Source organism: Rahnella sp. AA, assembly GCF_002834385.1.
In the GTDB taxonomy this organism is placed as follows: Bacteria; Pseudomonadota; Gammaproteobacteria; order Enterobacterales; family Enterobacteriaceae; genus Rahnella.
Genome location: NZ_PITQ01000013.1, coordinates 1 through 57,671 on the forward strand (window position 1 = coordinate 1; position 57,671 = coordinate 57,671).

At 48.6% G+C, this 57,671-nt stretch carries 49 protein-coding genes and 7 pseudogenes (1 of these 56 running past the window's edge); 25 read left to right on the plus strand and 31 right to left on the minus strand.

What is annotated here, in order from left to right; genetic code table 11:
• Positions 1 to 174: 174 nt before the first annotated feature.
• Entirely contained in the window at positions 175 to 1,212 is a 1,038-nt protein-coding gene (locus tag CWS43_RS23175) for an AAA family ATPase (protein ID WP_101079493.1), read from the minus strand.
• The gene (locus tag CWS43_RS23180; protein ID WP_101079494.1) at positions 1,197 to 2,762 is read right to left on the minus strand and encodes an ATP-dependent endonuclease; all 1,566 of its coding nucleotides are present in this window, start codon (positions 2,760 to 2,762) and stop codon (positions 1,197 to 1,199) included. Before CWS43_RS23180 ends, CWS43_RS23175 begins: the two co-directional genes overlap by 16 nt.
• 378 nt (positions 2,763 to 3,140) lie before the next feature.
• On the opposite strand from CWS43_RS23180, the gene CWS43_RS23185 reads away from it, so the two are divergent.
• Entirely contained in the window at positions 3,141 to 4,061 is a 921-nt protein-coding gene (locus CWS43_RS23185) for a hypothetical protein (RefSeq protein WP_101079495.1), read from the plus strand.
• 83 nt (positions 4,062 to 4,144) lie between these two features.
• On the opposite strand, the gene CWS43_RS23190 is transcribed toward CWS43_RS23185, so the two are convergent.
• The 6 genes from CWS43_RS23190 to CWS43_RS23215 form a co-directional block, all read right to left on the minus strand.
• Positions 4,145 to 5,503, minus strand: a complete 1,359-nt coding sequence (locus CWS43_RS23190; protein WP_101079496.1) for a HEPN/Toprim-associated domain-containing protein — start codon at positions 5,501 to 5,503, stop codon at positions 4,145 to 4,147.
• Positions 5,504 to 5,582: 79 nt separating this feature from the next.
• Entirely contained in the window at positions 5,583 to 6,701 is a 1,119-nt protein-coding gene (locus tag CWS43_RS23195; protein WP_101079497.1) for a hypothetical protein, read from the minus strand.
• Between the two features lie 465 nt (positions 6,702 to 7,166).
• A complete protein-coding gene (locus CWS43_RS23200; protein WP_198555911.1) occupies positions 7,167 to 7,646 on the minus strand; it encodes a hypothetical protein in 480 nt (159 codons plus the stop codon).
• A 237-nt stretch (positions 7,647 to 7,883) separates the two neighbouring features.
• A complete protein-coding gene (locus CWS43_RS23205) occupies positions 7,884 to 8,702 on the minus strand; it encodes a tyrosine-type recombinase/integrase (RefSeq protein ID WP_101079498.1) in 819 nt (272 codons plus the stop codon).
• Between the two features lie 73 nt (positions 8,703 to 8,775).
• Positions 8,776 to 9,375: a hypothetical protein gene (locus CWS43_RS23210; protein WP_101079499.1), complete on the minus strand. Its 600-nt coding sequence runs from the start codon at positions 9,373 to 9,375 to the stop codon at positions 8,776 to 8,778.
• Positions 9,376 to 9,377: 2 nt separating this feature from the next.
• A complete protein-coding gene (locus CWS43_RS23215) occupies positions 9,378 to 9,749 on the minus strand; it encodes a hypothetical protein (RefSeq protein WP_101079500.1) in 372 nt (123 codons plus the stop codon).
• 551 nt (positions 9,750 to 10,300) lie between these two features.
• Here CWS43_RS23215 and CWS43_RS23220 point away from each other — a divergent pair.
• Together CWS43_RS23220 and CWS43_RS23225 are read left to right on the plus strand one after the other, a co-directional pair.
• Positions 10,301 to 11,395, plus strand: a complete 1,095-nt coding sequence (locus tag CWS43_RS23220; RefSeq protein ID WP_232777173.1) for a transcriptional regulator — start codon at positions 10,301 to 10,303, stop codon at positions 11,393 to 11,395.
• A gap of 1 nt (position 11,396) precedes the next feature.
• Positions 11,397 to 13,637: a P-loop NTPase fold protein gene (locus CWS43_RS23225; RefSeq protein WP_101079502.1), complete on the plus strand. Its 2,241-nt coding sequence runs from the start codon at positions 11,397 to 11,399 to the stop codon at positions 13,635 to 13,637.
• 521 nt (positions 13,638 to 14,158) lie between these two features.
• On the opposite strand, the gene CWS43_RS23230 is transcribed toward CWS43_RS23225, so the two are convergent.
• Both CWS43_RS23230 and CWS43_RS27830 read right to left on the minus strand, forming a co-directional pair.
• The gene (locus CWS43_RS23230) at positions 14,159 to 14,806 is read right to left on the minus strand and encodes a recombinase family protein (protein ID WP_101079503.1); all 648 of its coding nucleotides are present in this window, start codon (positions 14,804 to 14,806) and stop codon (positions 14,159 to 14,161) included.
• Between the two features lie 374 nt (positions 14,807 to 15,180).
• Positions 15,181 to 15,783 (minus strand): DUF1295 domain-containing protein, encoded by a 603-nt coding sequence (locus CWS43_RS27830; RefSeq protein ID WP_101079504.1) that lies wholly within the window; start codon positions 15,781 to 15,783, stop codon positions 15,181 to 15,183.
• A gap of 143 nt (positions 15,784 to 15,926) precedes the next feature.
• Between CWS43_RS27830 and CWS43_RS23240 the strand changes: the two genes are divergently transcribed.
• Positions 15,927 to 16,538: a TetR/AcrR family transcriptional regulator gene (locus tag CWS43_RS23240; RefSeq protein ID WP_101079505.1), complete on the plus strand. Its 612-nt coding sequence runs from the start codon at positions 15,927 to 15,929 to the stop codon at positions 16,536 to 16,538.
• A gap of 269 nt (positions 16,539 to 16,807) precedes the next feature.
• Positions 16,808 to 16,894: pseudogene (locus tag CWS43_RS27835) on the plus strand (integrase); the annotation flags it as partial.
• Between the two features lie 324 nt (positions 16,895 to 17,218).
• Here CWS43_RS27835 and CWS43_RS23250 read toward each other — a convergent pair.
• On the minus strand, positions 17,219 to 17,842 hold the full coding sequence (locus tag CWS43_RS23250; protein WP_101079506.1) for a TetR/AcrR family transcriptional regulator: 624 nt from the start codon (positions 17,840 to 17,842) through the stop codon (positions 17,219 to 17,221).
• A 75-nt stretch (positions 17,843 to 17,917) separates the two neighbouring features.
• Between CWS43_RS23250 and CWS43_RS23255 the strand changes: the two genes are divergently transcribed.
• Complete coding sequence (locus CWS43_RS23255) at positions 17,918 to 18,742, plus strand: inositol monophosphatase family protein (protein WP_101079507.1); 825 nt, start codon at positions 17,918 to 17,920, stop codon at positions 18,740 to 18,742.
• 23 nt (positions 18,743 to 18,765) lie between these two features.
• Complete coding sequence (locus CWS43_RS23260; protein ID WP_101079508.1) at positions 18,766 to 19,386, plus strand: NAD(P)-dependent oxidoreductase; 621 nt, start codon at positions 18,766 to 18,768, stop codon at positions 19,384 to 19,386.
• A 363-nt stretch (positions 19,387 to 19,749) separates the two neighbouring features.
• Here CWS43_RS23260 and CWS43_RS23265 read toward each other — a convergent pair whose 3' ends face one another.
• Entirely contained in the window at positions 19,750 to 20,376 is a 627-nt protein-coding gene (locus CWS43_RS23265) for a TetR/AcrR family transcriptional regulator (protein WP_101079509.1), read from the minus strand.
• An 80-nt stretch (positions 20,377 to 20,456) separates the two neighbouring features.
• Here CWS43_RS23265 and CWS43_RS23270 point away from each other — a divergent pair, with 80 nt between their 5' ends.
• Complete coding sequence (locus CWS43_RS23270; protein WP_101079510.1) at positions 20,457 to 21,188, plus strand: SDR family oxidoreductase; 732 nt, start codon at positions 20,457 to 20,459, stop codon at positions 21,186 to 21,188.
• Positions 21,189 to 21,383: 195 nt separating this feature from the next.
• On the opposite strand, the gene CWS43_RS23275 is transcribed toward CWS43_RS23270, so the two are convergent.
• Positions 21,384 to 22,004, minus strand: a complete 621-nt coding sequence (locus CWS43_RS23275; RefSeq protein ID WP_198555913.1) for a TetR/AcrR family transcriptional regulator — start codon at positions 22,002 to 22,004, stop codon at positions 21,384 to 21,386.
• Between the two features lie 197 nt (positions 22,005 to 22,201).
• Here CWS43_RS23275 and CWS43_RS23280 point away from each other — a divergent pair, with 197 nt between their 5' ends.
• The gene (locus CWS43_RS23280) at positions 22,202 to 23,185 is read left to right on the plus strand and encodes an NAD(P)-dependent oxidoreductase (RefSeq protein ID WP_101079511.1); all 984 of its coding nucleotides are present in this window, start codon (positions 22,202 to 22,204) and stop codon (positions 23,183 to 23,185) included.
• A 362-nt stretch (positions 23,186 to 23,547) separates the two neighbouring features.
• A pseudogene (locus CWS43_RS23285) lies at positions 23,548 to 23,898 on the plus strand (helix-turn-helix transcriptional regulator); the annotation flags it as partial.
• Between the two features lie 408 nt (positions 23,899 to 24,306).
• Here the strand turns inward: CWS43_RS23285 and CWS43_RS23290 are convergent.
• The 4 genes from CWS43_RS23290 to CWS43_RS23305 all read right to left on the minus strand — a co-directional run bounded on the left by CWS43_RS23290 (position 24,307) and on the right by CWS43_RS23305 (position 29,813).
• A complete protein-coding gene (locus tag CWS43_RS23290) occupies positions 24,307 to 25,770 on the minus strand; it encodes a glycoside hydrolase family 1 protein (RefSeq protein WP_198555914.1) in 1,464 nt (487 codons plus the stop codon).
• Between the two features lie 218 nt (positions 25,771 to 25,988).
• Positions 25,989 to 26,636 carry a TetR/AcrR family transcriptional regulator gene (locus CWS43_RS27710; protein ID WP_101079513.1) on the minus strand — a complete coding sequence of 216 codons (648 nt, stop codon included), beginning with the start codon at positions 26,634 to 26,636 and terminating at the stop codon, positions 25,989 to 25,991.
• 49 nt (positions 26,637 to 26,685) lie between these two features.
• Entirely contained in the window at positions 26,686 to 28,671 is a 1,986-nt protein-coding gene (locus tag CWS43_RS23300; protein WP_198555915.1) for a CocE/NonD family hydrolase, read from the minus strand.
• A gap of 134 nt (positions 28,672 to 28,805) precedes the next feature.
• Positions 28,806 to 29,813, minus strand: a complete 1,008-nt coding sequence (locus tag CWS43_RS23305; protein WP_101079514.1) for an NAD(P)-dependent alcohol dehydrogenase — start codon at positions 29,811 to 29,813, stop codon at positions 28,806 to 28,808.
• Between the two features lie 79 nt (positions 29,814 to 29,892).
• Between CWS43_RS23305 and CWS43_RS23310 the strand changes: the two genes are divergently transcribed.
• Complete coding sequence (locus tag CWS43_RS23310; protein WP_095925560.1) at positions 29,893 to 30,273, plus strand: helix-turn-helix domain-containing protein; 381 nt, start codon at positions 29,893 to 29,895, stop codon at positions 30,271 to 30,273.
• 14 nt (positions 30,274 to 30,287) lie between these two features.
• On the opposite strand, the gene CWS43_RS23315 is transcribed toward CWS43_RS23310, so the two are convergent.
• On the minus strand, positions 30,288 to 31,436 hold the full coding sequence (locus CWS43_RS23315; protein ID WP_101079515.1) for an MFS transporter: 1,149 nt from the start codon (positions 31,434 to 31,436) through the stop codon (positions 30,288 to 30,290).
• 117 nt (positions 31,437 to 31,553) lie between these two features.
• On the opposite strand from CWS43_RS23315, the gene CWS43_RS23320 reads away from it, so the two are divergent.
• Both CWS43_RS23320 and CWS43_RS23330 read left to right on the plus strand, forming a co-directional pair.
• A complete protein-coding gene (locus CWS43_RS23320; RefSeq protein ID WP_101079516.1) occupies positions 31,554 to 32,303 on the plus strand; it encodes an IclR family transcriptional regulator in 750 nt (249 codons plus the stop codon).
• Between the two features lie 344 nt (positions 32,304 to 32,647).
• Positions 32,648 to 32,959 carry an Lrp/AsnC family transcriptional regulator gene (locus tag CWS43_RS23330; protein WP_101079517.1) on the plus strand — a complete coding sequence of 104 codons (312 nt, stop codon included), beginning with the start codon at positions 32,648 to 32,650 and terminating at the stop codon, positions 32,957 to 32,959.
• Between the two features lie 193 nt (positions 32,960 to 33,152).
• On the opposite strand, the pseudogene CWS43_RS23335 reads toward CWS43_RS23330, so the two are convergent.
• Both CWS43_RS23335 and CWS43_RS23340 read right to left on the minus strand, forming a co-directional pair.
• Positions 33,153 to 33,547: pseudogene (locus tag CWS43_RS23335) on the minus strand (Tn3 family transposase); the annotation flags it as partial.
• 71 nt (positions 33,548 to 33,618) lie between these two features.
• Positions 33,619 to 34,362: an SDR family oxidoreductase gene (locus tag CWS43_RS23340; protein WP_101079518.1), complete on the minus strand. Its 744-nt coding sequence runs from the start codon at positions 34,360 to 34,362 to the stop codon at positions 33,619 to 33,621.
• Between the two features lie 299 nt (positions 34,363 to 34,661).
• Here CWS43_RS23340 and CWS43_RS23345 point away from each other — a divergent pair, with 299 nt between their 5' ends.
• Positions 34,662 to 35,459, plus strand: coding sequence for an SDR family oxidoreductase (locus CWS43_RS23345; protein ID WP_232777175.1), 798 nt, complete (start codon positions 34,662 to 34,664; stop codon positions 35,457 to 35,459).
• Positions 35,460 to 35,998: 539 nt separating this feature from the next.
• Positions 35,999 to 36,196 (plus strand): annotated as a pseudogene (locus tag CWS43_RS27840) (PQQ-dependent sugar dehydrogenase).
• Between the two features lie 168 nt (positions 36,197 to 36,364).
• On the opposite strand, the gene CWS43_RS23355 reads toward CWS43_RS27840, so the two are convergent.
• The 4 genes from CWS43_RS23355 to CWS43_RS23370 form a co-directional block, all read right to left on the minus strand.
• Positions 36,365 to 37,072 carry a dienelactone hydrolase family protein gene (locus CWS43_RS23355; protein ID WP_101079519.1) on the minus strand — a complete coding sequence of 236 codons (708 nt, stop codon included), beginning with the start codon at positions 37,070 to 37,072 and terminating at the stop codon, positions 36,365 to 36,367.
• A gap of 81 nt (positions 37,073 to 37,153) precedes the next feature.
• On the minus strand, positions 37,154 to 37,993 hold the full coding sequence (locus tag CWS43_RS23360; RefSeq protein ID WP_101079520.1) for an SDR family oxidoreductase: 840 nt from the start codon (positions 37,991 to 37,993) through the stop codon (positions 37,154 to 37,156).
• Positions 37,990 to 39,192: an MFS transporter gene (locus tag CWS43_RS23365; RefSeq protein ID WP_101079521.1), complete on the minus strand. Its 1,203-nt coding sequence runs from the start codon at positions 39,190 to 39,192 to the stop codon at positions 37,990 to 37,992. The genes CWS43_RS23360 and CWS43_RS23365 overlap by 4 nt, the downstream gene beginning before the upstream one ends.
• Positions 39,193 to 39,426: 234 nt before the next feature.
• Positions 39,427 to 40,557 (minus strand): metallophosphoesterase, encoded by a 1,131-nt coding sequence (locus CWS43_RS23370; RefSeq protein WP_101079522.1) that lies wholly within the window; start codon positions 40,555 to 40,557, stop codon positions 39,427 to 39,429.
• A gap of 149 nt (positions 40,558 to 40,706) precedes the next feature.
• On the opposite strand from CWS43_RS23370, the gene CWS43_RS23375 reads away from it, so the two are divergent.
• From CWS43_RS23375 to namA, 5 genes are all read left to right on the plus strand, one after another.
• Positions 40,707 to 41,687 (plus strand): LysR family transcriptional regulator, encoded by a 981-nt coding sequence (locus CWS43_RS23375; protein WP_232777177.1) that lies wholly within the window; start codon positions 40,707 to 40,709, stop codon positions 41,685 to 41,687.
• A 414-nt stretch (positions 41,688 to 42,101) separates the two neighbouring features.
• Complete coding sequence (locus CWS43_RS23380) at positions 42,102 to 43,091, plus strand: zinc-dependent alcohol dehydrogenase family protein (protein ID WP_050321663.1); 990 nt, start codon at positions 42,102 to 42,104, stop codon at positions 43,089 to 43,091.
• A 105-nt stretch (positions 43,092 to 43,196) separates the two neighbouring features.
• Positions 43,197 to 43,604 carry a helix-turn-helix domain-containing protein gene (locus CWS43_RS23385; protein WP_101079523.1) on the plus strand — a complete coding sequence of 136 codons (408 nt, stop codon included), beginning with the start codon at positions 43,197 to 43,199 and terminating at the stop codon, positions 43,602 to 43,604.
• A 397-nt stretch (positions 43,605 to 44,001) separates the two neighbouring features.
• Positions 44,002 to 45,003 carry a zinc-binding alcohol dehydrogenase family protein gene (locus CWS43_RS23390; protein WP_101079524.1) on the plus strand — a complete coding sequence of 334 codons (1,002 nt, stop codon included), beginning with the start codon at positions 44,002 to 44,004 and terminating at the stop codon, positions 45,001 to 45,003.
• A 213-nt stretch (positions 45,004 to 45,216) separates the two neighbouring features.
• Positions 45,217 to 46,296: an NADPH dehydrogenase NamA gene (namA, locus tag CWS43_RS23395; RefSeq protein WP_101079525.1), complete on the plus strand. Its 1,080-nt coding sequence runs from the start codon at positions 45,217 to 45,219 to the stop codon at positions 46,294 to 46,296.
• A 509-nt stretch (positions 46,297 to 46,805) separates the two neighbouring features.
• Here the strand turns inward: namA and CWS43_RS23400 are convergent.
• The 7 genes and pseudogenes from CWS43_RS23400 to CWS43_RS23430 all read right to left on the minus strand — a co-directional run.
• A pseudogene (locus tag CWS43_RS23400) lies at positions 46,806 to 47,198 on the minus strand (transposase); the annotation flags it as partial.
• Entirely contained in the window at positions 47,171 to 47,467 is a 297-nt protein-coding gene (locus tag CWS43_RS23405; protein ID WP_101079526.1) for a hypothetical protein, read from the minus strand. The pseudogene CWS43_RS23400 and the gene CWS43_RS23405, both read right to left, overlap by 28 nt.
• A 319-nt stretch (positions 47,468 to 47,786) precedes the next feature.
• A complete protein-coding gene (locus CWS43_RS23410) occupies positions 47,787 to 48,383 on the minus strand; it encodes a DUF2913 family protein (RefSeq protein ID WP_101079527.1) in 597 nt (198 codons plus the stop codon).
• Between the two features lie 102 nt (positions 48,384 to 48,485).
• Positions 48,486 to 49,424 carry an Rpn family recombination-promoting nuclease/putative transposase gene (locus tag CWS43_RS23415; RefSeq protein ID WP_101079528.1) on the minus strand — a complete coding sequence of 313 codons (939 nt, stop codon included), beginning with the start codon at positions 49,422 to 49,424 and terminating at the stop codon, positions 48,486 to 48,488.
• A gap of 532 nt (positions 49,425 to 49,956) precedes the next feature.
• Positions 49,957 to 51,075 (minus strand): NADH-dependent flavin oxidoreductase, encoded by a 1,119-nt coding sequence (locus tag CWS43_RS23420; protein ID WP_101079529.1) that lies wholly within the window; start codon positions 51,073 to 51,075, stop codon positions 49,957 to 49,959.
• A gap of 12 nt (positions 51,076 to 51,087) precedes the next feature.
• A complete protein-coding gene (locus CWS43_RS23425) occupies positions 51,088 to 52,146 on the minus strand; it encodes an alpha/beta hydrolase (RefSeq protein WP_232777179.1) in 1,059 nt (352 codons plus the stop codon).
• A 192-nt stretch (positions 52,147 to 52,338) separates the two neighbouring features.
• Positions 52,339 to 53,229, minus strand: a complete 891-nt coding sequence (locus CWS43_RS23430) for a LysR family transcriptional regulator (RefSeq protein WP_101079530.1) — start codon at positions 53,227 to 53,229, stop codon at positions 52,339 to 52,341.
• A gap of 264 nt (positions 53,230 to 53,493) precedes the next feature.
• Here CWS43_RS23430 and CWS43_RS23435 point away from each other — a divergent pair.
• The 5 genes and pseudogenes from CWS43_RS23435 to CWS43_RS23455 all read left to right on the plus strand — a co-directional run.
• Positions 53,494 to 54,497, plus strand: a pseudogene (locus CWS43_RS23435) (IS110 family transposase).
• A 269-nt stretch (positions 54,498 to 54,766) separates the two neighbouring features.
• Positions 54,767 to 55,462, plus strand: a pseudogene (locus tag CWS43_RS23440) (IS3 family transposase); the annotation flags it as partial.
• A gap of 123 nt (positions 55,463 to 55,585) precedes the next feature.
• The gene (gcvA, locus tag CWS43_RS23445; protein WP_101079531.1) at positions 55,586 to 56,491 is read left to right on the plus strand and encodes a transcriptional regulator GcvA; all 906 of its coding nucleotides are present in this window, start codon (positions 55,586 to 55,588) and stop codon (positions 56,489 to 56,491) included.
• Between the two features lie 75 nt (positions 56,492 to 56,566).
• Positions 56,567 to 57,394 carry a DMT family transporter gene (locus CWS43_RS23450; RefSeq protein WP_101079532.1) on the plus strand — a complete coding sequence of 276 codons (828 nt, stop codon included), beginning with the start codon at positions 56,567 to 56,569 and terminating at the stop codon, positions 57,392 to 57,394.
• A 20-nt stretch (positions 57,395 to 57,414) separates the two neighbouring features.
• Positions 57,415 to 57,671, plus strand: the 5' portion of a protein-coding gene (locus CWS43_RS23455) for an oxidoreductase (protein WP_101079533.1). Its footprint extends 634 nt past the window's final position; the window shows 257 of its 891 coding nt (coding positions 1-257); the start codon lies at positions 57,415 to 57,417; its stop codon lies off the right edge, out of view.

Consider the following 57,671-nt stretch of genomic DNA (forward strand, 5'->3'; position numbering starts at 1 on the left):
CTGGTTAATCCATCGGAATTCAGGGCCAGTTTGAAACGCTAACCCCCTATTCTTTCAGACTTTCCCAATAACAAAAGTGACATTTTAACTTTGGAACTGAAGGTGACATTTTAAACTGGGATAGACAAAGTTTGTAGTAGCTATATCAATAATGTTCAGTGACCACACCGGAAGTTACTGCTTAATCTTAAAGCGTTTAAAAAGACTTTCTGGGATAAAGTAAATGTCTCCACGAGCCCTAGAACAAGCAACATAAAGTTTATTTCTTGTTCCAGGTTTCATCGTTTCTAATTTGCCCGCTGTTAGAAGTTTCCAATGCATTGGACTCAGAATGATGCAGATATCTTGATAATGATCGAGCCCTTTACTTGCTCCCCAGTTCTGAGACAAACAGCCGTAGAGGGTGTGACTTTGATAGAACAGCTTAATTTTAACTTCGTCGGCATGCAATGCATCTGCCTCAGCTTGGGTTTCCACCCGTTTAATGGTTGAAGTGCGCCCGGTGTGGTCCTGGATACTGATATTCAATTCTTTGGTGATAAATTCACACGTTGTGCGGGAGCACCGCCAGGTTTGGCTTAGCGTCGTTCGATCGATATGTAACCCAGCTGAAGAAAACTGTTTCTCATAGCGTTGAATATCTTCATGGAGACTGCGATTAACCGGGCCATCACGGCTTGTATCAAAGGTATGTTGGAAAAAATCCCCTACAAATAATATGTCGACGCTTGACCTACAAAGCGTTTTCAACAGATTAAAGTCATTCCCAGCAAAGTCTTGCACCTCATCTACGTACAAGGCATCGTAGTACTTTTCTATTCGTGCAAGAATATGTTGCACTACCCCCCAGTGATCCAGAAGCTTTGCGAGACGGTTATGGTACAACCGTTTTCCTTGGTCACAGTAATGTCGAAGGTCAGAGCGAGGAAAGCGATTTGTAAAATTCGGCGGTTGGCTAAAATTCATTCCCCTCGTATCGAGTTGTACTTGCAAAAAAGGGCGATAACAAAAGCTGTGGAGAAATTCGAAGTACGTCATTAACGTAATGTGAGACGGGAAATAGCCAAAACGGGCAATGATACTGCTGTGCAGATGCCGGTAATTGTTTTCCGTGTAGGTAATAAGTAATACTCGTTTTTTTAAATCAAGCTGGTTAATAATTAGAGTCGTTTTTCCCGAACCAGCAACTGCAAGAACTACTGTCTTACCCATGCAATAGCCTCCTGAATATAAGTTGGGACAATCAGTTCACCGCCTTTCTTTTTCAGTAGTTCGAACGCCACCTCTGCCTTGTTACCCAACATATAATCCAGGACCGTTAGTGTCTTTCGTCCAGAGGCAAACAGTTCATCGCAGATTTTCTTGTTGTCGTCGTAAAAACTGACTTCAAAAGTCCACCGGTCGTCATTTTTATCAGCAAACACTGAGGCCCCTTCATACAGAGAGTCATGGTAGTTATCGACACAGTTATGCTGATAATTTTTGTCATTATCACGTATAGCAGCCACACGTACTCCGAGTAATCTAGCCAGCTCAAGGTAACGCTTGAAACTGGTTCCCCCGATAGAAATAATGTGAACTCCATCCGTTTCGGGCGTCTTCCCACCTGTATGAGTGGTGTAACAGGCCTCGAGCAGAATAAATTCCGCATCGCCTTCAACGAGAATTACCCGATTGGATAGGACAAATTCAAGTACGTTGTTATCAGGAGCCTTCATGAAAAATTCAGCCGTGTCTGGGTCTAAGGCGGCAAGCGTTGAGACTTTCTGATGTCCTAGCAGTAAGGCACTTCTCAGATCGAGGCGGGAGCAGATGTGGCTAGAGTGAGTAGCAATGAATAACTGAGTCTGCTCTGTTGTAGCCAACTGACCGACCAGTTTTTTCATGTTGTTATGGCTAAGGTGGTTTTCGGGTTCTTCCAAGAGCATCACGTCGAGGTCACCATGTTCCCTGTGTTTGTTTAGAGCAAACTCTGTTTTAATAAAGCATTGCTTCCCTTTTCCGCGGTTCTGGATCGAGATCCCGTCTTCGGTAATATCTAAATCGGTTTCTAGGTTTGATTTTAGCCCGGTTCTGACTTCAAATTTGTAAGGCGATAAGGTGCCATTCAATTCAGCAAGTTGTTCATCCCGGAAAGCGTGCTTCTGCTGACGGTAACGGTTTTCAAGCTTAAATCGCTCGGTAACCGGCACATTGAAGTTGTAGACAGAGCGGGTGTATTCGCGAGCGGCATAATCGCTGTCAATCCGTGTGCCGTCCAGCATCAGATGCCTAAGAAAACGTTTGAAGCTTGCAAAAGGAGCCCCCGAAAAAGTGGAGAATCTTACCGCATAGTATTCATAGGGAAAGTTGTCGCCCTCTTCTGCAAGCACTCGATTAATGTCAGCACCATATTCCTCAATGGGGGCAATGCTCATTCTTAGGCCGTCTGAGATAATACCCAGCATGTTTTGGTTGCCGTTTAGATAAGGATCAGTCCCTTCGTCAAGGAAAACATCCACGACCAGTTGCGGTAGCCGCGCAAAAGTCTTCTCTCCCTCAGAAAAAAAATTATTCACAGCTCTCTGCGAGAGGAGGGATTCAAGGCCAAGACTTTCCACTCTGCTTCGACTGGCATTCAGCGTCAAATCTAGTGCCAACAGAATACTGCTCTTTCCCGCCTCATTATCGCCGATCAGTACGTTCTTTCCAGGATGAAACTGTAGATGCAGCGAGTCGAATTTCTTAAAATTTTGCAGCATCAGTTTTTTTATTCTCGGCATATCCCTTCCCCAAATGTGATTTTGCAACATCGATTAAGCGTTCAGGTATGTGCATTGTACAAAATATTAAAGATTAGAAAGATACAAAAACAGCAAAACATAGTAAGCAGGTAACGGTACAAGTACGCATCTGCGTACTTGTACCGTACTCGTAGTGGAGTTTTATATTTCTTTTGGTGGATCACCCCGGTTTAAGTGACAATAGAAAGATCTAACGGCGATCTTTATGTATAATCTGTCTTTAACCTAAAGCCTCACGGCAGTAAACACGCATTATGTTAAATAAAGCCAAACTTCTCAAGCAAAGACACAACCGCTGTCTCTAACCCAAAATTCAAGTATAATAAAGGGCACTTAATTTACTGAGAGTAACCGATTTTGATCACTAACATTCCTTCTAAAGAAGACTTCTATGCCACCGCTTCTCACATGGTAAATGAAGCTTGGGAAAACCTTACTAGCATTGCCCATGAGTATATCCAACTTCAAGAAAGGAACGAGTATTATGAGCAATCAGAGTATCATAATGAAGAAAATTTAATTGTACTCGACAATTTCTGGAACTATGTAAGACCAAAACTAATATCGGCCTTAGCATTAGTACAACAATCTGTTGAATTTAGACTCAAGGGATTGATTGTTGAAATATCACCATACTTACTTATAACCAATGCTTCGAAAAATATACCAAAATTTGATGAAAATGGGAATATTCCTTTTAGCTCATTCCATACATTAGATGCTCAGGATTTGTTCAAAGTACATCATGCTTATTCAGAGAATAAAATTGAAGAAGGGTTTTTTAAATGGTATTCCGAAATGCGTTTGTTACGAAACACATATATGCACACTGTTGAATTGAACCGGGACATTTCTTTGGAAATGTTATTTGAATCTATAATTACAGCGCATAATTATTTAAATAAAGATTATGGACATTGGATATGGAGTCGTTACAACTATAGATCTGAACATGCTTCGAATGGCATTGAATTTAAAGAAATGCCACCTGGGAATATTTTTGAAATGCTGCCTACCCATATTGAATTAACCTCCTGCATTAAATTATCGAGCAATGAGAGATGTATATCAAACTTCGGTTACAATAAAAACAATGAAAACTATTTTTGCAAGCCCTGCGTCTCCGTTATGGAAAAAAATGATTATTTTAACTCTAAATATCTAGATGAGTGCATTGGCACCATACAATATAATGAAGTAAGAAGTAAATATGTTTGCATTTTTTGCCAACATGAACAATTAGAGGAACCTGCTCCCCTCTGGGGTGAAGAGAATTAATTTTTAAATTCTTGATGAAAAATAATAAAAGCATCATGAAATATATTTCTAAGCAACAAATTTTCCTAAATCTAGTAAATAAATTAGACTTTCTCTTCTGTCCATAGATTAGGGTAATGGTTTTTGATCTTGTCACAACGTACCCTGCCAGCAACTCTACCACATGTACCGATAAGCGCTTTAAGGAGAGCCTCTAATTTGCTAGTGTCATATTCATTATTGATAAGTTTATGATCTGTAGCGTTGAGATACTTTCTGGCATAATACTCTTTTTTATCAAGTGAACCTTGATAGGAGTCTATGTCCTCTTTGTAGTTAGTCCAGCGAATGAAGTGATTATCAAACTCACCGAAGTTTAAGTCCAGATAACATTCAATTGCAGCTGCCTGGCCATTAATATTAGCTATTGTAAGTCCACCTGGGCCGCGCGCGGGGAACCGTTCAAACTCAGGAAGGTCAGGTAGACACATGCAACCCATATTATCAGGGAGAATCATTGCATTTATCTTATTAAGAGCATCAACTCCTTCGCTATCGTTATCAAGGACAAATACAATCTGGTTTTGCACGTCAATTTTAACCAAACCTTCTGCAAATTTCGCTAATCCTCCAGTTCCGGGAAATGGATGACGCGCCTTTACATCAATAAACCTAAAGAAGTCTGCAACACCAGGCTTTAACTGCTTAAAGGCTTTACTTAAAATATGGGCGTCTGATGTACCCTCCGTAGCGATAAGAAAAGACTCTTCACGCCTAACCCCTGTTTTTATTTCATCAATATGCACCCAACCATTAGAAACTATCTGACCATAGTCCCATTCTACGAATTCCGTTCTGTTTTTTTGGTTTTCACTCAACAGTCGAATTAATGAATACGGATGAAGAATATTAATTATGCATCCAAATGCGGTTTTTTCAGACCAAAAAGTATAATTATGTGGATCAAAATTCGGTATTTTTTTTATTACAGATAGCGGAAATTTATTTTTTATTAAATCCATATTTCTTTCAGGATATTGGTAGTCTATTTCGAACTCTTCTGAGCTCAGGTCGCTCAGAGAATAATGATTTAGAAAATGCTGTAATTCATCAAAGGTGTAGAGCACTCCTAATGGCTCATAATCTTTAGGGTAGCATTCAATCATCTCCTCCCGGTCCTGTGTAATATGCTTGACTAATGTGTCGTATTCTAAGCGAATAACATCTAAACTGAACCCCAACAGCTCGACTCGGTCCGCAACCTCCGCTAATGTCTTACGCAGGACGGTAAAACTCAAAGCCCGTTCTTCACTTGGCTCCTCCCCCTTTGCAAGTTCTTCGAAGTATTCTGGCAGCACTACATGGTCGCATTTCTGAAACAGTTCACCGTGATCGGATCCCATGGAATTCTTGCTCGCGTCCAGCATAATATCAGAAACCGTCAGAGAAATTATTGTTCCCATGCTTTAACCTTATTTTTGTATATCACCAAGTTGTTTATAGAAAATTCTACAAACAAGGAAATGGAAATTTATTTTGAATTCACTCTGAAAGTCTAGCCTCAGCTAGAATAAACTTCCTCTGCTCATCTGCACATTTATAGCATGCGAAGTACTCAATAGTCTTTATGTCGCCAGTTACGTATTCTTCACAATGTGGACAGTGAATCGCTGACCACCCTCGGTCAAAACAAGAAACGCAGCTCCATTGGCCATCAATATAAAATACAGACTTTGGATCATGCTCACATTCATGACAGCCTGCAATACATTCCCCACCTTCTTCCCACCAGTCGTCACCGGTTACATATACGTCACGACACAATGTGATTAATGCATTGGTGGTAATTTCATGAGAACACTTTGGACATTTAGTATTGTCAGGACTGAAAAATTCAAAGGGTGCTTTACAGTTTGGACAAGGCAACGTGTCTTTTACTTGCTCGACTGCAACACCCTGTGATTCGCAAACCAGACATTGATAATCATCACCCCACCTATGAGTGTCATTAACCTTACCTGCTTCTAATCCGCATTGACGACACTTCACAACTTTGATTTTCTTTAACTTTAAAATTTCAATGTCTTTTGAAATTTCATTAAATCGAGCATTTAGAAATTCCTTCTGTTTTAGCATTCTCTGATGTACGCGATCTAATTCTTTCTGGAAGTTAATAAACTCACCCTTCCATTCAACCGTGAGTAAATTATACAGATGGTGCCATGAAGACCATTGCTGAGCCACCACGCCCGCTTTATTAGCCTGTGTGCTTGAATATTCCGTATGTGCAAAGTGGACAATCTGGTTTCTATGCGCACCTAACGCCATGAAATTTTTTAGAATGTTATCATCAAGCCTAATACCCAGAATACTTTTAAGGCGTTGAACCGCATCGTTGAAGTACACAGAATTAAAATCACCAACACTAAAACTTTGTTTATTTGCCTTGCCAGGGTCAGCTAATATTAAAGTCCAGTGTTCAAGCATGAGTCTTGCCTTTAAGAAAAGCTCAATGGCCGTATAAAAATCAACGATTGAATTCTTAGGCCTTTTATCAAGGTCATCAATAGAGGATTCTAAGAAATCGATCGCATTTATTACTAAAGAATGAAAAAGCTGTTCATTACTTTGAACCGTTTGTTTGAGGATTTCGCGTGTCATATTTTCCCACGTTTTAGATTTTAGCCGCTGATGAACATTATACCTTTAGAGCTAGGGAACTGTTACATTTTATAATAGTTTGAAGTTGGCTTTACCTGATGAGGTTTTCACAACCTTCCTCCATCATCCTCTTTCTTTCCTGCATCACAACCTGCGGCAAAACGGGTAAAGATCCGCAAACGCCGCACCCTGCCATTTTCGCCTATGTAGTATCCCTATACTTTGCTACTTACTATAAGTGTGATTAGTGCGCCCTGCCCATCAATTTCGGTCAAAAAATCCTGCGGCAAAACGACATATAGAAAGAAACTTCCGCACAATGGGATACAATTTAGGGTAATTATAACGCCTGGTTAAATTCACCAAGCGTAATGAGGCTGAAAAGTGTTGACCAGTAGCATGACTCGTCAGTTAAGTCATGACGTTGTCAGATGCGATAAGCTAAGTATAAGACTTTGCTTGAAATCATTCCCTATCTCTGTACTTAGACCTCAAATATTCATTGATCTGTATAACGGCTTTGTTGCCGTCTCGAATGTGGGGGATTATTATTTCACTGGTTTTGGTGAACCGGTGTGCGACACGAATTCTATAAGATTTTACTAACCAGCTGACAAACCCCGTGAAGTATTCCGCATCAGCCATATCACGCCATGCCGTACCAATAGCACCTTTTGTCCAAGGGAATATCCCTCTAAAAAACCACACGCCATCATCGTTAACAATTATTTTGGCGCCCCAAATAAACATTGTTTGGCAAACAAAATTCGCTAAGCACACTAGCATTAAGATGGCCCCCAGAATTTCCCATATGTGGTTCGTTGAGTGTGCCATCGATACAGCGATACAAAATAAAATAATGAAAATCAGAACGGGTTTTATATAAGCCACCCATGACATTTTATAAACAGTGCCACTGAAATCACTCGTGCTATCTAACTCCATATTCTCTATTCCTTATAAAACTTTTTCGTTATATACCACGTCAGTCTTAATCGAGAAGTCCCATCTCGAACCCGTCTCGATTCGTTTTTAGACGCAATGACAATTATGCAATGTTATCACCTCTCCTCAGTTGGGAAAATTGAGTATTCCACTTCAGTCTCCAATAAAACGTAACCAGAGATCGTGTACTGCATTATGACCTCATCATTGATGAAATCATCTTTTAAGTTACCCAGCTTATAGAACGTCTAATGCGTCATGAGTGGCTGCCCCTTTGTCCAGGCCAGGGTTTTTTAGCATGGCCACCGCCTCAGTACCCGGCATAGAGAACTGCACCCGGTGGCGTGCCGCCACGTCCAGCGCAAATATCCGCGTATACACCTCGGTGGACTTCATGCTTTTGTGACCCATCAGCCCCTGCAGCACCTTCAGCGGCACGCCCGAGTACAGCATGTGCATCGCGTAGCTGTGCCGCAGCGTGTGCGGCGTGACCGTTACCGAGAAGGTGACGCCGTCACCAGCGGCGCGGGCCACTGCGTCGTTCAGCCAGGTGCGCACCGTGCGGTCGGTCACCTCCCAGATGCGCGCCGGCTCCATGCGGCCGGTGCGCTTGTTTTTACGCTCGAGCGGAATGCGCAGCGTGGCGATCATGCTGTTGATCCGGTTGAGATACTGGTTATCGGACAGTGGGACCAGCCGGTGGGGGATCGTCTTTTTTGACGGGGCTCCCGGGCCGCGCGTGGCCTTTTCCTGCCGCTGCTTGAGCGTGGCCAGCGAGACGTAGGGGTACGGCGGTGACAGTGAAAAATCCGCCCGCGTCAGGGCCAGCCCTTCGTTAATGCGCGCGCCGGTGTTCCACAGCGTATCGATGCAGGTCTGCTGATACAAATCAGGCAGGTAGTGCAGCAATGCGCTGACCTCCACGGCCAGCAGATACTCCGGCATATCACCGTGGGTCTGAGCCATGCGGCGTAGGGCCAGCGCGGCGGAGTAGTCTATCGAGACGGTCTGTGGCAAAGACTGTGAGTTAAAATCCTGTGGGATAAGCATCGTCATATCATTCATACCCGGTATTTTTAGTGTCGTCAGTCGTGGGTCAACAACGGCCTAAGCGGCGTATTCCTCAGGGTTAATAACCCCAATCGGCTCGCTGTTCATTCTGCAGACCGCGCAGATGCAACAGGTGCGAATCCATGCAGTCCAGCTCATAGGAGGCCTTGCTCATCATCTCACCAAAATGTCGCGTATTGATGTACTGCATTCCTGCCAGGCTGGGTTGTCCGGAATTGTTTCGCGCATAACGGAAGGCCGTGGCCCGTGCATCTGACTCGATAAAGGCTTTCACCACGGCGTCGAGGGTCGCGTAATTATCCTTGGGAAAGGTTTTATCAATGTCCATGACCAGCGACCGGGCCATTGGCCAGAGCGTGTTAAAATTGTGATTGTCCGTTTTCTGTTTATAACGTTCTGGGAGGTCGACCAGATCAAGAGCCGTGCTGATGATTTTTTTCAGCATCAGCTCAACGTGGTGGCGATAGAGAAACACAATCGGGTACACCAGCGTATCCTGGCTGCTGTGGCTCTCGGCGATGTGTGCTATCAACAGGTCTGCAGCCTGGCGGTACCCTTCTGAATAGGCATAGTGATCCGCATAAAACCCGTTGATACAGGCGTTGTTGTGCCAGTCTTTGGCATAGGTAAACAACGGTTGCTTTGCCGATTTGGTCATGTTCAGCCCGCCCCGTTCTCGCGATTTTTTTCCGCAATAATCTCCTGCGCGATCGAGCAGAACTGCTCATGCTCGGCTTCCAGGTAGTGGTAATAGATGCGGGCATCGCGCTCGGTCAGCCCGCGCGGGTTGCCGGTAAAATAGCCGCGCATTACCTCTATGGCGTGGCGGTAGGTGGCCAGGTCATACGCCCAGTCCGCGAGCTCGCCGGCCGCGTCCATCTCCTGCCCAAACTCCGCGTACTTCTGCTCCAGGATATCCAGTCCAAGCCGGGTGGCCGCATGCACGTTACTCTCGTTCAACACGGCGACCGCGTTGCGGATCTTTTCAAACTGATAGCCGAACCCTTCTTTTCCGGTGATCGATGCAAACATGTTTTTTTCCTTTGACCATTGTGCCGGTGAACATTGAAAAAGGTGACGTTCAGTGATGGTATTCAGGTCTGATAAATGAAGGGGGGGATAATAAGTCATGGTATAGTCACTTAACTTACTGTCACCGCGCTGAAAAATAGCCTGATAATTTTCACGAAACGCAATTAGTGACGACACCCATTGCACAGTTCCGAGTTATTCCCCACAGGCCGTTTTCGGAAGTGTAGCACGGGTGATTGACGCCCCCCAACCGCGTTCAGGCGTCCTACGCCCGCACTGAAAACACTCCGCTATACATTATATAGCGTTTTAAAATAAATATTTCCCACATATATGAGTTCTGCGCAAAAAGCCGCCACCCGCTGTGCGGAGATCCGGTTATGCCAGAAAGCGGATCTCACCAGAAAAAATGACAGGCATATGACAACCCCCTCCCAAATGACATGATGTCACTTACCGACATGATTGTATTTTTAATACTTGACGCCTATCTCAATGAAGGTGCCTAATGATTGTGAGGCTAAATTAACCACGTTAATGACAGGAATAAAATGATGCTCAGCCAGCTAACGCTCCGCTTTCCCAAAAAACTCATCGAATCGCTGAAAAACCGTGCTGTCACGGAAAAGACCTCGGTCAACGCCCTGGCGGAGCGTTTTCTTGACGTCTCCCTACAAACCAGCGCGCCGGATGACGACTGGCTGCAGCTGACCACGCGGCCGGACGAGGCGGTGCAGCAGCTGTACCGCAAAGTTATCCTCGGAGAAACCTTTGGCCGCCAGGCCCTGCGTCGCGCCGAGCTGCGCTTTATGACAGATCTTGCCCATCAGGCCTACCGCGATGCCGGCGCAAAGGAATTTGTCCGGTGGCCGGTGCTGGAAACGCTGCTGAACATCAGCTTCGAGCTGCTGGTCTGGCAGGCAGAGCACGGGCTGCCGGTGGACGGCCACTACATTAAGCGCACCTTTGAGTTTGCGACCGAGAACTGGCAGGAAGAGGCCGCGCAGTTTATGCAGGGCGTGAGCCACGCGGTTGACCCCGCCTATGCGGAGTTCCTGCTGCGCCCGCTGGCGTCCGGCTGCTTTGCCCTGGAGGAATTTCCGGACGACGTGCTGGCCCGCATCTTCACCCCGCCCCGCCTGCAGCAGATCTTTCCGCTGGTGATGCGCACGCGGCAGTGGACCTTCGGGCAGCGCGAAACCTTTAGCCGGGAGGTGCGCCCGTCGGTGCGGGAAATGGATGACACCTTCACCGCCGGTGACCTGCGGTTCGACATCCGGATCGACGGCCAGCGCGGCGACTTGCCCGCCGCCGTTGGTGATGAGGTGCCGCGCCTGTATCTGGTTCTGACCGGCGGCAACTTTGTGATGCCGTTCGGCTGGAGGGAGTTCGCAGAGCTTTACCGCCTGCTGAACGTCTATCGCACCACGCCGGAGGCAGTGCGCCGCTACAGCGAAGGTGCCCATATCAGCCTGGCCCTGCCGGGGACCGCTCACCAGGACGCGATCCTGGGTTTTGATGCGCTGCGGGTGTTTATGCCAGCCGAAGCATTTGGCGAACTGGTCCGGGAGCTGACGGAGCGGGTGGAGACGGGCGCCCTGGCCAGCGCCGTGGAGGCTTTACGCACGCTGTACGGAGATTTATAACATGACGGATGAGCAGACAGGAGACGGCGAACGTCTCAGCGCAGGCCTCGATTCCGCCGTGCAGAGTCCCGGCGAAGACCTGTATGGGTTTACCCACGTCGCGAAGCAGCTGGCACTTGCCATCGAGGGGTTAGGCCGGAACGGCAGCGCCGTGATTGGCATTGAGGGCGCCTGGGGCTCAGGTAAAACCAGCCTGCTCAACTTATTGCGTTTCGAACTCGAGGCCGGGCTACCAGAGCGAACCTTTGTGCTGTCCGTGTCACCCTGGCTCGATGGTGGGAGTATGAGCCCAGTAGAATCCCTGCTGTTGCCGGTCGCGTCCATTATTGCGGAAGAAGAAAAGCGCGCGTTATCGGGCCCGGCACTCAAACGCCTGAAGCGAAAAAAAGCGCTGACAGATACGGCGTCCAAAGTACTGCGCTACAGCCAGTCGACCGCCCGCCACCTGGGCCCCGTGGCCGAGATGGCCGCGCTGGTACCCGGCATGCCCAACGCCAGCGGAGCACTGAAGGCTTACTCAGATGCGGAATTTCTGACCAACAGAAAGACAACCGCCGAGCTGCGCGCCGAGATTGGCGAGAAAATTACCGACCTGGACCTGAGTTTTATCGTCGTAATGGATGACCTGGATCGACTGGAACCCGCTCAGGCGGTGGAGATCGTTCGCCTGGTGAAATCCGTGGCAGATTTCCCCCGCTTTCGCTACGTCCTGTCTTACGATAAAGCGGTGCTGGCCCATGCCATTCAGACCGGTCTGGGAGTGAAGGACGGCGCCGCCTATCTGCAAAAAATCGTGCAGATTTCAATCAACCTGCCCCGTCCGGAGGCCTTCAGCCTGCGGCGAGAATTCATCAGCGGCGTAACGAACCTTTATCAGGAGGTTAACTGTGCCGGTGCCAGTGAGGATTTATTGACCGATATTGCCCGCGTAACGGATATTTACGGGGCCGCGCTGTCCACGCCGCGGGAGGTTAAGCTGGTTCTCAATATACTGAAATTTCGCTACGGCGGGATGCGTGATTACGTCTATCTGCCCGATTTGTGCCTGCTGCAGCTTATTCGTATCAGTAACGCCGGCCTGTATGACTGGATAGAGCAATATCTGACGGAGCGTGCCGTCGTGGAATCAGGCGATGGCAGCGTCAGTGAGGAAGAACAAGCCGCGCTAAAAGACGCTCTTATTGCACACCTGGCTCATTTTCCCCCTTCAACGGCGCGCACGGCCTATCATCTCAGTGATTGGATACCGGGAATTGCTGGCTATGACAACGAAAACATTACGCTTTTTTCTCCAACGGGGGATCGGGAGCGCGCCGAGATGACAGCGGGTAAACGCCTTGGCAGCGGTGCCTACTGGCGTTACTACTTTGCCTTCTCCTCGCCGCAGAATGTCCTGTCCCCAGCGTTTTTTGAAAACCTGTTTATTCAAGCGGCGGATCCCGCCCAGCAGGCCGCGATGTCGGAAATGCTACTGGAGAAAATTAACACCAACGGTGTGTCCTCCCGTACCTGGTTCGAACACATTCTCAGCCAGCTTTCCCCTGCTACGGTGGCTACGCAAAGCGCGGCGGCTTGTGAAGGGTTGGTCAGGTTTTTCTTTAATCACGGTGATGCGGTGATAAAGCGCTATCAGCAGCTAAACGTCTGGTTTGCAGCGTATGACCTCGATACTGACGGCGTTGTCGACCGGTTAATACAAAGAATGTGTAAGGTAGACAGAGCCGCCTCAATCATGTTTCTTCAGAAAATCAGTGTCAGGGGGGCAGCCTGGTCATGGATCGCAAGGTATGTACGGCATCTTATGTGGCAAAATGGGCTGGTCGGAGACCGGCCAGCGTCGATAGATGATCGGGTGTTGTTAAACGAAGAACTGGGAGCAGTGTTGCCAAGGCTTGCTGAACGGCTGAACCAGGATGAAATTTCGACCCTTCTTTTAGAAACGAACGACCTACTGTCATATCTTTATGCCTGGAGAGATATCGATAACGTCGAACGCGTCAGGATGTGGGCTGAAGGGGTCATTCAAACCGATGAGGGGCTATTGCAACTGCTTTTGCGCTTAAGAGGTCGTGGCATAAGCAGTGCTACTGGCAATTATCTGAGTCTGGACCTCACCAGACTGAGTGAATTTCTCGGCGACAAGGATGTAATTGAACAACGGCTTGCTCGCATAGAGGCCGGAGGGCAATATCCAGAAGTCATCAATGAAATGAGAACTTCCCAGGCGCACGCACGTTTTTAATTATTGGGCCGGATGTTTTTATATCCCCATCCGGTCAAAACGCTCTCTAATTCATCAGGTGTAAGAAATTTGCTTCCTCTTGATGAATGCAAAAACGGCATGCTTACTTAGAAAAAGGTGATGAAGGCTTACACGCAATCCTCAAGGGTGGCAGAAAGCAACTCCGGTATCCTCGGTTCTGCAAGCTTTACCCAAGACTGCCCAATGCAGTTTTCACCAGGCTGGGGTTTACCCCCAGAGTGCCCAACTTTCGCATCAATCACCCCGAAGCGTCGTTTTCCCCTTTCGAATCAGTAACTTACCCCATTGACGGACGCGAGGGTAAAGATTGGTCCTAAACTCGCCCAGGGCTTGACCAACTCTGGTATAATCCTCGTTGTATCAGGGGCTTGCATACCGTCTGATGCGGTAAGGCGGCGGAAACGGGGGCGTTCCCGACCGTCCTATCCCCTCCCCCGCACGTTGGGCTTTTTCCGGTATAGCGGAAAACTCCCCAAAACGACCGATCACCATTTTGGTATTTATTGGGATCGATTATTATTGCCATCCTCGGTGAGTCTGTTTTTCACTATCCGTATCACCGTTCTTTCTGAAACCCCGCACAGCCTAGCTGTATCCCGGATGCTTTGCTTATTCTTAACTCTGAGTTCAAGAATTTTATCGTGCAACTGCAGGTCAGCTTGCCGTCCACGAAATTTCCCTGCTGCTTTAGCTTTCGTGATCCCCTCCTCCTGACGCCTGCGTCTGTCCTGATAATCCTTTCTGGCAATAGCGGCCAGCATATCGAGCATCATGCCGTTGATGGCCTTCAGCATCGCACGAGTAAACTCGTCTCCAGCGCTGATCGTAAGAGCCATGTGACTGGTTGGAAGATCCAGACTAACGACAACCAGATTTTTATCCTGAATTAGCCACTTTAGTTTTTGCCAACCTTCTTCGTCCAGTCTTGAAAGCCGATCAACCTGTTCGATCAAAATTATGTCACCCGGAGCGGCATCATCGAGTAAACGCAAAAGTTCGGGTCGCTGAAGCGAAGCTCCAGAAACATTTTCGGTATACCAGCTGGCCAGCCGAAAACCTTTCTCTTCGACGAACGTCTTCATTCTATTTTTTGCCCGGAGAGCATCCTGTTCTTTAGTCGAAGCGCGGAGATAACCATGAATGTACATTTTTTAACCTTTAGGTGACGCATAGGTGATGATCATAATGTACATGACAGATAGGTGATGATCCATGAGAGAAAAGCGTCATATTTTGATGGTGACACTGGAGTATACTGGGCCGGTTTGTAGTGATGTTATGGACGCCCCTCTCTGAAGTAGCCAGTGCCATACTCGGGGTCAGTTTGGATATCGAAAATTATTGTACTTTAAGGTGGTTTTTTGTACCTCTGAGCTGTGGTAGAGCTTGACCACTTTGACAGGCTGCTTTGAGCGAACAGCGGACGTCTAGCCGCCTTTTATTGGAAATCTTAGGTTTCTTTAAAGTGGTTAAAAGGAGCTCATACATCGAATGAGTTAGATCAATTTATTACTTTGCCAAATTACAGCAATCTACTTGTTTTGCAGTATTCTTTAAATTGTTTGTGGCGTGATAATGAGCGGTCTTTTCTCAACATATTTTTAATGAAGAAACAACACCAGCAGGCTAATACTAAAAATGGTAACCAATGCATCGAAAGCATTGAAAAAGCCAGATAAATTAATATTTCCCCAAGATAGTTTGGATTGCGGCTATATTTATATAATCCATCAGTAATCAACCCCTTCTTTAATCTCAATGTATAAAATTTCTGAGCATCGCTCACGTAATGGAGGTAAATCCCAACGATATAAATTGATAGTACCACACAAACTAGCCAGGGTTGAGCGATCACATTAGTACTGATTAAAAGGTATGGCGTAACGTAATACCCCGCCAATGGTAAAAAGATAAATAACCACCCAATCCACGCTGGCGGAAACTCCTTTGCGAACCGCTGGTCAGGGAAAGTTGACTCTTTGACTAACCACAGGATGGAATATGTTCCATGCATCGAAAGATATATGCAGGCAGTCATTGAAGTATTTTGGTAATACCACATAAGGAATATGATTATGGGTATAACCAAAATCTTATGTAAGTTTATGAAAAATAAAGTGTTCATAGGGGCACTCTCAACATTGATAAGAAAGGATGGCTTAATCTAAAGAGACATCTAGTCATTGACTAGATTGAAATTTCTCTTTATCTTGTCAGTGTCAAGTTTTTTTGCTTTAATGGACTGACGAAGAACTCTCGGGGGATAAAATGACGCCATCGCTGACAAAAAAAAACTATCATCACGGTGATTTACGCATTACGCTCATTAATGCAGCACTTGAGATCATCGAAAATGAAGGCGTCGATAAGCTGTCCCTTCGCGCATGTGCGAGAAAAGCGAATGTTTCGCATGCTGCGCCGGCTCATCATTTTGGAACTGTTGCAGGATTACTGGATGAGCTCGCAGCGGAAGGGTACAGTCTTCTGATAGGTGAAATGCAAAATAAACAGAATAATTCTACAGCAGATAGTTTGCTTAGTGCTGGGATGGGATATATACGTTTTGCAATAAAACACCCAGGACTTTTTCGTGTAATGTCAAAAATGAAAACTAGCACTTCATCCTCAGTGAGACTATTGAAAGAAAGCGATGCTGCATTAAATTTTCTGAAGGAATCATTAAAGCAGGTTTACTTAGATTATCACGCCATAGCCTTGCCAGAAAACACACTTAAATTAAGAACGGAACTAGCCTGGTGTACAGTGCACGGATACTCTCACTTATACATTGAGGGTATGAGTGAAAATTTCTATTTCTCAGAACCTGAAATGATCCTTAATCAACTTCGGGTTTCACTACTCGTATTAGAGGAGGTATAAATTAAACCTTCCACCTTAAGCGGAATCTATCACATATAATATACAATCTAATGAATTAATCTAAATACATGTCGTAATTAAAAAGAAGAATATTGAATATTCATAGTGACCGACATGAAATTACGAGATAAGCAAAGTCCGCTATTGGCACAAAGCTGCCCAGTGCTTGGAGCGGATGTCCGCTGTGAGCGAGGAGCAGAAGTTCGCAACTCCAACAACGACATAACTAACATTGGGGTGTCTTAACCAACAGGGAGCAGGTCAGGTGGCCTCATGAATCCATGAATAACTTGACGCCGGAAGAGTATCGGCTAAAGGCTGAAAAACCGGGGATCTCAAAAAGTGTTTGGAAATAAAAGCGGTATGATTACAATATCGGCAGGTGGTTCAAGTCATTGAAAAGATGTTGGTGGTTATATTATCGCCTTTGCTTTATCATCCTCCAAGTAGAGATAACATCGTGCTAAAAGCTGTTTTGACGTTAAGTCGAAACAGTTTTTTTAGTTCAGTGGAAAAGGAAATTAGCCTGATGCAATGGTTTTGCGTGAGAAATAATTAACGTCACACTACGTGTAAGTTAAATGTCTCAAGTGTTATATCAAAAAATTTCTCTCAAACACTAAAATAGTGTTTGTATTGGTTTAGTGAATCGATCAAAAAAACTATTCCTGTTCCTTGCCTCAAATGATGCTGAGATAACCCAGAAGAGCAGCCTCTATCCTGTCAATCAACTGTTCTTGTTGATCATCTCCGTGTCGGCCAGCGGCATCGGTAAGTGAACTTATGATGGCCATTATCTCAGAGGCAGCAATGTTTGCTGAGACTTTTCCTGACATAACCCCTACCTGCAAAAATTCGACTAATTCAGCATGCATAGTCGCTTTGGTCCCTGATTTTGGCATTATTGCTGATAGCCGATGCTCCTCAAAATCGAGCAACATTGCCAGTACAGGTCTTCGTAATTGGTAACGAACTGCGACTTCTATTAACTGGCGCAGCGCCTCACCTCGATCATCACGTAGCAGCACCTGTTTTGCTTCTTGCACGAGCTCAGTCATTTCCCGTTCAATAAGTGCAACGGTCACCGCATCCTTTGTCGGGAAGTATTGATAGAGAGAGCCAATACTGACGCCAGCACGCGCTGCGATTGCGTTCGTTGTGTACCCCTTGAGTCCATGTTGTTCGAGAATGTGAGCAGCTCCCTCGATTATTGCCTCGACCGTATGCGTGGAACGTGATTGAGAGGGCATTTTACGTGGGTTTAAGCGACGAGTGGCTGCGGGTTTAGATTGCGAGTTGTTCATATGAGCTAATGCTCATATTATTTTCGCACTGAGTCAAGCGCAATTCTTTCGCCTCATAAACCGATGAAGGTATCCATGACATCTCTAAATCATTCAGCCGAAAAAAAAGCCAATGACGCGCATTTATTGAGGCTTGTCACTTCAGTCGTGCAGTCAGCCGGCATGGCGTTAAAACAGAGCTTTAGCGCGGACAATCGCCCTAAAGACAGAGAAGATATTGCCAAGAAGATTGCTTCTATCGATGTTATCTCACTCGATATTTTACGAAAGTCACTATCAGTTGCCCTTCCTCACGCTCAATGGGTTGAAGATGAGGAGGGTACTGGTACGTTACCTGCGGGGGAATGGTGGGTTACAGACCCCGTTGAGGGAGCGATAAACTTTATACATGGTTTACAGGACTGGGGGATAACGGTGACGTTGGTTCGAGATAATGAAATAGTTCTGACTGCGGTGCATTTGCCGATGAGTGACGATACTTACACTGCTTTGCGCGGTGAGGGTGCATGGCTTAATGACCGACGCCTGCAGACGTCAACCAAGACCCATTTAAACGCCGCGATGGTTGGCACTGGCCAAGCAATGCCTAATGAGAGCGACGACACATACCGTCGCATGGGAATGTCATTGGTCGCAATGCTGAAAGCTGCGTTGGTGGTACATGTATCGGTGCCAGCCACGTTACAACTGATTCAGGTTGCTGCGGGCAGTCAGGATATATTTTGGCAATACAGCCAAGTGCGGTCTGGCTTACTGGCCGGTGCATTATTGGTATCTGAAGCCGGTGGGGAAGTCACTGATCTACAGGGTGCACCATGGCATTTGGGCAGCAATAGTTTTCTGGCCAGCACATCGTCACTTGTAGAACAAGCAGCTGCGGTTCTCACATCAATTACCTAAAAGTATCACTTTAAGGAATACGTATGAAACTTGCTATTTTTGGCGCATCAGGCGCGACCGGCCGCCATTTGGTCAATCAAGCTCTTTCCTCGGGGCATTATATTACGGCCATGGTGCGCACCCTGGACAGTTTGCAGATTAATAACGTTGGCCTGAAGCTCATCGTCGGTGAACTTTCTAATTCGGTCATCGTAGAATCTGTCATACGAGACGCAGATGCCGTTATTAGCGTGCTAGGTGCACGTAAAGGCAAAGCTCAAAAAATTTGTACTGATGGAACCAGAAAAATCATATCTGCGATGCAAAATGTTGGTGTAAAACGCCTTATTGCTTTAAGCGCCTATGGGGCGTCGGAAACACACAACGCCTCTTTATTTATCCGTTTTGTGCGCAGCATAATAAGCGAAAAGATGCGTGATAAGGATTACATGGAAGATTTAGTGAGAGCGAGTAATACCGACTGGACGTTGATACGGCCCCCAATGCTGACGAACGGCGATGCTAGCAACAATTATCGTTCAGGTATTGATTTGAGGCCGGGTATAACAGCAAGAATATCGCGTGCCGGTCTAGCCTCATTTATTCTTCAAACTGTAGTGAGTGGAAGTTATATCCATGAGGCTGCGATAGTTTTTAAAGAATAACAGGAGAACGTCAAAAATATAATGATTTTATCAAGGCTATGGTCTCCAAGATGTTGAATGTAATTAAGAATATTACCATCTGAATAACCACTAAATAATAACACTTAGTGCGAATAACCATTTCAATGATTTTAATAACGTAGTGTTTTTTTGGATTGCATTTTAAAAATATGTTGAAGGTTTAAATTCGGGTGCGAGGGTTAACTTACTATCAACCATTATACAGCTGTTAAAAATTTTTATTATTGCCGAAATACCCTTCTGTTAAGGATAACGTAGGTCGACCTAATTAACTCATAGCGCTAAGAGGATTCAGTATCTAGTGAGTATTTATGTTCAACAACGTCATGTGAAGTTTAAAAACTACTCCACAATATTCAGGTAGGCGATGCACATCACTGCCAATTGTTTGCATATAGCATCTCCTTTATCACTAGGAATTTCACGTTCAAACACACTGCGCACAGTACCGAAAATTGTGCTGAGAAGAGTAAGCGTCACGATTGGCAGATTGGTAAAAGATGCATTAGAAGCACTCTTGAGCATCGTCGCTGTAGCAATATCTATGCGCTTCGCGAAGGCCGTAATCAAAGGTTGATTGTCGAGTTCTGCAACAGATTGATAAAGCGCACGCGTGACTTCAGGCCTTTCTGTTTTAGCGCACCAGTACGTCATGACAAGAGAATCCACCATTTTCTCAATGGCTGCACCGTGTTGTGCTTCGCAGGCCGCTTCGATTTTCTCTGCCAGCCTTACCAGGTAACGTTCATTCAAGGCGTAGAATAACGCCTGTTTGTGCGGAAAATACTGGTACATGCTGCCAACGGACACACCGGCCCGGTCGGCTACACGAGTCGTCGTTAATCGGCGCGGACCATCACTTACCAAAACCTGAATGGTTGCCTCAAAAATGGCGTTCACCGTAACTAGCGCACGCTTCTGCCGTGGCTGTTTACGGGGGGTAAGGCTTATATGTGAGGATGTGGGCATATGCGAATTCTTAAACTGAAGGAAGCTTCATATACTAATGGAAATTATCAATTTAAAACAATCAATTTAGAGGTGTTTATATGACACAAAAACGCATTGCATTTATTACCGGCGCAAATAAAGGTATTGGATTGGAAATAGCCCGTCAGCTGTTGGAGGCTGGAGTGAATGTCATCATCGGTGCCCGGGATGCCAGTCGTGCCGCAGCGGCAATAGAGGGACTGGCAGCTCAAGGTTTAAACGCACAGTTGCTGTCTATTGACCTGAACGACCACTCAAGCATTACAGCGGCAGCAGTGGCAATTGAGGCTGATTATGGTCATCTCGATATCTTGGTCAACAATGCCGGAATTGTCGATTCTGCTGATGGGCCGCCGAGCATATCATCCCCCGACTCAGTACGGCGTATTATGGAAACCAATTTCATTGGAACGCTGGCTGTCACGCAAGCACTGCTACCACTATTGCGCAAAGCGCCTGCCGCGCGTATCGTGAATTTGTCCAGCTCTCTCGGCTCGTTGACGGTCAATAGTGACTCAACTTCCCCCTACTACGATGCCCGCCTGATCGGTTATAACGCATCGAAAGCCGCGGTGAATATGCTGACGGTACAGTTAGCCCAGGAGTTACGCGATACTTCTATTGTCGTTAACTCTGTGAGCCCGGGATATGTCAAAACTGATTTGACTGGGCATAATGGATTTCTTACTCCAGAAGAAGGGGCACGGCTACCTGTGCAATACGCATTACTCCCAGAGAGTGATGCTGTTAGTGGCACATTTGTTGAAGCGAGTGGAACTACACCCTGGTAAGTTGGGTGCACTAAATCGGTGATGTTTTGAAAGAATACTGGCTGCTTATAAGGGCCAGTTTTTCATTAGCCGGCTGGCAAGCCAACTTAAATTTAGAGGGTTAAACAAGGGTGTCAGGCAAAAATTACCGCCAGCAGAAATGTCGGGTAGCATGCCCCTATTTAAATTTGTGGATGCACAAAGAAACTTTTTAATTCAGTAAGTTAAACCTTTATTAAAAGCTATAATTAACGTTTTCATTACGTGTTGCAGTGGCCGTTCCATATTCAGACCTGCACGGGCAGCTTCAGCAACTAATGCAGGATGGACAAATATGGTTACCGCATCACGTACAACACTTGCTGCAATCTCAGCATTCTCAATTTTAAACTCACCACTATTTATGCCTTGCTGAATAATTTGTTGAATGAGGCCCGTCATTCTGTGCGTATAAGATATGACAATGTCTGGACGCTCAGTTACAACACGTTTGTACAATGTGAATAGTTCAGGGTCTTCAGCGTATCGCCTGACCTTAAAGTGATTCAGTGCAGCTACAAATTCTGTAAGGCGGATAGCTGCTGGACTATCGTCATTGCAGTAGGCTGATACCAGTAATTGCTCATGAGTCATCGTTGATAATACCAGAGCATCAAATACATCTGCCTTAGACTTAAAATGGCGATAAATGGTGGTATGGGAAGTGCCTAACGCTCGCGCAATATCGACAATGTTTGTTTTGGACTCCCCAAAACGACGAATCTGTACGCGAGCAGCTTCCAGAATTTTCATAGGCGAAATTGCATCATCCTTACCTTCTGCGTTTGTAATACCCACACGTATTCCTTCTGAAAAAAAAGACCTCAATCTACATGATTATAATAAACAAGAGGTTGGGAAACTCCCATATATGCAATTTAGTATACAGGATCTGTAATCGCGCGCCATAGGAACAAAAAACATAAAATGTTCGTTGTATTTTGTTTGGCGTCGGGGCATATTGTTTTAAACCTTCTGAGGCAGTGGATGAAAACATGACTATTGAACGCACGGCATTTGTTACCGGTGGAACAGGTTTTGTAGGCTCAAGATTGATAATGGAGTTGGTACGAAATGGGTGGAAGGTCAATGCTCTGGCAAGAAGTAGCGCTGCATGCAAAGCCCTGCAACTAATGGGCGCAACGCCAGTAAAGGGCGAACTCAATACATTAAACGCGCTGGAACAAGGGATGAAAGGCTCAGAAATAGTCTTTCACATAGCAGCGCATTTTAAGCTATGGGGTAGACGTGAGGAGTTTGAACGTATCAATATTGGCGGTACACAAGCAGTGGTTGATGCTGCCACTATGACTCCCTCGGTAAAAAAAATCGTGTATGTCAGTGCCGCTGCCGTCATCCTGGGTGATCCTCAGCCAATGTTGGACGTGGATGAAAATCAACCGAAACAAAGCCGCTCATTTGCTCCTTACAGTTCATCGAAAGCCAAAGCTGAGCAACTTTTGCTTGCGGCGAATAACAAACGTCCAGAGTTTGAAACGATAGCTATTCGCCCTCCTCTTATATGGGGAGCTGGAATGCCTATGCTTAAACAGATGGCTGCAACGGTTAAGGCCGGGCAATGGCAGTGGATTGATGGAGGAAATCAGTCAATGTCCACATGTCATGTGGATAATCTTGTTTCAGCACTCTTACTTACAGCCGATAAAGGTACTGGTGGTGAAGCTTACTTTATAACGGATGAAAAAACAGGCACGCTTAAAGGCATTATTAGTGAATTACTTAATACATGTGGCATCACCGTTAAGGATAAATCCGTTTCGTTCAGAGCAGCCTGGCTGCTGGCCGGACTAATGGGCATGACATGGCGGATTTTAAGACTAAAAGGCGAACCGCCTCTAACGCGACAAATGCTGCAGCTGATAGGGAAGACACTTACTCTCAATACAGCTAAGGCAAGGCGAGAATTAGGGTACGCACCGGTAAAAAGCTGGGCTGAAGGCATCCGTGAAATGAAATAAAACGAATAGTAGGATATTTTCAGCTTTCCAAGAAGACCCCTATCTCATCGCTTGCATTTGCTCTCTTGCATTCACCGTGATGATACCAACGAATTTTACTGCAGGCATTAAGTAGCCCCATTTATTTACTGCTCCGGAAATAAATTTATCAATTTAGTCGTGTTAGGGGTCAGTTTGGATATCGAAAATTATTGTACGTTAAGGTTATTTTTTGTACCTCTGAGCTATGTAAAGCTTGACTACTTTGACAGGCAGCTTTGAGCGAAGAGCGGATATATTTATAGATAAGAACAGACCTGGATTCTCTGAAGCAATCATATCCATTTCAGCTACGCGTGGGAATGATGTTATCCAGACCTGCATTACGCCATATACACAGTGACTATTCGCTCAGTCTGGATGTAGGTTTACTTGCACGCGAAGCGAGAATGGGTATTCCTACGTTCCATGCTCACTTTAAAGCGGTAACCGGGACTTCTCCCATTCAATACGTAAAATCAGTACGCCTGCACCAGGCTCGACTTCTCATGATCCGCGATAATCTTACAGCTGCCGCTGCAGCGTTAAGAGTCGGTTATGAAAGCCCGTCTCAGTTTAACCGGGAATTCAGACGTACTTTCGGGCGTAGTCCCGCAAGGGAGGCAAGGGAAATGAAGACGGCCTTTGCACTGTTGCCGGCTGTGAAGCTGGAAAGTATTTCCTCAACACACTGAATATTGAGAAAAAAGAAAAATCTATTGGCGCTAAACGTGAGTTATCACTCCCTCAAACTAGCCGCGTTTCATTAATAACTCGTTATCTTTGTCATATCCGCTTCTGGTACGGAGCAGACATGTACAATCGGCAAAGTCCGCTGTGAGGGAGAAGAGGATAGTCACCAGAAGCTGCCTGCAATAAGCGTTGTATTCGCAAAATAAAGTTTTTGATTGCCTCAGGTAATAAACAATTTGGATATGCTGTTTTATATCGCCAAAATTTTTCTGGCGAGTAGAAGATAGCGTCATTTGGCATATTTACGACCACGCTCAGGCGCTGAAACTTCTCATCAGCCTCACGTAATGTTAATCAACGCCTGGCTGATCAAGCCAGGCTAACAGAATGCTATATGATTCCAGATTTATTTAGTCACTTTTACAGTCAACATCACTGATATTTTCACCACGGATGATTTTTCCGTAGATTTCCGCACTGAGTTTTGGTGTGCGCTTCTGGGTATCATAGTCCACGTATATCATGCCAAAGCGGCTTTTATAGCCACTCAACCATTCCAGATTGTCATGACTGGACCAGACGTGATAACCCTGAACATTAGCCCCCCTTGCAATCGACTCCCTCATTGCATGGATGTGGTCTACCAGATACAGGCAGCGGTTTACATCGTTCACTTTTCCATTCGTCAACTGATCTTCCCCCTCAAACCCTGCACCATTTTCTGTAATGATGACCGGTGGATTGCCGTACTCATCACGCACGCGCTCAAGCAGGGCGGAAAACTGATCGGGTCTTACTGCGCCATTGAAGGCGAGCTTTTCATTTTTCGGGAAGATTATTTCGGGCGAATAGACTTCTGAAGCATTTTTCTGATGGCGAATAAAGAAAGGCGCATAGTAATTAATGCCCAGAAAACCCAAGCCCGCATCATGAATGCGTTCTGCATCTCCGGGCTGGACGTCAATATTCAGGTGTCGGTCTGCTGCCAGCTTGAGTACATCGGCCGGATAGCTTCCTTTGTACATGGCATCAAGGAACCAGCGATTAAGAATGCCGTCAACAAGTCTGGCATCAGCTTTGTCTTTATCTGATGCGTTCTCTGTCGTCAGTACCGGGAAAAATGGCAGAGCAATTCCTAGCCGGCCTTTGTAGCCTTTTGCCTTAAAACTCTCCGCTGCTGCTGCGGAGGCCAGCAGAATATGGTTATAGGACTTCAGGGAAGTTTCGAGATAGGGACCAGCAGGAACAATAGGAGGGAGTGTAAGCTCCTCACCTTTCAGCCGCTTCTCGGCCATGATTTTTGTTGCAACTTCAACGGTTGGTTCATTAATCAGTACAAACTGGTCAACCTGATCGGAGAAGTTAGCAAAGATAACTTCAGCATAACGTTGAAACCATTCCACCGACTCCCGGTTTTCCCATCCCCCCGCAGCAGACAGCGACTCAGGCATATCCCAGTGGTAAAGAGTTACCAGAGGCTTTATTCCAGCAGCCTTTAAGTCGGTAATAAACTGCCGATAGTGCGCAACTGCCCTCAGATTTACGGGCCCCTGCCCGTCCGGGATAATACGTGTCCAGGCGATAGAGAAGCGGTAGCTGTTCAGCCCGAGCTCTTTAAACAGCTGGATATCTTTTAGGTACTGATCACGGTCGTAAAAGTTAATCGCAACGCTCCCCGATATGCCGGGGCCGGCCAGGTGCTTCTCATCAAGATAGTAATCCCATACAGACCGGCCTTTACCGTCTTTATTTGTTGCTCCCTCAACCTGATAGGCAGCAGAAGCCGCCCCCCACAGAAAATTATCAGGAACGTCAGCTGCAGTGGCCATGTTCATCACTGCAGTCATACTTAACGCCAGCATTCCGTTTTTCATCGCTTACTCCTCTTTTGACATAATCAGGCTAACGAAAAATTTTATGATGGCCCGACAAGTAAAACAGGGACGGGCATCATGTATAGCAGCAATATATCATCAACCGATGATATATTGCGTGGGCGTTTTCTTTTTACGGGTTTGCCTGCATACATCGCCGGTCTCTTTGAGACGCCACCTGCTAAAAGCATGACGCACTTATGCGACAGGTCAGTGGTTCAGGAATGTTCAGAGACAACGAACAGACGTATAGCCTCATCAGCAATATCAGAGGAAAGAGAGGTGGATTGAGGGGCATCCGGATCGATCAGACCGGGAGTGACCAAAGGCAACGAAATTGCTGAAATCATTAATGCAAAAGTCAGTGAGGGTTGATGACTTCTGATGATGCCTTTCTCCATCGCCAGTCTGATGACGGGCAGACAGCTGTCACGAAACGGCGTAACCAGATGCAGGAGAAGGTATTCAAGCCGTTCGTCGCCCCTCGCCGCCTCGTTCAGCAGCAGCGAGGGAAACTCTGGAATTTCCACGCTGATAGCGGTCAGGTGACGGATAAACCGGCGAAACCCTTCGGCAGGATTGATACTGAACGAGTGTTCAATTGCACTGATTTCTTCAAGATGATGCCGTTGCTTATCCAGCAGATGTTCAAGAACCGCATTCCAGAGATCGGATTTTGAACCGAAAAGGCGCGCCACCAGAGCCATATCCACACCGGCTTCAGCTGCGATTTTTCGTAAAGATGTGCCGTCATAACCGTTTCGGGAAAAAAAACGTGTAGCGACGGGAAGAAGCGCTTCCCGCCCTGAAACTGCCCCGCCGGGGCGGCGCCCCCGTACTGAAGGTCTGTTGTCTTGTGAGCTCATGTGATTCCATTTTTGATAAGCACCGGACCGGACCGGTGCTTTTTACTGATCAAAATACCATGCCCATTTTACTCACAACCGGGATCTGAAGATAACTGTCATATTTTCCACCAAAATGAATGATATGCCGGCCTGCATTCCGGCTCACCGGGGTAGCTACCTGCTGTTCACTGACAAATGGCAGAAGCGTTGACGCCGGACCGCCGAGGGAAATACGTTTAATTTTCTCACCTGGCATAAAGGTTCCTCCGGAAGCTGGCAGTTCAATGACGGCAGAGCCAAACCCCATGTCAATACTTGTGGGTATTGGGCGGTGTGCGGCAATGGTCAGCACCAGTTTTTCACCTGCATGATAAAGCATGCTCATCGGCCAGATACCTATTTCCACAGGTACAATCTCCCCAGCGTGCAGCTTCTCTTCACGAATGTGCGTGTGGAACGGCTCTGTTTCAGTTGACAGCGTGGGATCAAGCGCACGCTGGGAAACCCTCAGTAGACCTGATGCGACCACCGGTCCTTTCACGCCTTCTCCCAGCAGGCGTTCAAACGGTTTTCCGTCTTTACTTCGTTTCTCAACGCCAATCTCAAGCTCCATATCATCAGCCCCCTGGGCTTCCACCCAGAGCTTCAGTTTCATGTAGCCTGTGAGCTCTGTATCCTGCGTGAAGGTAAAGTGAAGCTCCGTTTTTCCTTCACCGGAAACGTCATAGGACAGAGACGCCGGTATGTTCTGACCCAGAGGGCTGAGCTGCGCGCCGGAAGTAATAAACATTTTTTTCAGCTGAGTATGGGGCAGTGGCCAGCTGTCTTCAGTCCGGTCAACAATATCTGTACCGCCATCATCCAGAACGCAGATACGCACGCGAGGGGTGTTTTCCCAGCCGTTTTTTTGGCCCTTGAGATAATGGTCAAAAAACGCCAGAAGTTCCTGCGAATAGGCGGGCGTATAAAAATCCAGCCATTCGTTTGTGTTATTAACCCGCAGCCATTTTTCTTCTGAAGCTATCTGACGGTAACCGGCAAACGATCCGTGGGTATGAGCGTGATTGGTATAGCTTGCGACAACGTACGCCGGGATGCTGATATGCTCAAGCTTTGCCATTTTGTCTTCCCAGTAGCCATCCATCAGCTGTTTTTCCATAATCATCCGAGGCTGATCTTCGACAAGGTTCTCGCCGGCGAAAGATTTCAGTATGACTTCAGGAAATGCCGGCGCAGGTATTCCTCCGCGATTGCCCGTTTCTCTGAAATGATCGACAAACCCTTCCCAGGGCGCGATAGCCGTGAGATGGGGAGGCTGCTCGGCTGCAATAAACCACTGCGAGACGGCAAGCCAGGAGTTCCCCGCCATACCCACTTTTCCACTTGACCATGACTGCTGCGCGGCCCATTCAATAAAATCATAACCGTCTTCAGCCAGCTGCCGCCCCCAGTAAGAGATATCACCTTCAGATTTATAAGCCCCACGTGGATCTGGATTCAGAATAACGTAACCTTCATTGACCCAGAAGGCCGGATCGGGGCCTTCAAACTTCTGAAGTTCTGAGACCCACTCCAGCGGCACGCCGGAGCGCTCGTGTATATCATCCAGCCACTGACCGCCTATCTCTTTTCCATAGGGACTCCATGCTACCAGAGCCGGGTATTTTCCTTCCGCTACCGGCCGAAAAACATCCGTATAAATGGTTGTTCCATCACGCATTTTAAGAGCCACGTCCTGCTCAAAGATGATGTCGCAGGGCAGTGGTTTTGCCCCTTCACGCCGGACGGTCCCTTTTTTGAGCAGAGTCGTGCCCGGAGCAAAACCGGGATAGCGAGCGCGGGGAGCATTAAGAGGCAGCGGACGCCGATACCAGACAGGATAAGCGCTGTCGCCATAAATTTTTGTATTTTGCACGATACGATTCCCGTTTGTACTGCCGCTCTGAGCAAATGCCAGTCGCGGCAACATCATATGTGTCACGGCCATTCCCACTGCACCCGCCAGTAGCGAGCGTCGTGAAACTTCCAGGCCAGCTGGTTTCATTTTATTCATCACACTCCCCGTAAATCATCAGTTGATGATTTAATTTTAAAGCGCATTGTCTACAAGTCAATCTGCTTGGTGCCGGAACACGACGAGACCGCATTTTGTGCAAAAAAAAAGCCAGCTTCCGCTGGCCTGACTTGTTAAATCTCTATGACAATTTTACCCGTGTGCTTACCGGCAAGCTGATGCCGGAATGCGTCCTGCAGCTCCCCGAGCGGCAAAACTTTATCAATAACGGGACGTACATCAGAGGCTTCAAAAGCGCGGATCATCTCTTTCTGATGTTCACGACTTCCAACGGTGATGCCCCGGACGGTTAGCTGCTTGCCCATTATTGCCGCCGTAGGGACTTCTCCGGCAATGCCGGTAAATACGCCAATAAGCGTAATCTGGCCGCCTATGCGCGCTGCGGCAATTGACTGAGCCAGCGTGCCGGGGCCGCCAATTTCAATGACATGATCAACCCCCCGTCCACCGGTGAGCTCGAAGATTTTTTTACCCCAATGCGGCTCTTTACGGTAATTAACTACACCGGCAACACCCTGATCACGCAGCCAGGCCATTTTTTCTTCAGAGGAAGACGTGCCCCAGACCCGGGCTCCGGTCATTTTTGCCAGCTGCAGGGCAAAAACGGATACGCCCCCGGTGCCCAGAATAAGAACATCTTCCCCCGGGCGCAGATTGCCTTCGGTAATCAAAGCCCGCCAGGCCGTCAGTGCTGCGGTAGGGAGCGTTGACGCCTCGGCATGCGTCCATCCTGCGGGGGAATGCGTGAAGAAACGGGCGGGACGGACAACGTATTCCGTGGCATAGCCATCAATGCCGTCTCCGGGCGTTCGGCTGAAACCGGCGAGTGGGCACTCTCCTTTGTCCCAATCCGGAAAAAATGTTGATACCACCGCATCCCCGGGTTGAAAATCTGTGACGCCTTCTCCGACGCTTTCGATGGTTCCAGCGCCGTCAGACATCAGGATACGGCCCGCCTGCGCGGGCAGGATACCCGCAGCGACGTTGTAATCGTGAAAGTTAAGCGAGACATTATGAATGCGGACGCGTATTTCACCTTTGCCTGGCTGGCCCGGATCGGTAACGTCTGTAAAGGCGATATTATCTACGCCCGCTTCATTGCCAAGGAGTACAGCTTTCATCGTGAAGGTTTTCCCCGTATCCGATAGAGTAAACTATGACTTTAGCCTTCTTTAACGTTCAGGATAAGTACCTACAAAAATGTCTGTATTCTCTGAATCTGCTGATGTAAAAAAAAATGTGCTGGCGACCCGGTTACGCAACGGAGAAACATTTGATGCGACGTGTCCTTCCAGAAGGCTGCTCAGTCACCTGACAAGCCGGTGGGGAACCCTGACGCTGATAACTCTCATGGATGGTACTCATCGTTTTGGGGAGCTGAAACGTAAAATGGGCGGAATTACCGACAGGATGTTGATAAAAACGCTGCAGGAACTCGAAAGCGCGTCTCTGGTCCACAGAAAGGTTTATCCCGTTTTACCGCCTCATACTGAATATGCGCTCACCGCTCCGGGACGGGAGGCTGCGGCACATATTGAAAGGCTGACCGACTGGATCAGTAACCACATTGACGGCACATGAAGCCGGACGGTGAGTTATGTATAGGGTGCGACTCTGGCCGGCGCGCGAAATTTTATAAACACTGAAAATAACGCACCGATTACCGCAGCGGATAAAAATACGGTTGAAGTGGTACCCGGAAGATAAGCCATGAACGCGGACAAAAACTGCCCAAGAAAGATAGCCATTGATAGCCGTGCCAGATTTCTTCCGCGCACAGCGTTACTGCTGAGTTCGACAATAAGGTGATTTACCAGGGGAACGGAAAAACCGAATCCCAGTCCCAGTGCGATTCCCCCGGGGATAAGGAAAGGCATGGAAGTCGCAAAAGCAAAGATCAGATGAGCAAGCGCGTAAAAGCCGAAAGCAATGGATAAGGTTGAAAAATCACTGTAACGGCTTACCAGCTTGGGCATCAGCCAGGCCCCACAGACGGCAACCAGAGAAACAAATGAGAGAAAATATCCCGTCTGAGACTCGGTGTTTCCCATTTTGTGCAGGTGCAGGGGTAAGACAACAATGGCGGTAAAGAAGACAATCATGGACATCAGCGCGGCTGCCCAGGTCATCAGAACGGCTGGTGAAGTGGCACCGTGGCTGACATCCGTTTTAATCTGTTCAGACTCCGCTCTGTTGTCAGGTCGCGGAACAAACATCAGTACCATCAGCAGCATCAGCCAGGCAAATAAATAGAGCGCGAACGGCCAGCGCCACCCTGCAGCGGCAAGTAACCCACCGATAAACAGGAATATGACGCCGCCCAGCTCAATCGACATACCCTGCCGCGCAATCATCTTCATACGTTCTGGCCCATTATAAAATACTGAAATCAGACCCGTTCCTGCAGTCATGATCAGCGCCGTCGCCCCTCCCAGCAGGAAGCGATCGGCAAAGACTGTAATGTAACCGGAAAGAAATGCACCGGCTGAACCTAACAAGCCGTACAGGAAAAGCCCGAGGCACAGTGCCCTGTAAAGCCCCGCCCGCTCGATGAATCTACCGGCAAGTGGTCCAAGCAGCACCACTCCCAGAGACGGTAAGGTAACAAGCCAGCTCTCTGCACCTTTCACGTTCAGCGCATCAGAAATACTGGTCAGTCCCGGCACGATTACGCATCCCACCATAATTGTCAGGCAGGCCACGGCCAGAAGCGTAACCCCCCCAATTTTATTTATCTTTAACATAAATTGCTCCATAATGACCGTTATTCGGACGATATCGTCCGCAATTCGGATATAGTATTCTGGCTTCTATCCGATGATGTCAATGCGCAAAATGTAAGTTGAAAGTAAGGAGTCTCCATGCCGGCCAAATCTGCTGATTCAGGTACAAGTGTTATCGTTCGGGCAGCTCTGCTGCTGCGGACGCTGGAAGAACATCCTCGTGGGCTGACGATCGCCGCTTTGTCGCGTTATACCGGAATGCCGCGTACGACGGTACACCGGCTGGTCAGTTCACTGGAGGCTGAAGAACTTTTACTGAGTACGGCAGGTTTTATCCGGCTGGGTACTGCGCTGACAAGACTTGCGGCTTCAGCGCATACGGATGTGGTTGCTCTGGCGCGTACGCCTATGGAAATGCTGGGACGCCGGACGCGGGAAACCGTCGATCTCAGCGTTATGCGTGGTGCCCATGCGCTGCTCATCAGTCAGTATGCTTCCGATCAGGAGCTGCGTGTCATTTCACCAGTTGGAACAGCTTTCCCTGGCCACTGTACTGCTCCAGGAAAAGCGCTGCTTGCCCGTCTGGAAGACGAGCAGATAGTATCGTTTTATAGCCATACGCCTGAAATCAGGACGCAAAAATCATTAAGCAGCGTGGAAGATATTCTTGCTGAAGTCGTCAAAGTGCGAAAGGCGGGACATGCGTTAGATTATCAAGAACATGCGCAGGGTGTATGCGGCCTCAGCGTTCATATACAGTCTTCCCTGAGCGAATTGTATGCTGTCTCCGTTGCCGTGCCGTCCCTGCGGTTTGAGGAAAAAAAGGAGTTTCTCATCGTATCTTTGATGAAATGCAAAGCGGAAATTGAAGCTATGATTTCAGGCTGATTATTTTATATAAGAGTGTCAGTAACGTCCGCTTCTGACACATAGCCGCCAGGCTAACGGAGTGGTATGTTGAAAGTTATGAAGCTGGCTGTCGCACTGCAGCCAGAAGCGAAAGATTTAATATTTTTCCCGAATTAACCCACTGTTTAAACATGATTTTTTAATAAAGAGTGGGTATGTTTCAGGAGCATGATTTATTGACAAGCCACCTTAAATGACTCTGAGGTGTCTGTTAAACCTGTGGCGATTCAGCTAATGACAGAGAGGTACTTTTCGCTAATAAGAGATTTAAGCTGTAGCCATCCCTGATCATCGAGTGTAGTGGATCGGTAATTCAGAAACGCATGGAAGCGCTGGAAAGTGAGGGAGTCATAACGGGTTATACCGTAAAGGTGAAGCCGGGCGTTGAGCAAAACAAAATCAGGGCCTGGATGAACGTTGCGGTAGAAGGAACAAAGGCAAAGGCCATACTCCAGCAGCTGCGCGGGGATCCCGCCGTTTACACGCTGCACACGACCAACGGTAAATGGAATTTGCTGGTTGAGCTTCGCTCAGACTCGCTGGAAAACTTTGACCGGATACTGGGTCGCGTCAGGCGCATCGAGGGGATTTACAGCACGGAAACCAGCATTCTGCTTTCCACGCACAAAGCCTGACGGGGGTTTAAGCCCAAAACTCTAAACGTAGGATAATTTCCGAATTCCAAGCGGACCCCATAACGTGAACGGAATGCTTTTTCACCACCTTCCATCTGCTTACAGATCATATCCTTCATCTCTTTCTGTTGTAAGGCACCGCACAAGTGAGGCCTTAATCCCTATAATGCTCTGTAATTTCCAGACCGGTTTAATGATACAGCAGACCATCAAGTACGTGTGTTGAATCCCGAACACGGCTGATGACTTTGGTGTAAAACGGGCTGTACTGGTCCGAAATATGTGTATAAATTTGCACGCCTGGCTCCTGACCCTATTTCAGATTGACCTGACCCGCATAACGCCCGTGACTCCCACCCGAAAGTTCTGTCCGTCAGACGATGACGTTGTTCCATCGCCCCAGAATGCCGCCAGAGGCCGCTTTTTCTGCGCATTAACCACCTCGGCCAGCGCGGCTGAATAGGTTTCATCCCTGATGTACCAGGCCTGAATGCCCTCGAGTGACGATTTTGTCGTTCCCGGACAGGATTCGGCCATCTTTGTCAGCCCAAGGTTGATCCCATCGGCAAGAATGGTGGTCAGTAACAACTATAATCATCCTATGCAGATAGTCTCTTCAATCTTCCTTGTGAAAATTTCGGCTCTGATTAAATAAATGGTCACCAGTCCTGACGCGTCGGATGTATGACTATATCGTTGATAGTGAGATCTTCTGGTTTATCGAGCGCATAGGCGACAGCATCGGCAACCTGTTCAGGGGTAATGGCGATTTCATTAAGTTTTTTAGCGGCATCTTTACCTTTACTGTCATTAACCTTATCGGCCCAGCCGGTGTCGATTACGCCGGGACTGATCATGGAAACCTGAATGCCATTACTCACTCCAACTTCTTTTCTCAGGCTTTCGGTTACACCGCGAATGAAAAACTTTGTTGCGCTGTATACACCACTGGAAGCCCCGGTATGCAGTCCTGCGACAGAGCTCATGTTCAGAATATGTCCGCGCTTTTGTTCAAGGAATACCGGCAGTGTGGCGGCGATAGCATTAAGATAACCATGAATATTGGTATCTATCATCTTTTTCCAGTCATCTACGGCTGTGTCTGCCCAGTCAGAAAATAACATCAGGCCGGCATTATTAATAAGATGATCGACTCGCCCGTATTTTTCTTTAACGCTGCTGATAAACTGACGAACATCGTCTGTATCCGTTACATCAGTTACCCGATATTCTGCATTACCGCCCTCTGCATTAATCTCATCAGATATTTTTTTTAGTTTATCTTCGCTGCGGGCAGCCAGGATGATACGGGTACCTGACTGCGCAATCCTGCGGGCGGTTGCTGCACCAATACCCGAAGATGCTCCGGTAATAACTGTGACAGTATCTTTACTTAACGACATATTAAAACACTCCTGGGCTTGAGTTTAATAAACGCTGGAAAATAAATGCGTATATCCGTTTTTTTCATATGGATGAAAACAGAATGAAGATAACGAATTAAGATTAGACAAATAAATGATATTAACATTTCATTTAATTCAACATTGCATTGAAATTGACTCATCCTTATCTAACTTAATGATATTTAATACAAAAAAACATATATTGTCAGATTTTTTATACTTCCCGTCCTATACTGAACAAAAACTTATTTTTGATGCCATGCTTACTGGGCTTTATTGAAAACGAGGAGAAAATAATGAGTAAGAAACTGGCATTTATTACCGGGGCTTCAAACGGGATTGGTTTTGAACTGGCAAAAATCTTTGCTAAAAATGACTATGACATTATCGCCGTTGCAAGGAATGAAGAGAAACTGAATAAAGCTTGTGACGAGCTCCGTCAGTTCGGTGGCAGCGTACATGCACTTTCGGCCGATCTGAGCAGTTATGAGCAGGTTGAGTCACTCAAGAAGAAGATCGATGACGCCGGTCACAGCATCGATGCACTGGTTATCAATGCGGGTCAGGGTCTGGGAGGACGTTTTATCGGAGGTACTGAGCTTGAAAAGGAGCTGCAGCTCATCCGGCTGAATGTGGACTCCTACGTACACGTGTCTAAAATTTTTCTGCCAGACATGGTTAAGCGCGGCGGGGGGCATGTTCTGATGACATCCTCTGTCTCGGGTACGGCACCTATTCCATTTGAAGCCGTTTATGGCGCTTCCAAAGCCTTTGTAAACTCTTTCTTCTGGGCGATCCGCAATGAGCTGAAAGGCAACGGCCTGAATATGACCCTGCTGATGCCCGGCGCTACCGAAACCAATTTCTTCAAAAATGCCGGCCAGTCCGATACCAGCGTAGGTGCCTCGCAGACGACTAAGCCGCACGAAGTGGCTGAGCGCGCCTGGTATGCTCTGATGAGCGGTCACGAATATGTTTACGGCAATGATGAAGCGGAGCATGAGGGAGACGTGCTTAATCGTCTCCAGAGCGAGTCACAGAAAGCACAGCGTCACCGCATTATTTCTGAGCCGGGTTCAGCCAGCAAAAAATAAAGTCCCGCCCTGCTGAATCACCTTCTTCAGGCACTCTTATACGTCCGATCTGCGGGTCGGACGAAGCAAAACCCTTTCTGACGATCATTTATACATCCCACTCAGCCACCTGCGAGGACTCTCATGCTGCGTCATGTTTTTCCCATGTTGTCTGTCACCCTGCTGTCAGTCTCTGTCTCATCATTTGTACACGCTGCCCCTCAGCCTCCGGAACCGCTTAAATTTGAGGAGGCTCCTGCAATGGACATCCGCATTTTGTCGGAGAAAGCCAGCCGCGAACCTTTTGGACAACCTGACGGTTTACCGGTTTATGCAGGCTTACCGGCCAGTTCACCAACCGCAAAGCGACCTGCGCCACGAACTATGCCAGCTGAAAATAAGGTACTTGAGCAGGATAAAAGGGTTAATCCTGATCAGAGACCGGCTTTTAACGGACAGCCCGGGCGCGCGTCTTACGTACCAGCGTCCCCGTCAGTGAGCGGGTTATTGCGGCGGGTTTATCGCACCCCTGGGCGCTGGCCTTTATGCCGGACGGACGCATGCTGGTTACGGAGAAAAGTGGATCGTTACGGATAATTACGCAGGAAGGTAAAATATAGCCACCGGTTTCAGGTGTACCGCCGGTTCTGTATATGGGCGATGCAGGACTGCTTGACGTTGTGACCGATCCCGATTTTGCCAGTAACCGTCGGATCTACTGTCGTTTACAGGATACCGGAAAACGGGTAATGCCCTGATGGTCGTACGCGCCCGGCTGTCGGACAACGACCGTACGCTTGAAAATATTAAACAGCTATCACCGACACCAGTGCGCCGGAAGAGATGCTTAACGAGCTGAGAGCGAAAGGGAAGAAAATCGTTCTGGCCTGATGCTGTCCGGAGCGGTAAACGTCTCCGGACAGTGATTATAAAAAGGCTTCATCCATCACGTTGAATGCCGTTCGGAAGGCATGATTACTGACCGTCTCGTTATATTCCATTCTTCCCGGAACGTCTGCCTGCGGATAGGTAAAGGAATGTACCGCGCCGGCGTAGTTGACCAGCTGAAAGCCTGCACACGCAGAGGCCATTTCGTGACTGAACTGCGCCATCTGTTCAGGAGAGACAAAAGGATCGTCTGCCCCGTTGAGGACCAGAATCTGTCCTTTAATGTCCCCGCTGGCGGCCGGACGTTGAGTATTGAGCGTTCCGTGGATACAGACAGTAGCCCGCAACGGAGCTCCGCTTCGGGCAAGCTCCAGCACGCAGTGACCGCCGTAACAAAAGCCGATTGCTCCCAGCCTGAGCGAATCCGTCAGAGGATCGGCGGCCAGGGCCTGAAGCGCAGCTTTCATCCTCTTACGCTCTTCATCCGTATCCTTGAGCGCGTTCATTGCAGCCGAAGCCTGCTCAGCGGAAACTGGCTGGAAGCCATACAAATCGGCAACCAGCACAACATACCCCTCTTTTGCCACCCTTATGGCCTGTCCGATATTTGACGTTGTGATACCCATCATGTTGGGCGCAAGAACGACACCCGGGCGCGGGCACTGGCCATCGGCGTCATGAACGAGCACGCCACACAGCCGTGTTTCGCCGCAGTAATAGCTGATCTCTTTTTGCGTAATATTCATTCTTCATCCTTATTGCCTGGTCCGAACAACTATGACCGGCAAAAAACCGGGCATGAGCCCGGTGTTGTACGCTGTCAGAGATTATTTACTCATCCACTGGCTGAATGCATCTTTCCATTCCGGGTGCCAGCGGGACAGCGCCGGTCGGTTCTCAAGGATATCCTGACTGGCCCATGCAATACGCTTTGCATCCATTTCAGGACTGACGGCGTTATCCGGACAGATAATGTAAAAATCGCCTTTCTCATAGTGCTCAATAAAATGTTCAATGACCTGATCTGCCGTCCACGCTTCTGCCGGCTTTTCATCCTTATCCGTCTGCATGCCCGGAAAGTTCATGTCGGTCCAGGTAAAGCCCGGAACCAGTAAATGAGCCGTGACCCTGTCACCTGCGCGGGTCCGCAGCTCATGGGCCAGCTGCTCGGTAAGCACTTTAATACCGGCTTTTGCTGCGCTGTAAGCCGCATTACCTGGCGGCGTGGTGATCCCTTCCTTTGAGCCCAGGTTCACAATGGCCGCCGTTTTGTTCATGCCCAGCATGACCGGAACAAAAAGGTGCTGCAGGGTGACCACTGAGAGCAGATTGGATTCAAGCTGAAGACGCCAGTCGGCGGGAGCATCCCACGGACCGCCCCCGTGCTTAATGCCTGCATTGTTCATCAGCAGCGCCACTTCTCCGAAGGCATCAAGGGTCGTATCCCGCAGGCGTATCAAATCCTGCTCGTTCGTGACGTCTCCCGTGACCAGGCGGCATTCAGCGTTCAGCGTCTTTGCAAAGGCCTTGAGCGCATCGCCGTCACGGTCGAACAGGCTCAGGTGCATACCTTCCTGGGCAAAACGACGTGCCGCTGCGGCACCAATCCCTTTTGCTGCGCCGGTAATGACCGCGACGCGGTCGGATTTAATGACTGATTCCGTCATGTCTGACTCCTTCTTGTGATGTGAACTGAGAGGTACATCAGGACAAGGGCTATGACGGCAAAGGCAACGCCGACCCAGCCCGTTGAAATCCAGGATCCGCCAGCCGCGATGGCAAGACCGCCAAAGGCCGCACCCAGCGCATTAGAAATATTGAACGCGCTGTGCGTGAGTGATGAAGCAAGCGTCTGTGCGTCACCGGCAATATTCATCATGTGTGACTGCAGTGCCGGTACCAGCGAAAACCCATTTCCCAGTAAAAATAGCGCAATCAGCGCCGGCATTTTCCATTCTGACACCAAGGCAAAAAGAGCAAGCATGATCAGATTCCAGAGCAGCATGCCGTAAATAGCCGGTATAAGTGCCCTGTCGGCCAGCCGGCCGCCAATAATATTCCCCGTGACCATGCCCACGCCCCAGAGCACCAGAATCCACGGTACCGTGGACAGCCTGAATCCGCTCACCTCCGTCAGCGCCGGCGTAATGAAGCTGTAAACGGCGAACATGCCGGCAAAGCTCACGGACGCGACGGCAAAGGTCATCAGTACCTGCGGGCTGCGCAGTGCGCTGAGCTCTTTTAACGGAGAGGCTTTCTTGTCAGCCGGCACTGCCGGGACAAAGAGCGATACCATAATACCGGTCAGTATCAGTCCCGCCGCTACCGCCGCAAACGACGTACGCCATCCCAGCGATTGCCCGGCCCAGGTTACCAGTGGGACACCGGCAACGTTGGCCACAGCAAGTCCGAGCATGACATACCCGATATAGCGCGCCTTCTGTCCTGTGGGTACCATCGAGGCGGCAACCAGCGCAGCCACACCGTACCAGGCTCCGTGAGGCAATCCGGCAATAAAGCGGGCGGCTAGCATGGACGGATAACTCCAGGCGGCGGCGCTGAAAGCGTAACCGGTAAGGGCAATCAGCAGCAGCGCCATCAGCAGCGCCTTGCGCGGCCATCGCGCTGCCAGCACGGCAATAGCCGGGGCGCCAATCACCACGCCTGCTGCGTAGGCGCTGATATAGCCGCCTGCTGCGGGTACTGAAACAGCGGTTCCTTTAGCCAGATCCGGAAGCAGGCTCATCGGCGCAAACTCACCGGTGCCGATACACAGGCCGCCGGCCCCCAGAGCAAGCATGGCAGGAAGCAGGCCGGAAGGGGCATTCACCCGCCCCTGTACCCCACCGTCAGTTTGTTCAGTCATAACCTGAGCATCTCCATAAATCAGAATAATTGTTCACTGCAGGTATCCTGAAACCGTAAAAATAAATTGCTGCCCGCAGGAGCAGCAGTCCTCAGCCAGAATGGCTGATGTTATCTCCCTGCCCGGTCTGACAGGGAGACAATGCAGTGGCATAGTTGAAACGAAATAAACTATAAACCAAAAATAGACGCGAACTGTTGAAGAAAATCCGGTGTGTTATTGAATTAAAATCAACTAAAGCCTGATTGATTGCTGCGCTCGTAAGGTGATGAAGGTTATTTCAGACGGTTTTCCCAGCCGCAGCGGAAAACCGTTCCACAGTCCGGCTCCGTTACTGACGTAAAGCGCCATATCACCCACCTGATAAAGCCCGGAAACAAAGCCGTTGTTAGCGGGACCTGCCGCTATATCCAGCCCGCGGATCATGCCCCCGTGGGTGTGACCTGAAAGCTGCAGGCTCACGCCAGCAATGGCACTTCCCGCCGCATTACCCGGGCGGTGGTCGAGAAGGATCACCGCCTCTTTTGCCGACACCCCGCTCAGTGCGTTCACCAGGTCAGGTCCCGCATCACCGTACTCGGGGGCCACGTCATCAGTCACGCCAGCCAGTACAATGGTGGCATTACTTTTCGTCAGGCGGACATGGCTGTTGCTGAGAAAGTGCAGGCCGAGGCGGGTGTACTCTTTCACCCACGCATCAGCGTTAAAGTAATACTCATGATTGCCGGTAATGGCATACACCCCGTACGGCGCCTCTAGGGAAGCCAGGGGTGAAACATCCGCCCGGCGGTCTGCAACCGTGCCATCCGCCATGTCCCCGGTGACGACGATCAGATCGGGATGAAGCGCATTTGTCTTATCCATCACGCTCTGCATCCATGATCGGGTCAGGAGGCGGCTTGCATGAAGGTCGGTCAACTGGACGAGGGTAAAGCCATCAAACTCACGCGGCAGCTTCTCAAGCGTCAGCTCTGAGCGATGCACGGCGGGAACTTTTACCGCGTTATACGCACCAACGGCGGAAAGTAGCGCTGCGGCCGCCAGCATTAACAATCTGAAGCCCGATCTGCCTGTAACTGCGCGACGAAAAAAAACGCTGCAGAACACAAAATACATGTCCTGGAGCAGCAGCATAAGCGCAAGAAAGATCGTGCAGCCAAACATCCATCCCAGAAGGAGCATTACCGGCTGTGGCAGTTCGGGCGAAAACATGGTGCCAAAGACCAGACGGCTGATTAAGTGGAACTCGCATCCGGCCACGACAATCATTCCAAGCAGAAACTTAATTTTTTTGCTGAATCCCAGCAGCCTGATAAAGCGCAGGCATACATACACTGCTGGCAGCAGCGTCCATACATGAAACATTTCTAACTCTCCGTACAGAAATTGGAACCCTGCTTACCTTAAAAAGGCAGGAGTGCTTGCATCTTATTTGTGAATCTACCTAAACTTAACATCACAATAACCCGCCAGAGTTTAGTGCTCCTCACCGGAGAATTGAATTTAGCTCACACATGAGTAATCAGATCATGCCCGCCAGACCCACATCCCGCCTTACACGCAGCGATCTTGCTGATTTAAATGCCTTTCGCGTCGTGGAACGGTTGCGCAGCTTCACTAAAGCCGCCGTTGAGCTCGGTATAACTACTTCAGCGCTCAGCCACGCAGTGCGAAATTTAGAAGCCCGCCTCGGGGTCCGCTTGCTGAACCGCACGAGCCGGACGGTGGCCCCGACCGAAGCGGGTTCCAGCCTTGCCCTGAGGCTGGATATTGGCTTTCGTGAAATAGGTGATGCGCTGGACGAAATTAACCGGATGCGCGATCGTCCGCTGGGACGCCTGAGGCTTAACGTTCTGTGCGATGGCGCACGACTGGTTATGGCGCGCCATCTCCCCAAATTTCTGAGCCAGTATCCTGAGGTTGAGATTGAAATCTGTGTAGATGACAAAATGGTTGATATTGTTTCAGAAGGCTTCGATGCTGGGATTCGTTTCGGCGGAACGGTTCCGGAAGACCTTGTTGCCGTGCGTCTCGGCTCTGACCTCAAATGGGTTGCGGTGGCGTCACCCCGCTATCTTTACAGACGTCCACAGCCGGTTATGCCTGACGATCTGCGCAGTCATGCCTGTATCCAAATCAGAACCGGTCAGGGAACAATCTACAGCTGGGAGTTTGAAAAAGGCGAACAGCATTACGCAATTGATGTGAAGGGGCAGGTATGCGTCAACGAAACCACCATGGGAGTGGAACTGGCTCTTGCTGGCGTGGGCATTTTTTACTGCCTTGAAGACAGAGTATCCGAAAATCTTCGCAACGGAAGTTTACGTATCGTTCTGCCTGACTGGGCCCCTATAGAACCTGCCATGTATCTCTATTATCCCGGACACCGGCGTATTCCCCAAGGTCTGAGAGAACTTATTGATGTCCTGCGTGAAGAGATTGCGCTGGAAAAGAGGGCTGCTGAAGATTTACCCTCGGGAAAGCGGACAGGATAAAAAGACCGCCCGGCAAGGGCGGGAAAATTATAAAGTCTGTATCGTTATATTAGTATTAGGCAAAAACCACCTCATCACGGCGAGGTTAAGACCTAAAACGCAATTGAGCCTTAGCTTTTACGGTAATAGATGCGGGTTGAGAATTGCTGAACCTGAGCTGTCTTTGAATTCACCCTATATATCGCGGATATCATACCATTCAAACTACTCCTGCATGTGTCTGAACGAAGTAAGAACTGACATTGTAGCCCTCCTCGTCCTGCAGGTGAAATTTTGTCCCATAGTTACCTTTAGGTAACTATGGGCTTTTTTTAGCTGTATAAAACATTTTTGTAGTAATGCTATTTTAATGTCTTAACGTTTTATACAAGCAACCTGTCGTTTACACACGGGCACATGAATGAGGTTGGGAAGATGTCAAAACTAGTAACGTTCAAGCAAACCGGCGAATCAGAAGTGCTGGAGATCAGTGATGTGATGGTCTCTGCGCCTGAACCTGATGAAGTCCAGATCCGCGTGCATGCGATTGGACTAAACCGTGCTGAAATCATGTATCGCAGAGGGGAATATGTCATTGAACCTACCTTCCCTTCGCGTCTGGGATACGAAGCAGCTGGGATTGTTGAAGCCACGGGAATCAATGTTTCCGAATTTCAGGTGGGTGACAGCGTCAGCGTCATCCCTTCATTCATGTTTACCGAATATGGCACCTATGGTGAAATGATTAACATGCCCGCCCGTGCAGTGGTCAGACACCCTGACAATCTTTCGCTGGAGGAAGCCGCCGCAAGCTGGATGATGTACGTAACGGCCTATGGTGCACTTATTGAATACGGTAACCTCAAAGCTGATCAGAACGTGGCTATCCGGGCAGCTTCCAGCAGCGTTGGCCTCGCGGCCATTCAGATCGCGAATATGGTCGGTGCCCGCCCCATCGCACTGACGCGCACATCTGAAAAAAAGGACATACTAAAGAGCGCAGGAGCCGCAGATGTGGTTGCCACAGCAGAACAGGATATCGTTGCGGAGCTTCATCGCGCCTCTGGTGGGGAAGGGATCCACATCGTTTTTGATCCTGTCGGTGGCCCAGAGGCGGCCAGCCTGTTCCGTTCAATGGCGTCCGGAGGTGCATACTTCCAGTATGGGGCATTGGATCCCCGAGACATTAATGCGCCGGTGATGGACGTACTGAGCAAGCATCTTACCCTGAGAGGCTATGAGCTCTTTGAAATTACAATGGATGATGAGAAGCTTGCACGCGCGAAAGCTTTTGTATCCGAGGGACTGCGATCGGGCCAGCTCAAGCCTCTGATCGACAAACGTTTTACTCTTGATGACATTGCTGCCGCTCACGATTATATGGAGCTGAACGGCCAGACTGGCAAGATAATCGTTACTCTGTAACGCCGATTTAAGGTGGTTATGTCAGGCCTGGTATCCGCCCTTCTGCCTGTACAGGCGGAAGGTATTTTCTGAGTTCGTACTCTAAGCATTATGAGGAATTTTTTTATGAAAAAGCTCAGAAACTATGACGGAGCGCCTGGCTGTTCGATGGAAGCCGCTCTGCACATCCTTGGCGGAAAGTGGAAAGGAGTTATCCTTTATCATCTTTTTAAGGACGGTACGATGCGCTTCAGCGAGCTTTTCAGAACGCTGAAAGGGGTCAATCAGCGGCTGCTCACCAAGCAACTGCGTGAGCTTGAGGAAGATGGCCTTATCAGCCGTACCGTTTTTCCCGTTGTCCCGCCTCGCGTGGAATATGCTCTTACCGAGGAGGGTAAAACGCTTTATGAACTGATAATGGGATTAAGCGTATGGGGGCGGGAATGGCTCGAGCGGCGAGGTATGCGGACTGCCGAAGACGAAGACTTTACGGAATTAATGGCAGACACTGAACGTTCGTCTTCCGAAACTTAATTCATTCGGCCAGGCTGAAATGTGGCCCGGCCTTATTTTTGTTTAATACTGCATATAATATCTTTCGCTCTATCCCTGAGTTACGCTGATATTTTTGCTTAACAATAATTTCTTGCTGAACACCCGGTACGTTACCTAAAGTATACTTAAGTTAATTTTTTCCCGTATTCCTAGTTTATAAGCAATATCTAGTATCAGAACAGTACATGCGACTCTTTCAGCTTATTCATTTTTGACAATAAATTCATCTTTAACTGCACGTTGAATGAATTTTACTTAAATTATCATTTTAATGATAAGAGACCGCCTATATTTATGAGATTCACAGGCGCAGCATCAGCACAGCCTGACTGAGGCTGTGTGGTTGCGACTAATAGCATCCAGTTAAAGGAAAGATATGAAAGCAATTGGTTATACCCTGGCAGGAAATGCCGATGTCCTTCGTGAATTTAGCATTGAAAAGCCTGTACCCGGTCCCCGCGACCTTCTTATATCTGTAAAAGCGGTCTCGGTTAATCCTGTAGATTATAAAATCAGGGCCAGCGTCACTCCGGAGCCTGGCGAAATGAAAGTCCTCGGATACGACGGCGCTGGTATTGTGGAAGCCGTTGGAGCCGACGTGACGCTGTTTAAGCCTGGCGATGAAGTGTATTACTGCGGCCTGCATACGCGACAGGGCTCTAATGCCGAATATCAGCTGGTAGATGAGCGTATTACAGGTAAAAAACCGTCAACCCTGTCCTTTGCGGAAGCCGCAGCACTGCCGCTGACCAGTTTGACAGCATGGGAACTCCTGTTCGACCGTCTGCGGCTGCCGTGTGGTCTGAAATCCCAACCAGGCACGCTTCTGGTGATTAACGGAGCAGGGGGTGTAGGTTCCATCCTCATACAGCTGGCCCGCCGCCTGACCGGACTCACCATCATAGCAACCGCATCCAGAACCGCATCCACCGCGTGGGTCAGAGACATGGGCGCCCATCACGTCATTAATCACCACGAACCTCTTGCACAGCAGATCCGCTCGCTCGGGATCGATGAAGTGCAATATGTTGCCGGACTACGCGGTACGCTTCGCCAGATTGAGGAAATCGCAGAGATTATTGCCCCACAGGGCCATCTTTCCTTAATCGATGATGGCGCTTTTGACATTGGTCCGCTTAAGCCCAAAAGCGTGGCGGTGACATGGGAAATGGTATTTACACGACCTCTTTACGCGACGAAAGACATGATAGTTCAGCATCAGATTCTGGACGAAGTGGCTTCTCTGGTCGATGCGGGCGTCCTGAAGACCACTCTGACGACGCATATGGGGAAACTCTCGGCCGAAACGCTCCGTAAAGCCCATCAGCACGTTGCCAGCTCCTCAATGATTGGTAAGGTAGCGCTGGACGGCATCTGACGTATGTGGAGGTGAATATTATCAGTAAAAATAAATCAACATTCCGGTCAGGCCATTCGCTGACCGGTTTTTTCTCAGGTCAGCCTATTGCTAAATTATGGTTACCTTTAGTGAACTTGCGTAATAATAGTAAACTAACAGGCTATTGTTTCGGTATTGCCATCAAATGAATAAGCTTTAATATTAACCTATTCATGAATTCAGGATATATATATGTCACCTCTGTTATTTACACCCATCACTATTAAAAATACCGAGTTTAAAAATCGCATAGCCATGTCACCAATGTGTATGCACTCTGCGGATGAAGACGGAAACGTGACCGACTTTCATCTCGTGCATTATGGATCTCGTGCACTGGGTGGCGCCGCCCTGGTTTTCCCTGAAACCTGTGCCGTACAGGAAAATGGCCAGATTGGGCCGGGTGATCTCGGTATCTGGAAAGATTCCCACGTGGAAGGGCTGTCACGACTGACCGACGTCATTCATAAAATGGGTGCAAAAGCTGGCGTACAGATTGGTCATGCTGGCCGTCAGGTAGGTTATGAACATCTTCGCGCTGTCGCGCCATCGTCGATCCCTTTTACAGAAGAGTCGCGGGTGCCGGAAGCTCTGACGGTGGAAGAAATCCGTGAAGTGGTTAGTGCATTTGGAGCAGCAGCTGTTCGTGCTAAACAGGCAGGCTTCGACGTCATCGAAGTTCATACTGCTCACGGTTATCTGTTGAATGAATTCCTTTCTCCGCTGGCAAATAAACGCATGGACGAATACGGCGGAAGCCACGAAAATCGCTACCGCATCGTTCGTGAAGTCATTGACGCAGTACGTGCTGAATGGAAGGGCCCTCTGTTTGTGCGTATCTCTTCCACAGATTATAAAGAGGGCGGCAATACTCCCGAAGATTTCCTCACTTACGGGCGCTGGATGAAGGAACAGGATGTTGATTTGATTGACTGCTCTTCAGGCGGAATTGCTATGATTCCGGTTAAGACCTACCCGAACTATCAGGTTCCGGCGGCAGAGCTGCTTCGTACCAGTCTGGATATCAAAACCGGGGCAGTGGGCCTGATCGAAACCGGCCGCCAGGCGGAAGAAATTCTTCAGAACGGCCGGGCGGATATGGTACTTATTGGACGAGAGTTTCTGAAAGATCCATTCTGGCCACGAACCGCTGCTGATAATCTCCACGCTGAAATCCCGGTACCGCCGCAGTACACCCGCTATGGTTCAGCCTGGCAGCGTCCGCTGCCCAAGCTGCCCGCCGCGCCTATGTCAGACACCGTACAGCGCTGAGTTCTTCCTGTTTGCTTGCGCAAGGGCCGCAGTTCGGCCCTTTTAAGTACCTCAGGTCAGTTACCGTTACAGCCCCCTGCATTCCAGGCTTTACGGCGTTACGTTTCCAGCTGGCAGAAGACGTGGCCCATGACCGCCACGGTGCCTTGATTATCCGTGAGCCTGAGGATCCTTCCCTACCGGATACCGTCCAGCACAAGCCGGACTTCAGGGCTCAACCGAATGTTAACTTGGGGTCCGCATGGAAAACGGAATCTATGGTCACTCCCGTTTTTGCAACACCGATTTTGACGATAAGTTGGCTTGCTTGAATCTATCCGGCGTCTGAATGGGATTTTATTCCCGCGTCTCGATGAGTTCCGCGCCTGATGAACCTCCAGAAAATATACGGCTTCAATGAGCCTTTCCGTTTTACAGGTTCCTCAACAGGCCGGTGGGCCGTTAGTATCATCAATATCAGTATTCGCAAAACCAGATCAGTGATTCTTTAAACCAGTGTATTTTTGCCGTTATGCTACATAAGTTTGCTGTCGTGCCGTTAGGGCCCAGGCTATTCTGGCCAGCTTGTTTGCCAGAGCACAAGTGACGACAAAGTTGCTTTTCCTACACAGTAGATCCCTGACCCAATCGGCCAATTTGCCAGACTGGTGTTCCAGTTTTTGTATGAATACCCTGGCACATTGAACTAATAAAGTTCGGATCTTTTTGTTGCCTCGCTTACTAATTCCCAGCAATGTCGTCCGACCTCCCGTGCTGTAATGTCGAGGTACCAGCCCTGTTGCCGCCGCAAAGTCACGACTGCTGGCGTACTGTTTCCCGTCGCCAATCTCAGTTGAAATAGTACTCGCTGTCAGTGTTCCGACGCAGGGAATGCTCAGCAAGCGCTGTCCTCGTTGATCTGACGCTGGAAGAATGCCTCAATTTGGGTGTAGTTCAGCTTGAAGTGGCGCATAACTGCGCCACGGAAAGCCAAACGAACTTCTTCGTTACGATTTGGCGGGCAAGCACGGTCAACGCGCTGGGAAGCATAGGTATCATTCCCCCAGGCTTGCGTACCGTAACGGCTAAATATGACCGTCCAGTTTTTCCCCGATTGGCTGCGATAAACCTTACCATCGCAGACGAACACGAACGGAGACGAAATAATAAACCCGTGAACTTCCATAGCCATTTTAATCCACCTCAACCAGCTTTTTTTCCAGTCCACCCCTTCGAGATCGACCTTGCCAACTTATTTCTGCCAATAATTGCCGTATGGATAAATGTAGTGACCTGTATTTGAAATCGGTTCGACCTGCATTTACGATTAGCTTGTCCTGCTCCCTGTTGTTTAGTACGCCACGATTTAAGTAATGCCTTTATCAAACTGCGAATGACTATCTATCGCTCGTAACAGTCATTGTGCCCTTCTTGCCGATCTCTATTCGCAAGGGATGTTCATTCTGAATACTTATTCCCGCGGATCCAAAATGACGGATATGCAACGCTGGTTATCCCTGAAGAAAAAACTCAGAACAGCCGGCATAGTCGGATTCCGGGTGAAAGCTGAGATGGCATTGCTCCATCAAGGCATATACTCCGGAGATATCACCGGTGAAGCGGATAGGCAAAGGTTTTATCAGCGCGCCGGCGTCATCAAATGACGGGTAAAGCTGGGCTTTTGGCGTATAAACTGCACTGGCTGTTTCAGAGCACTTCCAGCCGTTCTCCCAGTCTTTAGGCGGAACCAGAAAATCCAGCCATCCCATTGTCTTAAGGGTTTCAATAAAATAGGTGAAGCGAAAAAGTACGCTCTGGGTAGCGAGTTCACCCACGCTGGAGCGGTAGATATAATCAATTTTATTCAGCAGGTTTGCAGAGAAGCCATATTTTTTGCCCTGAGCCAACAACCAGGCTATATCCTGTGCGACGTTTTTGGGCAGCAGACGCCTTTTCTGTGCGGTCGTCAGCCACTGCATGATAAAAAGGTGTTGTTGCAGCTTGGACTGCGCTTTACCTTCCTGCTGCGCGAGGCGAACAGCGACAAGCGCACACCAGGCTAAGTGGGACAATTCGGATGTGGGGCGGGTTTCGTAAGCGGAGGTCACAGGGCAATCTCGTAGTCAGATGCGGCGAGGCGTAATAGCTCAGCCCATGAGTGCGGGAATAAAATTAAAGAGAGGTCGGGTAAGTCCCAACCTCAGAGAGTATTAGTGGCGGATTTGCTCGAGTTCAGTTTCGGTCAGACCGGTCATTTTCATGACCATTGCGCGATCCAGACCGCTGGCCAACATCGTGCGGGCAATTTTCAAAGCAGCTTCGCGTTCGCCTTCTTCACGCCCTTTCTGCTCACCTAATTGCAGACCTTCAAGACGACCTTTCTCACGGCCTTCTTCTCTCAGTTTTTCTGCAATGGTCATAAGAGTCTCCTCATGTTGTGGAACACGTGATGCCAACGTATTAATCAGGGTCGCCGGGTCACGGGACTCACCGGCCTGAAGCATATAGTTTATCACAGATATTAGTTGTTCCTGCGTGGTGTTACCACCAAGCAGCAACGTGGTCAGCTGATCTAGCAGTTCAGTCAGGTCACGCTGACGAATATGCTTTTGAAGCAGCTCCAGGATGGCCATGCGACGGTGCTGCATGATTTCATCATCTGGGATGATTGTGATATCCACCAGTGGGAAGTTTTCACCATAAAGTGCCCGGGCGTGGTCTGGCATTTCAAACTCATCCAGCCAGCGCATCGAATACGGGTAAGGGCTGACTTTGCCCTGGTAAAAGAGAACGGGGATCACCAAAGGTAGCGTTTTATGACCTGCATCGAGATGACGTTGCATCGCCGCAATAGCATATCTCATCAGGCGAAACGCCATGTGTTTATCTGGCGTGCTTTGATGTTCAATAAGGCAATACACATAGCCATCACTATTTCCCGCTTTCAGGGAATACAGCACATCGGAATAGTACGGACGCAGATCATCTTCGATGAAAGATCCCGACGCCAGCTGCAACGTATTTAAATCACAAAGTTTGCGAAGGGCTGGCGGCAAATGAATGTCCAAAAAGTCCCGAGCCGTTTCTGGATGTGTTAAGAACTGCTTGAACACGGCGTCATGTAATGTGGGGGGCGTATTCTTCTTCATGGCCACTCCTGCCTGTAATTTCCTTAAGTGATCCTATCACAGGCAACCATTAGAGGATAATTACCTCAACCTCCCTTCTAACTATTTCTGGGTTTCAATATGTTGATGTACATATTGAAAACATGGCTATGGGAAATACCTAAAGTTAAGCTTATGACCTACCCCCAGGGTTGATACAACGCTCAGTTAGTTATGTCGGATCCTCCTCTCTCTAAATTATACTTTCTCCAACCCGCCGCAGATTCAGTGAAGTGGTCGACATAAATAGGCCAAGATATGGGAGCTGTTCTTGGACAACTTAAAGTCTGCTTCTGGCACGAAGCAGACATGCTGATGTGATTACTGGTCCGCTTTGAGCGAAAAGCGGATGGTATGCCTGAAATAATGTTCCTTTAGTGTGAAGAGGATTTAAAGGAATAAGATAAAATTTACATGGCCGTCACCCAGTTAATCCCGAAATCCGGCCATGTAAGAACTTTCCAGGTTATGAAGGCAAGTTGATTCTAATTGTCATATTACGGTTAGGCCGTATTTAACGGATGTTAAACCAGCCAGTCGTTTCCTCAATTACGCGCCAGAGTTTCTGGGGTATAGCAAGTTGCTCTACGTCTGATGCAGCAATACTGAGAGCAATTTTTCCTTCAGCTTTGCCATCAACGAATTTAACCCAGTCTGGGTTCATAACCATACCCTGACCTACTGCCGTCAAAGATACCCCTGCTTTTACAGCATCCTCGGCCTGCTCTGGTGTTCGCAACTGACCGGCAACAATCAGAGGAATACGTCCAGCAAGATGATCGCGCACGATTTCGATGACTTTGGAGCCATTCGGTGCATCAACTGGTCTGGCTTCAAGTGCATTACCGAGTGATACATGAAGATAATCAATACCCTCATCGACCAGGTTGTCAACCAGCTGAAGCGACTCATCAATGCGCAACCCATCTTCGTAATGCTCATCCAGTGAAATACGGTATCCCATCAGGAAGGGATCGGTTGCATGCTCAGCAATCGTTTTACGCACACTCTCGATGACGCTGAGCGGGAAACGCATACGGTTTTTAAGGGAGCCGCCCCATTGATCTTCTCTACGGTTGGAATGAGGTGAGAAAAAGTTCTGAAGTAAAAAACCATGAGCACCATGTAACTCAACACCATCAAATCCTGCTTCTATTGCACGACGAGTTGCTTCCCCGAAATCCTGAATAACAGTTTCGACTTCAGTGCATGTCAGTTCACGAGGGGTAACGGACGGTGCGAAAGGACCGGCGTCACCGGGAATAGCGCTTGCAGCTACAATATCCGAAACTAGTTCAGGGCTGGTTTTCACACCTGCATGGAATATTTGTAAGATTGCCGGTGCTCCACCGCTTTTAGCAGCAATAGCAAGGCGCTTTAAACCGGGAATAAATTTGTCGTCATACGCAGCAAACTCACCCGTAAACCCAATGCCGTTTTCCTGAACATGTGTACAGCCAGTAATGACCAGCCCGATGTCCTGAACGCGTCGACGATAATATGCTTCTTCCTCATAAGATACCGTGCCGTCATCATTACCCGACCAGGTCGTCATCGGGGCCATCACAATACGGTTGCGCAGCGTCACACCTTTTCCAAGTGGAAATCTTTCAAGTAGTGGAGTTTGTTTCATGGAAAGTCATACCTATGCGAGATTTTTCTTGAAGAAAGGAGCCAGCTTACTCGCTGCAACCGTTGCACCCTGACCATCATAGAGGTCCATATGTGTGGCACCCGGAATGATATGCAGCGTTTTTTGAACAGAAGCAGCAGTTTTGTGTAATTCCTGGCTGTGCCAGAGCGATCCTGCTTTACTACCGGCTACAATCAGAAGTGGTTGTGTTAAAAAGACATCTGCCCCTTCAAATCCGGTGAAAGACGCCAGCGTACTGATACTTGTCATCAGCATTTGATTGGTAGAAGTCGGATATTTTCCGCGTTCGGTCAGATAGTAGTCGGCAGCTTCCTGAAGATCTTTTGGACCACTGGCATCACCCAATTTAGGCACATAGTTGACATAAACCGGTGCGCCGCCTGCTGCTTCGATTGTGCGCTGTTTAGCAACAGCATCCAGAGTTGGAATGAGTTCAGATTCTGATGTTGTTCCCTCCCAACCCTTACGGGTTGCGGCTCCGACATCCACAGCACTGACTGTTGCCAGCGCTTTGATTCGGCGTTCCGTCATCGACGCTTTAACCGTGATACCACTGCCTGCACAAACGCCTAATGCGCCGATACGATTATTATCGACATAAGGAAGAGTGGTCAGGTAATCGACTGCGCTATAGAAATCGACGACTCGCTTCATGGGATCATCAATAAAGCGTGGTAATCCGCCACTTGCCCCCTGATGAGAGGCATCAAACGCCAGGGTGACAAATCCGTCTTTAGCCAGTTTGAGGGCATAAAGTCCCGCAGTCTGTTCCTTAACGCCACCACCAGGGTGGACAACGACAATAGCAGCGTATTGACGGTTTTCGCTGAAGTCAGGGGGTACATATACGTTTCCGGACATCATTATTTCATTGTTCCGGAACAGGACACTGCTGACTGTGACGCCATCTACGTGTGTCGTGGTGCCAGATGTACGAGGTGTTGGTGAGAGCAGGGCTGAAGCATGACCCGCCATCAATAATCCTGCTGAAGCCACTGAACTCGTCAGGATAAAATTTCGGCGGCTTAACCCGCCTGCTTTTTTACTCATTGCAAGACTCCTTCATTTACACGATGACGGCGCTGGCCGCTGAAAGGATACAGATAGTTTCAGCCATCATCTTAATCTCTTTAGTATTCAGAAATTAGATGCTTAATTTCGCATGGGCTTAGAAGGAGGTTTTATTAATAGGGTTATAAGAAACTGAGTTCCATATGGACCAGGACAAACAGCGCTCAAAGGTTATGGGGCGCGGAGTGCTTCAAGCACAAGTGCAAATGCCGGAGAATGTTGTAGACGGCTGGGGTAGTAAAGATGATAGGGGGGACGGGGCGGACACCAGTCTGTCAGCACCTGGACTAACGTCCCGCTTTCAAGGGAAGTCTCAACGGTATCTAGCGGCAGATACGCAAGTCCCAGTCCATCAAGTGCGGCCTGCCTCATCATATTTATTGTGCTGAAAGTAGCGCGTCCATCAATGCGAACCTTAATTTCATTCCCATCCTTGCGAAACTCCCAGGTATAGAATCCGCCATGAGTCGGCAGGCGTAACCTGATACAGCTATGGTCGTTTAAATCACGAGGCGTTCCCGGATATGTCTTCCCCATGAAATAAGAGGGTGCTCCAACCACTGCAAAACGGAAGTCCCTGGCAAGCGGCAGTGAAATCATATCCATATCAACCTGCTCGCCCAACCGCACTCCGGCATCATAACGCTCAGCGACAATATCTTTGAGTCCGTACTCGCTGATAATTTCAATGTTGATATCGGGATATTCAAGTAGCACCGGGGCGAGTTTAGGCCAGAGTATTGTATCGGCGGCGTGTTCAACGGTAGTAATGCGCACAGTACCGGCTGGTTTTTCTCGTAGTCCGCTCAGCGCAGCTATCTCACTTTCAATTTCGTCAAAATGGGGTCCTATACGGGAAAGTAGCCGCTCGCCAGCTTCAGTCACAGAAACGCTACGCGTGGTACGGGTAAGAAGACGAAGACCAAGGTCAGCTTCTAGAGTCCTCACCGTGTAGCTCAGCGCCGACTGTGAGACACCTAACTGAGCGGCCGCTTTAGTGAAGCTTTTTTCTCGGGCCACGGCGATAAAAGCTTGATAATCTTTCACATTTTTACGGCGCATTTATTGACCAGGTCCTTTTGGATTAATATTTCTTTCTTATAAAATAATTCCTGGGGTGGAGGTTTGTCTATTGGTAACGATCCGACGTTCCTCATCCATGACAAATATCCATTAGCACTCACTAATGCTCAACTTCCGCTTTTGGCACAAAGCGGCCCGTCATACCTGCTTAAGACACAGTCCTAGCGTAGGATATTTAATGAGATGGTCACTCCCTCCTTCCCGGTACTAAGCTGAGGATAGGCTTTCATTCGGAGAACTATCATGGAAAACATTGCGCTCATTGGTATCGATCTGGGTAAAAACTCTTTCCATATTAATTGCCAAGACCGTCGCGGGAAGGCTGTTTACCGTAAAAAATTTACCCGTCCAAAGTTGATCGAATTTTTGGCGACATGCCCCGCTACAACCATCGCAATGGAAGCCTGTGGGGTTCTCACTTTATGGCACGCAAGTTGGAAGAGCTGGGGCATCTTCCAAAGCTCATATCACCACAATTTGTCCGCCCATTCGTTAAAAGTAACAAAAACGACTTTGTCGACGCCGAAGCTATTTGTGAAGCTGCATCGCGTCCGTCTATGCGTTTTGTACAGCCCAGAACTGAATCTCAGCAAGCAATGCGGGCTCTGCATCGTGTCCGTGAATCCCTGGTTCAGGATAAGGTAAAAACAACCAATCAGATGCATGCTTTTCTGCTGGAATTTGGCATCAGCGTTCCACGAGGAGCTGCCGTTATTAGCCGACTGAGTACCCTTCTTGAGGACAATAGTTTGCCTCTTTACCTAAGCCAGTTATTGCTGAAATTACAACAGCATTATCACTATCTTGTTGAGCAGATAAAAGATTTGGAATCTCAGTTGAAACGAAAGTTGGAAGACGATGAGGTTGGATAGCGCCTGCTGAGCATTCCCTGCGTCGGAACGCTGACAGCGAGTACTATTTCAACTGAGATTGGCGACGGGAAGCAGTACGCCAGCAGCCGTGACTTAGCGGCGGCAACAGGGCTGGTACCTCAACAATACAGCTCGGGAGGTCGGACGACATTGCTGGGAATTAGTAAGCGAGGCAACAAAAAGATCCGAACTTTGTTGGTTCAATGTGCCAGGGTATTCATACAAAAATTGGAGCACCAGTCTGGTAAATTGGCCGATTGGGTCAGAGATTTACTGTGCAGGAAAAGCAACTTTGTGGTCACTTGTGCTCTGGCAAACAAGCTGGCCAGAATAGCCTGGGCACTAACGGCACGACAGCAATCTTATGAAGCATAACGGCAGAAATACTCCGGTTTAACGAATCACTCATCTGGTTTTGCGAATACTGATATTGATGATACTAACGGCCCACCGGCCTGTTGAGGAACCTGTAAAACGGAAAGGCTCATTGAAGCCGTATATTTTCTGGAGGTTCATCAGGCGCGGAACTCATCGAGGCGCGGGAATAAAATCCCATTCAGACGCCGGATAGATTCAAGCAAGCCAACTTATCCTCAAAATCGGTGTTGCAAAACGGGAGTGACCATAGATTCCGTTTTCCAAGCGGCCCCCAAGAACTGCGTCGGCTTCGCCAGCTGGAGCCGCCTGAAACGGCTGGTCGCCGACCTTAGTCTGGACAAGGAATGCTGCAGGACGTCATCCGAAAAAAGTTCTGAGGCCGGTGCAGAAACGCGAGACGATTGAATACGTGCTGGCGGCGGCACGTAACGGCCAGACGCAGGCGTATCCGCCCTGCTGTCACCAATGTGGATCAGTGCTGGAGCATGGATTTCGTTGCTGATAATCTGTTCATTGGACGCCGGATCCGTGCCCTGAGTGTAGTCGATAATTTTAATCGTGAATGCGTGGCGATCGAGGTAGGCCAGGGACTTAGCGGTGACGATGTGGTCGCCGTGATGGAACGGATCATGCAGACACAGCAGCGTGTACCACAGCGGCTACAGACGGACAACGGCAGCGAATTCATCTCGAAAACGCTGGATCGCTGGGCGTATGAAAACCGGGTAACGATGGACTTCTCACGCCCCGGGAAACCCACAGATAACGTCCTGGTTGAGTCATCTAACGGCAGCCTGCGTGATGAATGTCTGAACGTGCACTGGTTCCTGTCACTGGAAGATGCTCATGAGAAGATCGAGCACTGGCGGCAGGAATATAACCAGCACCGGCCACATTCCTCGTTAAATAACCAGACTCCGGCAGAATTTATCCGAAGCCTGCAAACAGGCCCAGATCTCTGATTTATCCTGGCACCGATATTGGAAAGGGATCAATGGCTTTAGTGAACTCTTTTTCGCCGTATCATTTACAATAACTTCTGATTATCCTGATATGAGCTTTAGCTCATTAACAGGAACTGCATTATGCGTGATCTCCCGCCGACTGCCACATTACGCGCATTTGAAGTCGCTACCCGCCATGCTACGTTTACCTCAGCCGCAGAAGAGTTATTTATCACGCAAAGTGCGGTCAGCCATCAGCTTAAAAAGTTGGAGGAACTTTGGGGCTTGCAGCTCTTTGAGCGTGGTAAAACCTTGCGATTAACACCTGCCGGCACAGCCCTTGCCCCCCTCGTGCGCGAATTCTTTAGCAAACTGGAAACCACGCTCGCCGACCAGCGTGAACAAAAAGGGCGCGTACGGTTGCTCGTTAATACGACCTATTCTTTTGCGCTAAAGTGGTTGTTACCTCGCTTGCCGGGTCTGGCACGCCTGCACCCGGAGATCCTGGTGACGATTGAGAGCACGGATAGCGCCATTAACTTCACAAGCGCAGATTCGGAGGTAGCGATTCGATTCGGCCATGGTAATTATCCCGCTCTACATTCCGATTTTATGTTTCGCGAACAACTCTTTCCGGTTGCAAGTCCGACACTTTTAAAACGCTTTGGCATCCCGAGAGTTCCTGCTGAATTGTTGCGCTACCCCCTGCTGACGCGTGAGGGTGCCGACCTGGTGCCTAAATGGGACGCATGGTTTAAGCAGGTGGGTCTGAATACCGACGTACTCCATGAGAGCGTGCGCTTCGCTGACACGAATATGACGATTGAAGCCGCGTTACTGGGTCAGGGTATTGCGCTCGCACGCAGTGGCCATGTTGAGAAAGAGCTCCTCGATGGCTGCCTGGTTCGCCTCTTTGACATACCGTTCCCCTCTCCTGCGGCCTATTACTTCGTCTGTCCAGCGGGCATTGAAACGCGGCCACACATCCAGAAATTTCGCAGCTGGCTATTGAGTGAATCTCACCAGGCACAACTCAGTTACCGTTAAATCATGAGCATTGACTCATGCCGGGATGACAAAGCATCGCTTTAAATCCGGGCAAGTGCTGACTAACATCAGGGCATGCCCACACCCATTATTTTTCTGACATTATTCGCCGCCCTTCTGCATGCCTGCTGGAATGCCTTATTACGCGGCGGTGCTGACCGGCTTTGGTCGATGACCATCATGTGCATGGCCATCGCTCTTAGCTGCGCCGTCTTTGCCCTGTTTATCCCCTTCCCCGCGGTGGCGAGCGTGACGTACGTGGTGTTATCGGGTGTGCTTCATGTGGGTTATAACCTGTGCCTGATACGCAGTTATCAAACCGGGGAGCTGGGTCAGGCTTATCCCATTGCACGCGGCTCTTCGCCGCTGATGGTGACCTGTGGAGCGGCGATATTTGCCGGGGAAAATGTCGACATAGACACCCTGCTGGGCATCGGGTTAATTTCTGGCGGTATTTTGATCCTTGCCATAAGAGGCCGCAGGCTGGCGGCACGGGGCCTCACCTATCCCCTCGCCACCGGGGCTTTTATTGCCGCGTATAGCGTCGTGGATGGGATAGGTGTGCGCCTCTCCGGCAATTCGTATTCCTACACCGTGTGGATGAGCATGTTATGGGGCGCATTGATGCCAGCCCTTTACATCACTCTGCGGGACGCAAAAAGTTTACTGCGCTGGCGCCCCGGTATCGTCATGACGGCTGCCGGGGGGCTGGTGTCGCTGCTGGCTTACGGCATGATTATTTACGCCATGATGGCTGCACCGATGGGTGCTGTCTCTGCGCTGCGCGAAACCAGCGTCTTGTTTGCAGCCGTTCTGGGTTATTTGTTTTTGGGTGAAAAGCTCACACTGCGAAAAATGCTGGCGTGTACGGTGATTGCATCCGGCACGCTGATGATAGGTTAATCAAATCAGGAGAACCCATTATGTCTGACCGCCCAAACATTGCGCTCATTGGTCCCGGTGCGATCGGCACAACGATTGCAGCAGCGCTTCATGAAGTTAACCGCACCCCTCTGCTATGCGGGCGTACCGCGCATGCGCACTTAATCCTTCACCACGATGAGGGGAAGATCGTGGTGCCAGGTCCGGTCTTAAGTAACCCGTCTGCGGTCACACATCCAATGGACCTGGTGTTTATTGCGGTCAAAACCACCCAGGTGACTGACAGCGCCGACTGGCT

What these genes read in the sequence shown, in the direction of transcription:
- CWS43_RS23175 (WP_101079493.1), bottom strand. Translation starts at nt 1,212, where the DNA reads ATGGGTAAGACAGTAGTTCTTGCAGTTGCTGGTTCGGGAAAAACGACT.
- CWS43_RS23180 (WP_101079494.1), bottom strand. Translation starts at nt 2,762, where the DNA reads ATGCCGAGAATAAAAAAACTGATGCTGCAAAATTTTAAGAAATTCGAC.
- CWS43_RS23190 (WP_101079496.1), bottom strand. Translation starts at nt 5,503, where the DNA reads ATGGGAACAATAATTTCTCTGACGGTTTCTGATATTATGCTGGACGCG.
- CWS43_RS23195 (WP_101079497.1), bottom strand. Translation starts at nt 6,701, where the DNA reads ATGACACGCGAAATCCTCAAACAAACGGTTCAAAGTAATGAACAGCTT.
- CWS43_RS23200 (WP_198555911.1), bottom strand. Translation starts at nt 7,646, where the DNA reads ATGGAGTTAGATAGCACGAGTGATTTCAGTGGCACTGTTTATAAAATG.
- CWS43_RS23205 (WP_101079498.1), bottom strand. Translation starts at nt 8,702, where the DNA reads ATGACGATGCTTATCCCACAGGATTTTAACTCACAGTCTTTGCCACAG.
- CWS43_RS23210 (WP_101079499.1), bottom strand. Translation starts at nt 9,375, where the DNA reads ATGACCAAATCGGCAAAGCAACCGTTGTTTACCTATGCCAAAGACTGG.
- CWS43_RS23215 (WP_101079500.1), bottom strand. Translation starts at nt 9,749, where the DNA reads ATGTTTGCATCGATCACCGGAAAAGAAGGGTTCGGCTATCAGTTTGAA.
- CWS43_RS23220 (WP_232777173.1), top strand. Translation starts at nt 10,301, where the DNA reads ATGATGCTCAGCCAGCTAACGCTCCGCTTTCCCAAAAAACTCATCGAA.
- CWS43_RS23225 (WP_101079502.1), top strand. Translation starts at nt 11,397, where the DNA reads ATGACGGATGAGCAGACAGGAGACGGCGAACGTCTCAGCGCAGGCCTC.
- CWS43_RS23230 (WP_101079503.1), bottom strand. Translation starts at nt 14,806, where the DNA reads ATGTACATTCATGGTTATCTCCGCGCTTCGACTAAAGAACAGGATGCT.
- CWS43_RS27830 (WP_101079504.1), bottom strand. Translation starts at nt 15,783, where the DNA reads ATGAACACTTTATTTTTCATAAACTTACATAAGATTTTGGTTATACCC.
- CWS43_RS23240 (WP_101079505.1), top strand. Translation starts at nt 15,927, where the DNA reads ATGACGCCATCGCTGACAAAAAAAAACTATCATCACGGTGATTTACGC.
- CWS43_RS23250 (WP_101079506.1), bottom strand. Translation starts at nt 17,842, where the DNA reads ATGAACAACTCGCAATCTAAACCCGCAGCCACTCGTCGCTTAAACCCA.
- CWS43_RS23255 (WP_101079507.1), top strand. Translation starts at nt 17,918, where the DNA reads ATGACATCTCTAAATCATTCAGCCGAAAAAAAAGCCAATGACGCGCAT.
- CWS43_RS23260 (WP_101079508.1), top strand. Translation starts at nt 18,766, where the DNA reads ATGAAACTTGCTATTTTTGGCGCATCAGGCGCGACCGGCCGCCATTTG.
- CWS43_RS23265 (WP_101079509.1), bottom strand. Translation starts at nt 20,376, where the DNA reads ATGCCCACATCCTCACATATAAGCCTTACCCCCCGTAAACAGCCACGG.
- CWS43_RS23270 (WP_101079510.1), top strand. Translation starts at nt 20,457, where the DNA reads ATGACACAAAAACGCATTGCATTTATTACCGGCGCAAATAAAGGTATT.
- CWS43_RS23280 (WP_101079511.1), top strand. Translation starts at nt 22,202, where the DNA reads ATGACTATTGAACGCACGGCATTTGTTACCGGTGGAACAGGTTTTGTA.
- CWS43_RS23290 (WP_198555914.1), bottom strand. Translation starts at nt 25,770, where the DNA reads ATGAAAAACGGAATGCTGGCGTTAAGTATGACTGCAGTGATGAACATG.
- CWS43_RS27710 (WP_101079513.1), bottom strand. Translation starts at nt 26,636, where the DNA reads ATGAGCTCACAAGACAACAGACCTTCAGTACGGGGGCGCCGCCCCGGC.
- CWS43_RS23300 (WP_198555915.1), bottom strand. Translation starts at nt 28,671, where the DNA reads ATGAATAAAATGAAACCAGCTGGCCTGGAAGTTTCACGACGCTCGCTA.
- CWS43_RS23305 (WP_101079514.1), bottom strand. Translation starts at nt 29,813, where the DNA reads ATGAAAGCTGTACTCCTTGGCAATGAAGCGGGCGTAGATAATATCGCC.
- CWS43_RS23310 (WP_095925560.1), top strand. Translation starts at nt 29,893, where the DNA reads ATGTCTGTATTCTCTGAATCTGCTGATGTAAAAAAAAATGTGCTGGCG.
- CWS43_RS23315 (WP_101079515.1), bottom strand. Translation starts at nt 31,436, where the DNA reads ATGTTAAAGATAAATAAAATTGGGGGGGTTACGCTTCTGGCCGTGGCC.
- CWS43_RS23320 (WP_101079516.1), top strand. Translation starts at nt 31,554, where the DNA reads ATGCCGGCCAAATCTGCTGATTCAGGTACAAGTGTTATCGTTCGGGCA.
- CWS43_RS23330 (WP_101079517.1), top strand. Translation starts at nt 32,648, where the DNA reads ATGGAAGCGCTGGAAAGTGAGGGAGTCATAACGGGTTATACCGTAAAG.
- CWS43_RS23340 (WP_101079518.1), bottom strand. Translation starts at nt 34,362, where the DNA reads ATGTCGTTAAGTAAAGATACTGTCACAGTTATTACCGGAGCATCTTCG.
- CWS43_RS23345 (WP_232777175.1), top strand. Translation starts at nt 34,662, where the DNA reads ATGAGTAAGAAACTGGCATTTATTACCGGGGCTTCAAACGGGATTGGT.
- CWS43_RS23355 (WP_101079519.1), bottom strand. Translation starts at nt 37,072, where the DNA reads ATGAATATTACGCAAAAAGAGATCAGCTATTACTGCGGCGAAACACGG.
- CWS43_RS23360 (WP_101079520.1), bottom strand. Translation starts at nt 37,993, where the DNA reads ATGACGGAATCAGTCATTAAATCCGACCGCGTCGCGGTCATTACCGGC.
- CWS43_RS23365 (WP_101079521.1), bottom strand. Translation starts at nt 39,192, where the DNA reads ATGACTGAACAAACTGACGGTGGGGTACAGGGGCGGGTGAATGCCCCT.
- CWS43_RS23370 (WP_101079522.1), bottom strand. Translation starts at nt 40,557, where the DNA reads ATGTTTCATGTATGGACGCTGCTGCCAGCAGTGTATGTATGCCTGCGC.
- CWS43_RS23375 (WP_232777177.1), top strand. Translation starts at nt 40,707, where the DNA reads ATGAGTAATCAGATCATGCCCGCCAGACCCACATCCCGCCTTACACGC.
- CWS43_RS23380 (WP_050321663.1), top strand. Translation starts at nt 42,102, where the DNA reads ATGTCAAAACTAGTAACGTTCAAGCAAACCGGCGAATCAGAAGTGCTG.
- CWS43_RS23385 (WP_101079523.1), top strand. Translation starts at nt 43,197, where the DNA reads ATGAAAAAGCTCAGAAACTATGACGGAGCGCCTGGCTGTTCGATGGAA.
- CWS43_RS23390 (WP_101079524.1), top strand. Translation starts at nt 44,002, where the DNA reads ATGAAAGCAATTGGTTATACCCTGGCAGGAAATGCCGATGTCCTTCGT.
- namA (WP_101079525.1), top strand. Translation starts at nt 45,217, where the DNA reads ATGTCACCTCTGTTATTTACACCCATCACTATTAAAAATACCGAGTTT.
- CWS43_RS23405 (WP_101079526.1), bottom strand. Translation starts at nt 47,467, where the DNA reads ATGGCTATGGAAGTTCACGGGTTTATTATTTCGTCTCCGTTCGTGTTC.
- CWS43_RS23415 (WP_101079528.1), bottom strand. Translation starts at nt 49,424, where the DNA reads ATGAAGAAGAATACGCCCCCCACATTACATGACGCCGTGTTCAAGCAG.
- CWS43_RS23420 (WP_101079529.1), bottom strand. Translation starts at nt 51,075, where the DNA reads ATGAAACAAACTCCACTACTTGAAAGATTTCCACTTGGAAAAGGTGTG.
- CWS43_RS23425 (WP_232777179.1), bottom strand. Translation starts at nt 52,146, where the DNA reads ATGAGTAAAAAAGCAGGCGGGTTAAGCCGCCGAAATTTTATCCTGACG.
- CWS43_RS23430 (WP_101079530.1), bottom strand. Translation starts at nt 53,229, where the DNA reads ATGCGCCGTAAAAATGTGAAAGATTATCAAGCTTTTATCGCCGTGGCC.
- gcvA (WP_101079531.1), top strand. Translation starts at nt 55,586, where the DNA reads ATGCGTGATCTCCCGCCGACTGCCACATTACGCGCATTTGAAGTCGCT.
- CWS43_RS23450 (WP_101079532.1), top strand. Translation starts at nt 56,567, where the DNA reads ATGCCCACACCCATTATTTTTCTGACATTATTCGCCGCCCTTCTGCAT.